Annotated in this window: 46 protein-coding genes, 1 tRNA gene and 1 rRNA gene; 21 read left to right on the forward strand and 27 right to left on the reverse strand. The window is 73.8% G+C overall.

Annotation, left to right across the window (positions count from 1 at the left end):
• Positions 1-91: ribosomal RNA gene (gene rrf / locus ABZ449_RS29485) — 5S ribosomal RNA — on the forward strand; the annotation flags it as partial.
• Between the two features lie 286 nt (positions 92-377).
• Here the strand turns inward: rrf and ABZ449_RS29490 are convergent.
• Positions 378-1,169 (reverse strand): VOC family protein, encoded by a 792-nt coding sequence (locus ABZ449_RS29490; protein WP_360352200.1) that lies wholly within the window; start codon positions 1,167-1,169, stop codon positions 378-380.
• A 182-nt stretch (positions 1,170-1,351) separates the two neighbouring features.
• On the opposite strand from ABZ449_RS29490, the gene ABZ449_RS29495 reads away from it, so the two are divergent.
• From ABZ449_RS29495 to ABZ449_RS29505, 3 genes are all read left to right on the forward strand, one after another.
• On the forward strand, positions 1,352-3,589 hold the full coding sequence (locus ABZ449_RS29495) for an ATP-dependent RecD-like DNA helicase (protein WP_360352203.1): 2,238 nt from the start codon (positions 1,352-1,354) through the stop codon (positions 3,587-3,589).
• A gap of 225 nt (positions 3,590-3,814) precedes the next feature.
• Positions 3,815-5,104 (forward strand): citrate synthase, encoded by a 1,290-nt coding sequence (locus tag ABZ449_RS29500; protein WP_355264308.1) that lies wholly within the window; start codon positions 3,815-3,817, stop codon positions 5,102-5,104.
• Positions 5,105-5,663: 559 nt separating this feature from the next.
• Complete coding sequence (locus tag ABZ449_RS29505; protein ID WP_360352206.1) at positions 5,664-6,383, forward strand: SDR family oxidoreductase; 720 nt, start codon at positions 5,664-5,666, stop codon at positions 6,381-6,383.
• 191 nt (positions 6,384-6,574) lie between these two features.
• On the opposite strand, the gene ABZ449_RS29510 is transcribed toward ABZ449_RS29505, so the two are convergent.
• Together ABZ449_RS29510 and ABZ449_RS29515 are read right to left on the reverse strand one after the other, a co-directional pair.
• The gene (locus tag ABZ449_RS29510; protein WP_360352209.1) at positions 6,575-8,833 is read right to left on the reverse strand and encodes a heavy metal translocating P-type ATPase; all 2,259 of its coding nucleotides are present in this window, start codon (positions 8,831-8,833) and stop codon (positions 6,575-6,577) included.
• Between the two features lie 65 nt (positions 8,834-8,898).
• A complete protein-coding gene (locus ABZ449_RS29515; RefSeq protein WP_360352212.1) occupies positions 8,899-9,117 on the reverse strand; it encodes a cation transporter in 219 nt (72 codons plus the stop codon).
• Between the two features lie 182 nt (positions 9,118-9,299).
• Between ABZ449_RS29515 and ABZ449_RS29520 the strand changes: the two genes are divergently transcribed.
• Positions 9,300-10,472, forward strand: coding sequence for a PP2C family protein-serine/threonine phosphatase (locus ABZ449_RS29520; protein WP_360352215.1), 1,173 nt, complete (start codon positions 9,300-9,302; stop codon positions 10,470-10,472).
• A 148-nt stretch (positions 10,473-10,620) separates the two neighbouring features.
• Here the strand turns inward: ABZ449_RS29520 and dhaL are convergent, their stop codons facing one another.
• A complete protein-coding gene (gene dhaL / locus ABZ449_RS29525; RefSeq protein ID WP_360352218.1) occupies positions 10,621-11,244 on the reverse strand; it encodes a dihydroxyacetone kinase subunit DhaL in 624 nt (207 codons plus the stop codon).
• 20 nt (positions 11,245-11,264) lie between these two features.
• The gene (dhaK, locus tag ABZ449_RS29530) at positions 11,265-12,257 is read right to left on the reverse strand and encodes a dihydroxyacetone kinase subunit DhaK (protein ID WP_360352220.1); all 993 of its coding nucleotides are present in this window, start codon (positions 12,255-12,257) and stop codon (positions 11,265-11,267) included.
• Between the two features lie 157 nt (positions 12,258-12,414).
• Here dhaK and dhaM point away from each other — a divergent pair, with 157 nt between their 5' ends.
• The gene (dhaM, locus tag ABZ449_RS29535; protein WP_360352223.1) at positions 12,415-12,807 is read left to right on the forward strand and encodes a dihydroxyacetone kinase phosphoryl donor subunit DhaM; all 393 of its coding nucleotides are present in this window, start codon (positions 12,415-12,417) and stop codon (positions 12,805-12,807) included.
• A 30-nt stretch (positions 12,808-12,837) separates the two neighbouring features.
• On the opposite strand, the gene ABZ449_RS29540 is transcribed toward dhaM, so the two are convergent.
• A complete protein-coding gene (locus ABZ449_RS29540) occupies positions 12,838-14,550 on the reverse strand; it encodes a bifunctional 3'-5' exonuclease/DNA polymerase (protein WP_360352226.1) in 1,713 nt (570 codons plus the stop codon).
• Between the two features lie 251 nt (positions 14,551-14,801).
• Between ABZ449_RS29540 and ABZ449_RS29545 the strand changes: the two genes are divergently transcribed.
• On the forward strand, positions 14,802-16,826 hold the full coding sequence (locus ABZ449_RS29545) for a M3 family metallopeptidase (RefSeq protein ID WP_360352229.1): 2,025 nt from the start codon (positions 14,802-14,804) through the stop codon (positions 16,824-16,826).
• A 45-nt stretch (positions 16,827-16,871) separates the two neighbouring features.
• On the opposite strand, the gene ABZ449_RS29550 is transcribed toward ABZ449_RS29545, so the two are convergent.
• Together ABZ449_RS29550 and ABZ449_RS29555 are read right to left on the reverse strand one after the other, a co-directional pair.
• Complete coding sequence (locus ABZ449_RS29550; RefSeq protein WP_360352232.1) at positions 16,872-18,341, reverse strand: cellulase family glycosylhydrolase; 1,470 nt, start codon at positions 18,339-18,341, stop codon at positions 16,872-16,874.
• Between the two features lie 152 nt (positions 18,342-18,493).
• Positions 18,494-19,117: a TetR family transcriptional regulator gene (locus ABZ449_RS29555; protein ID WP_360352235.1), complete on the reverse strand. Its 624-nt coding sequence runs from the start codon at positions 19,115-19,117 to the stop codon at positions 18,494-18,496.
• 134 nt (positions 19,118-19,251) lie between these two features.
• Between ABZ449_RS29555 and ABZ449_RS29560 the strand changes: the two genes are divergently transcribed.
• Complete coding sequence (locus ABZ449_RS29560; protein WP_360352237.1) at positions 19,252-20,478, forward strand: acyl-CoA dehydrogenase family protein; 1,227 nt, start codon at positions 19,252-19,254, stop codon at positions 20,476-20,478.
• 109 nt (positions 20,479-20,587) lie between these two features.
• On the opposite strand, the gene ABZ449_RS29565 is transcribed toward ABZ449_RS29560, so the two are convergent.
• The 3 genes from ABZ449_RS29565 to ABZ449_RS29575 form a co-directional block, all read right to left on the reverse strand.
• On the reverse strand, positions 20,588-21,196 hold the full coding sequence (locus ABZ449_RS29565; protein ID WP_360352240.1) for a phosphatase PAP2 family protein: 609 nt from the start codon (positions 21,194-21,196) through the stop codon (positions 20,588-20,590).
• Positions 21,197-21,294: 98 nt separating this feature from the next.
• Positions 21,295-22,104, reverse strand: a complete 810-nt coding sequence (locus ABZ449_RS29570; protein ID WP_360352243.1) for an enoyl-CoA hydratase/isomerase family protein — start codon at positions 22,102-22,104, stop codon at positions 21,295-21,297.
• Positions 22,105-22,139: 35 nt separating this feature from the next.
• The gene (locus ABZ449_RS29575; protein ID WP_360352245.1) at positions 22,140-22,829 is read right to left on the reverse strand and encodes a TetR family transcriptional regulator; all 690 of its coding nucleotides are present in this window, start codon (positions 22,827-22,829) and stop codon (positions 22,140-22,142) included.
• A 152-nt stretch (positions 22,830-22,981) separates the two neighbouring features.
• Here ABZ449_RS29575 and ABZ449_RS29580 point away from each other — a divergent pair, with 152 nt between their 5' ends.
• A complete protein-coding gene (locus tag ABZ449_RS29580) occupies positions 22,982-24,571 on the forward strand; it encodes an MFS transporter (RefSeq protein WP_360352248.1) in 1,590 nt (529 codons plus the stop codon).
• 90 nt (positions 24,572-24,661) lie between these two features.
• Here ABZ449_RS29580 and ABZ449_RS29585 read toward each other — a convergent pair whose 3' ends face one another.
• Positions 24,662-25,216, reverse strand: a complete 555-nt coding sequence (locus tag ABZ449_RS29585) for a GNAT family protein (RefSeq protein ID WP_360352251.1) — start codon at positions 25,214-25,216, stop codon at positions 24,662-24,664.
• 75 nt (positions 25,217-25,291) lie between these two features.
• Between ABZ449_RS29585 and ABZ449_RS29590 the strand changes: the two genes are divergently transcribed.
• The gene (locus ABZ449_RS29590) at positions 25,292-25,900 is read left to right on the forward strand and encodes a TetR family transcriptional regulator C-terminal domain-containing protein (RefSeq protein ID WP_360352254.1); all 609 of its coding nucleotides are present in this window, start codon (positions 25,292-25,294) and stop codon (positions 25,898-25,900) included.
• A 253-nt stretch (positions 25,901-26,153) separates the two neighbouring features.
• Here ABZ449_RS29590 and ABZ449_RS29595 read toward each other — a convergent pair.
• Positions 26,154-26,229: transfer RNA gene (locus ABZ449_RS29595), tRNA-Arg, on the reverse strand.
• 657 nt (positions 26,230-26,886) lie between these two features.
• Here ABZ449_RS29595 and ABZ449_RS29600 point away from each other — a divergent pair.
• The 5 genes from ABZ449_RS29600 to ABZ449_RS29620 all read left to right on the forward strand — a co-directional run bounded on the left by ABZ449_RS29600 (position 26,887) and on the right by ABZ449_RS29620 (position 32,615).
• The gene (locus tag ABZ449_RS29600; protein WP_360352257.1) at positions 26,887-27,507 is read left to right on the forward strand and encodes a single-stranded DNA-binding protein; all 621 of its coding nucleotides are present in this window, start codon (positions 26,887-26,889) and stop codon (positions 27,505-27,507) included.
• 355 nt (positions 27,508-27,862) lie between these two features.
• Positions 27,863-29,302: a Cys-Gln thioester bond-forming surface protein gene (locus tag ABZ449_RS29605; protein WP_360352259.1), complete on the forward strand. Its 1,440-nt coding sequence runs from the start codon at positions 27,863-27,865 to the stop codon at positions 29,300-29,302.
• A 310-nt stretch (positions 29,303-29,612) separates the two neighbouring features.
• A complete protein-coding gene (gene ettA / locus ABZ449_RS29610) occupies positions 29,613-31,277 on the forward strand; it encodes an energy-dependent translational throttle protein EttA (RefSeq protein WP_360352262.1) in 1,665 nt (554 codons plus the stop codon).
• A gap of 142 nt (positions 31,278-31,419) precedes the next feature.
• Positions 31,420-31,863 carry a thioesterase family protein gene (locus tag ABZ449_RS29615; protein ID WP_360352264.1) on the forward strand — a complete coding sequence of 148 codons (444 nt, stop codon included), beginning with the start codon at positions 31,420-31,422 and terminating at the stop codon, positions 31,861-31,863.
• 59 nt (positions 31,864-31,922) lie between these two features.
• The gene (locus ABZ449_RS29620) at positions 31,923-32,615 is read left to right on the forward strand and encodes a hypothetical protein (protein ID WP_360352267.1); all 693 of its coding nucleotides are present in this window, start codon (positions 31,923-31,925) and stop codon (positions 32,613-32,615) included.
• Positions 32,616-32,760: 145 nt separating this feature from the next.
• On the opposite strand, the gene ABZ449_RS29625 is transcribed toward ABZ449_RS29620, so the two are convergent.
• The 10 genes from ABZ449_RS29625 to ABZ449_RS29670 form a co-directional block, all read right to left on the reverse strand.
• Positions 32,761-33,165, reverse strand: coding sequence for a globin (locus ABZ449_RS29625; protein ID WP_360352269.1), 405 nt, complete (start codon positions 33,163-33,165; stop codon positions 32,761-32,763).
• A gap of 90 nt (positions 33,166-33,255) precedes the next feature.
• The gene (locus tag ABZ449_RS29630) at positions 33,256-34,392 is read right to left on the reverse strand and encodes an ABC transporter permease (protein WP_360352272.1); all 1,137 of its coding nucleotides are present in this window, start codon (positions 34,390-34,392) and stop codon (positions 33,256-33,258) included.
• Positions 34,389-35,306, reverse strand: a complete 918-nt coding sequence (locus ABZ449_RS29635) for an ABC transporter ATP-binding protein (protein ID WP_360352275.1) — start codon at positions 35,304-35,306, stop codon at positions 34,389-34,391. Before ABZ449_RS29635 ends, ABZ449_RS29630 begins: the two co-directional genes overlap by 4 nt.
• Positions 35,307-35,510: 204 nt before the next feature.
• Positions 35,511-36,599, reverse strand: coding sequence for an FHA domain-containing protein (locus ABZ449_RS29640; RefSeq protein WP_360352278.1), 1,089 nt, complete (start codon positions 36,597-36,599; stop codon positions 35,511-35,513).
• 328 nt (positions 36,600-36,927) lie between these two features.
• On the reverse strand, positions 36,928-38,283 hold the full coding sequence (locus ABZ449_RS29645; protein ID WP_360352281.1) for a VWA domain-containing protein: 1,356 nt from the start codon (positions 38,281-38,283) through the stop codon (positions 36,928-36,930).
• 99 nt (positions 38,284-38,382) lie between these two features.
• Positions 38,383-39,741: a PP2C family serine/threonine-protein phosphatase gene (locus ABZ449_RS29650; RefSeq protein WP_360352284.1), complete on the reverse strand. Its 1,359-nt coding sequence runs from the start codon at positions 39,739-39,741 to the stop codon at positions 38,383-38,385.
• A 3-nt stretch (positions 39,742-39,744) separates the two neighbouring features.
• Positions 39,745-42,432, reverse strand: a complete 2,688-nt coding sequence (locus ABZ449_RS29655) for a tetratricopeptide repeat protein (RefSeq protein WP_360352287.1) — start codon at positions 42,430-42,432, stop codon at positions 39,745-39,747.
• A gap of 5 nt (positions 42,433-42,437) precedes the next feature.
• The gene (locus ABZ449_RS29660) at positions 42,438-43,805 is read right to left on the reverse strand and encodes a hypothetical protein (RefSeq protein WP_360352289.1); all 1,368 of its coding nucleotides are present in this window, start codon (positions 43,803-43,805) and stop codon (positions 42,438-42,440) included.
• Positions 43,806-44,102: 297 nt separating this feature from the next.
• Positions 44,103-45,062 (reverse strand): glutamate ABC transporter substrate-binding protein, encoded by a 960-nt coding sequence (locus ABZ449_RS29665; protein WP_360352292.1) that lies wholly within the window; start codon positions 45,060-45,062, stop codon positions 44,103-44,105.
• Between the two features lie 23 nt (positions 45,063-45,085).
• A complete protein-coding gene (locus ABZ449_RS29670) occupies positions 45,086-46,519 on the reverse strand; it encodes a hypothetical protein (protein WP_360352295.1) in 1,434 nt (477 codons plus the stop codon).
• 476 nt (positions 46,520-46,995) lie between these two features.
• On the opposite strand from ABZ449_RS29670, the gene ABZ449_RS29675 reads away from it, so the two are divergent.
• On the forward strand, positions 46,996-47,571 hold the full coding sequence (locus ABZ449_RS29675) for a nucleosidase (protein ID WP_360352298.1): 576 nt from the start codon (positions 46,996-46,998) through the stop codon (positions 47,569-47,571).
• 52 nt (positions 47,572-47,623) lie between these two features.
• Entirely contained in the window at positions 47,624-48,142 is a 519-nt protein-coding gene (locus tag ABZ449_RS29680) for a DinB family protein (RefSeq protein WP_360352300.1), read from the forward strand.
• A 110-nt stretch (positions 48,143-48,252) separates the two neighbouring features.
• Here ABZ449_RS29680 and ABZ449_RS29685 read toward each other — a convergent pair whose 3' ends face one another.
• The gene (locus ABZ449_RS29685) at positions 48,253-49,185 is read right to left on the reverse strand and encodes a sigma-70 family RNA polymerase sigma factor (protein WP_360352303.1); all 933 of its coding nucleotides are present in this window, start codon (positions 49,183-49,185) and stop codon (positions 48,253-48,255) included.
• Between the two features lie 103 nt (positions 49,186-49,288).
• Between ABZ449_RS29685 and ABZ449_RS29690 the strand changes: the two genes are divergently transcribed.
• Together ABZ449_RS29690 and ABZ449_RS29695 are read left to right on the forward strand one after the other, a co-directional pair.
• Entirely contained in the window at positions 49,289-50,071 is a 783-nt protein-coding gene (locus ABZ449_RS29690) for an NAD(P)H-binding protein (RefSeq protein WP_360352306.1), read from the forward strand.
• 33 nt (positions 50,072-50,104) lie between these two features.
• Complete coding sequence (locus ABZ449_RS29695) at positions 50,105-50,629, forward strand: hypothetical protein (protein ID WP_360352309.1); 525 nt, start codon at positions 50,105-50,107, stop codon at positions 50,627-50,629.
• 29 nt (positions 50,630-50,658) lie between these two features.
• Here the strand turns inward: ABZ449_RS29695 and ABZ449_RS29700 are convergent, their stop codons facing one another.
• Positions 50,659-51,255, reverse strand: coding sequence for a cysteine hydrolase family protein (locus ABZ449_RS29700; protein WP_360352312.1), 597 nt, complete (start codon positions 51,253-51,255; stop codon positions 50,659-50,661).
• Positions 51,256-51,351: 96 nt separating this feature from the next.
• Between ABZ449_RS29700 and ABZ449_RS29705 the strand changes: the two genes are divergently transcribed.
• Entirely contained in the window at positions 51,352-52,317 is a 966-nt protein-coding gene (locus ABZ449_RS29705; RefSeq protein ID WP_360352315.1) for a helix-turn-helix domain-containing protein, read from the forward strand.
• 198 nt (positions 52,318-52,515) lie between these two features.
• Here ABZ449_RS29705 and ABZ449_RS29710 read toward each other — a convergent pair whose 3' ends face one another.
• Together ABZ449_RS29710 and ABZ449_RS29715 are read right to left on the reverse strand one after the other, a co-directional pair.
• On the reverse strand, positions 52,516-54,072 hold the full coding sequence (locus ABZ449_RS29710) for an AMP-binding protein (RefSeq protein WP_360352318.1): 1,557 nt from the start codon (positions 54,070-54,072) through the stop codon (positions 52,516-52,518).
• 165 nt (positions 54,073-54,237) lie between these two features.
• Positions 54,238-54,753: a hypothetical protein gene (locus ABZ449_RS29715; protein WP_360352321.1), complete on the reverse strand. Its 516-nt coding sequence runs from the start codon at positions 54,751-54,753 to the stop codon at positions 54,238-54,240.
• Between the two features lie 133 nt (positions 54,754-54,886).
• Here ABZ449_RS29715 and ABZ449_RS29720 point away from each other — a divergent pair, with 133 nt between their 5' ends.
• Positions 54,887-55,579 carry an alpha/beta hydrolase gene (locus ABZ449_RS29720; protein ID WP_360352324.1) on the forward strand — a complete coding sequence of 231 codons (693 nt, stop codon included), beginning with the start codon at positions 54,887-54,889 and terminating at the stop codon, positions 55,577-55,579.
• Positions 55,580-55,686: the final 107 nt, after the last annotated feature.

Below are 55,686 nucleotides of genomic sequence, written 5' to 3' on the forward strand. Positions count from 1 at the left end.
GCCCGGTTACATTCCGAACCCGGAAGCTAAGCCTCACAGCGCCGATGGTACTGCAGGGGGGACCCTGTGGGAGAGTAGGACGCCGCCGAACAATTATTCAGAAGAACCCCCATCCGGTTTCCGGATGGGGGTTCTTCGCGTTTTGGGGCATTCTCGGAACGTTTCCGGAGCGATGTCGGAGCCTGAGCCTGCGAGGCCGCTGGGCGGGCATGGCCGCGAGGGTCCGGTGCGCCGGCGGCACCGTCCGTCGGATCGTCAGAACAGCCGCTTGCGCCCTGCTGGGGCGCCGGGAGTGGCTCTCGGCCGCCCAGCATTGTGTCTACGCCCGTAGCACCCCTTCACAGCCTTTCTGAAGGGCCGTGGGACCCCACCCGTCGTCACTCCCCGGGCTTGGAGCTGGTGATGACGGCGAAGACGGCGCCGTGCGGGTCGACCAGCTGGGCCAGACGGCCGACGCCGTGCACGTCCATGGCCGGGATCCGTACGGTCGCGCCGAGGGTGGCGGCGATGGCGAGACTGGCGTCGGTGTTGGGGACCTCGAAGTAGGGGAGCCAGTGCGAGGTGGTGCCGCGCGCGGTCTGCTCGGGGCCGAGCTGCATGATGCCGCCGTGGGCGTCGTCGGTGCCGCCGCCGGCCGGGGTGAGGACGGTGTACATCACCTCGCCGAACGGGACGTCCTGCTCCTGCCACTCGAAGACGGCGCGGTAGAAGGACTTGGCGCGTTCGGCGTCGACGCTGTAGCACTCCGCCCAGCAGAGGCTGCCCTCCTCGGTGACGAGGTCCAGGCCGCGGTTGTCGTGCGGCTGCCAGACGGCGAAGTCGGCGCCGGTCGGATCGGTGTAGCCGGCCATCCGGCCCGCGGTGAAGACGTCGAAGGGCGAGAACCGGACGCGGCCGCCGGCCTGTTCGACCAGGGCGGTGGTGCGGTCGGCGTCCTCGGTGGTGAAGTAGATCGTCCAGCCGGGCGGGGTGTCCTCCTCGGCGAGCGGGCCGAGGGCGGCGACGGTCCGGCCGTCGAGCTGGAAGAAGCCGTAGCCGCCGGCTTCGGGCCCGGCCGAGTCGAAGGTCCAGCCGAACAGGGCGGTGTAGAAGTCGACGGACGCGCGGGTGTCGGGGCTGCTCAGGTCGAGCCAGTCCGGGGAACCGGGGCGGAAGTCGGTGTTGAGCATGGCGGCACTGCTCCTCGGACGGGGCCCGGGCGGGCGTGGTCGGCGTCGGTCCCCCTCGGTTCCTCCCAGCCTGGCACCTCGGCCGGGGCGGTGCACGGCAGGCGACCGTTCAGGCTTTGTCGGCACCGGGCGGTACGGTGCGTAGCGGCATTGATCCACCCGTACCGGTCGAAGGGGGTCCGGTGAGCAAGCGGACGGCGCAGTCCGGGCAGCAGGTGCCGCAGCAGCTCGCGCAGGTCGAGGGCGTGCTGGAGCGGATCACCTACGCCAATGAGGAGACCGGCTACACGGTGGCCCGGGTGGACACCGGGCGGGGCGGGAACGACCTGCTGACGGTGGTGGGCGCGCTGCTGGGGGCGCAGGTCGGCGAGTCGCTGCGGCTGCACGGGCGGTGGGGTTCGCACCCGCAGTACGGGCGGCAGTTCACGGTGGAGAACTACACCACGGTGCTGCCCGCGACCGTCCAGGGGATCCAGCGGTACCTGGGCTCGGGGCTGATCAAGGGGATCGGGCCGCGGTTCGCCGAGCGGATCGTGGAGCGCTTCGGGGTGGAGACCCTGGAGGTGATCGAGAACGAGCCGGGCCGGCTGATCGAGGTGCCGGGGCTGGGGCCGAAGCGGACGAAGAAGATCGCGGCGGCCTGGGAGGAGCAGAAGGCCATCAAGGAGGTGATGGTCTTCCTGCAGGGGGTCGGGGTGTCCACCTCGCTGGCTGTGCGAATCTACAAGCAGTACGGCGACGGCTCGATCGGGGTCGTGCGGAACGAGCCCTACCGGCTGGCCTCGGACGTCTGGGGCATCGGCTTCCTGACGGCGGACCGGATCGCCCAGGCGGTGGGCATCCCGCACGACAGTCCGGAGCGGGTGAAGGCGGGCCTGCAGTACGCGCTGTCGCAGAGCACCGACCAGGGGCACTGCTTCCTGCCGGAGGAGCGGCTGATCGCGGACGGGGTGAAGCTGCTCCAGGTCGACGTCGGGCTGGTGATCGACTGCCTGGCGGAGCTGGTGGCGACCGAGGGGGTGGTGCGCGAGGCCGTCCCGGGGGAGGGCGGCGAGCCGGTCACGGCGGTGTACCTGGTGCCGTTCCACCGGGCGGAGATCTCGCTCGCCAACCAGTTGGTGCGGCTGCTGCGGTCGGACGTGGACCGGATGCCGTGGTTCGGGAACGTGGACTGGCCGGTGGCACTGGACTGGCTGGCGCAGAGGACCGGGGCCGAGCTGGCGCCGGAGCAGGAGCAGTCGGTGCGGCTGGCGTTGACCGAGAAGGTCGCGGTGCTGACGGGCGGTCCGGGCTGCGGCAAGTCGTTCACGGTGAAGTCGATCGTGACGCTGGCGCTGGCGAAGCGGGCCAAGGTGGTGCTGGCGGCGCCGACCGGCCGGGCGGCGAAGCGGCTGGCGGAGCTGACCGGGGTGGAGGCCTCGACGGTGCACCGGCTGCTGGAGCTGAAGCCGGGCGGGGACGCCGCGTACGACCGGGACCGGCCGCTGGACGCGGACCTGGTGGTGGTCGACGAGGCCTCGATGCTGGACCTGATCCTGGCGAACAAGCTGGTCAAGGCGGTGCCGCCGGGTGCCCACCTGCTGTTCGTGGGGGACGTGGACCAGTTGCCCTCGGTGGGGGCCGGGGAGGTGCTGCGGGATCTGCTGGCCGAGGGCGGGCCGGTCCCGTCGGTGCGGCTGACCAGGATCTTCCGGCAGGCCCAGCAGTCCGGCGTGGTGACCAACGCGCACCGGATCAACGAGGGCAGGCCGCCGCTGACGGACGGCCTGGCGGACTTCTTCCTGTTCGCCGAGGACGACGCGGAGCGGGCGGCCGGGCTGACGGTGGACGTGGTGGCGCGCCGGATCCCGCAGAAGTTCGGCTTCGATCCGCGCCGGGACGTGCAGGTGCTGGCGCCGATGCACCGCGGCCCGGCCGGCGCGGGGAACCTGAACACCCTGCTCCAGGCGGCGGTGACGCCGGCCCGGGAGGGGCTGGCCGAACGCCGCTTCGGCGGCCGCACGTTCCGGGTGGGGGACAAGGTCACCCAGATCCGCAACAACTACGACAAGGGGCGCAACGGCGTCTTCAACGGCACAGTGGGAGTGGTGACCGCCCTCAGCGCGGACGACCAGCGGCTGACGGTGCTCACCGACGAGGACGAGGAGGTGGCGTACGACTTCGACGAACTGGACGAGCTGGCCCACGCGTACGCGGTGACGATCCACCGCTCGCAGGGCAGCGAGTACCCGGTGGTGGTGATTCCGGTCACCATGTCCGCTTGGACGATGCTCCAGCGGAACCTGCTCTACACGGCTGTGACCAGGGCTCGGAAACTGGTGGTGCTGGTGGGGTCACGCAAGGCGATCGGACAGGCCGTCCGGGCCGTCAGTGCAGGTCGGAGGCACACCGCGCTCGATCATCGGCTGGCAACTGGATGATTATCCAACGGGATGGTTGCCTCTAATGTTCTCTTGACGTGAAGAGATTTACGGCAGAGCCTAGGGTGGTGCCGATCTTGTCCGGTTCGTACCGGCTGCGGCGGCAGGTTTTGTAGGGGCGGGCCCTTTCGGGCCACCCCGGGTGCGCGACTGTCCTCCGGATGGGGGATGGTGGAGACAGTCAGGGCACCTTGGAAGAGGATTCATTTCGTCGGTGAGGAAGACGTGAGCGACAACTCGGTAGTACTGCGGTACCAGGACGGCGAGTACGAATACCCCGTCGTCGAGAGCACTGCGGGCAACTCCGGCTTCGACATCTCGAAGCTGCTCCCGCAGACCGGCCTGGTCACCCTGGACAACGGCTTCGGTAACACCGCCGCGTACAAGTCCGCGATCACCTTCGTGGACGGTGACAACGGCATCCTGCGGTACCGCGGCTACCCGATCGAGCAGCTCGCCTCCGATGGCGGCTTCATCGAGACCGCGTACCTCCTGATCAACGGCGAGCTGCCCAACGCGGACCAGCTGGCGGAGTTCAACCGCGAGATCACCCAGCACACCCTGCTGCACGAGGACGTCAAGCGCTTCTTCCAGGGCTTCCCGCGGGACGCCCACCCGATGGCCATGCTGTCCTCGGTCGTCGGCGCGCTGTCCACGTTCTACCCGGAGAGCCACAACCCGTTCGACGCGGCCCAGCGCCACCTGTCGACGGTCCGCCTGCTCGCCAAGCTGCCGACGATCGCCGCGTACGCGTACAAGAAGGCGATGGGCCAGCCCTTCGTCTACCCGCGCAACGACCTGAGCTACGTCGAGAACTTCCTGCGGATGACCTTCGCCGTCCCCGCCGAGGACTACGAGCTCAACCCGGTCGTCGTCAACGCGCTGGACAAGCTGCTCATCCTGCACGCGGACCACGAGCAGAACTGCTCGACCTCCACCGTGCGCCTGGTCGGCTCCAGCCACGCCAACCTGTTCGCCTCGATCTCGGCCGGCATCTCGGCCCTGTGGGGCCCGCTGCACGGCGGCGCCAACCAGGCCGTGCTGGAGATGCTGGAGAGCATCCAGAAGGACGGCGGCGACGTCGACGCCTTCATCACGAAGGTGAAGAACAAGGAAGCCGGCGTCAAGCTGATGGGCTTCGGGCACCGGGTCTACAAGGCCTTCGACCCGCGCGCCGCCCAGGTGAAGCTGCTCGCGCACGAGGTCCTCGGCCAGCTCGGCAAGAACGACGAGCTGCTGGACATCGCGCTCAAGCTGGAGGAGCACGCCCTCAAGGACGACTTCTTCATCTCGCGCAAGCTGTACCCGAACGTGGACTTCTACACCGGCCTGATCTACCGCGCCATGGGCTTCCCGACCAGCATGTTCACCGTGCTGTTCGCGCTCGGCCGGCTGCCGGGCTGGATCGCCCACTGGCACGAGATGATCAACGACCCGACCAGCCGGATCGGCCGTCCGCGCCAGATCTACACCGGCACCGCGATCCGCGACTACGTCCCGCTGGACGCCCGCTGACCGGAGCGGAGCCGACCACCGGCCCGCACGGAAGCTGAGAGGGGCCCGGCCGCTGTCCGAGCGGCCGGGCCCCTTCGCGTCCCGGTGGCGCGCCCGAGGGCCCGCGCGGGGACGGAACCGAACGGCGCACGACTCCGGGGCCGGCCGCAGCCGGGGACGGCCGCTCAAAGCGTCCCAGACCCGCCAGAACCCCGGCGTCGTGCGCGAAGGCCGTCGAGTTCGACGACCGTTCCCGGGGCCCGCCGGAGCCCCGTCGGCGGCAGCCCGCCGGAAGCGCGGGGACACGTTGCCGTTCAGCGTGTCCCCGCCCATCGGAAAACTGCCGCACTACCAACCTAAGACGTATCAGGGTGCGAGAAGTTACGCCCGGGGGGTGTGAGCTGCCTCTCGCCACGCTCCGTGTGCGCGTCGTACCGCGCCCATATCACACCTTCGCTCGCGCGGTACGTCACCCTCCCCGCAGTCACGGCAACCGAGCGTGATAGGAATCGTGGCATTCCGGTACGGACCGGCGCGCACATTCGCAGCGCGATGGCGGAACTGGGGAGGGAGTGGGCAGATGGCCAGGAACGTCGTCGTCACCGGTGGTGGCACGGGAATCGGGTACGAAGTCACTCGGCGGTTCGTCGAGGCCGGCGACCGCGTGGTGATCGTGGGCCGCCGCCGGGAGGTCCTGGAGAAGGCCGCGGCCGACCTCGGGCCGAACGTCACCCCGCTGGTGTGCGACCTCGCCGACCCGGACGCCGTCGAGGCCGCGCTCGCCGAACTGCCCGAGCGGATCGACGTCCTGATCAACAACGCCGGCAGCCGGGAGACCGTGGTCGGCGGCGGGCCGCACGCCCTGCTGGCGCGCTGGCGCGGCGACTTCGAGCGCAACGTGCTGACCGTGGTGCTGCTCACCGAGTCGGTCCGCGACCGGCTCACCCCGGGCTCCGGCCGGGTCGTCACCATCAGCTCCATCGCCGCCCTGCGCGGGGCCGGCTCGTACGGCGCGGCGAAGGCCTCGCTGCATGCCTGGAACCACTTCCTGGCCGCCCAGTTGGGTACCTCGGGCATCACCGCCAACATCGTCGCGCCGGGCACCGTCGCGGGCACCGAGTTCTTCGGGCCGCGGCTGGACGAGGCCGAGGTCGCCCGCCGGGCCGCCCGCACCCTGCTCGGGCGGATCGGCGAGACCGGCGAGGTCGCGGCGGCGGTGCACTTCCTGGCCTCGCCCGAGGCCGGGTTCATCACCGGCGAGATCCTGCACTGCAACGGCGGCGAGCTGCTGGGGCGTTGAGCCGCCGGCGCACCGCGGCGCGGGGCGCCGAAGCACGCCGAAGCACGCCGAAGCACGCCGAAGGCCCCGACCGGACCTTGGGTTCTAACGGTCCTCGCAACACCCGCGATCTGTGGGAGTTGCGAGGACCGTTAGAACCCAAGGGTGACGGTCGGGGCCTTCGTGCGTACGGGGCCTTCGCGCGTGCGGGCTCAGGCGGGCCGGAAGCGGCGCAGCCGCAGGCTGTTGGTGACCACGAAGACCGAGGAGAAGGCCATCGCGGCCCCCGCGATCATCGGGTTGAGCAGGCCGGCGGCGGCCAGCGGGATCGCCGCCACGTTGTAGCCGAAGGCCCAGCACAGGTTGCCCTTGATGGTGCCCAGGGTCCTGCGGGAGAGCCGGATGGCGTCGGCCGCCGAGCGGAGGTCGCCGCGGACCAGGGTGAGGTCGCCGGCCTCGATGGCGGCGTCGGTGCCGGTGCCCATGGCCAGGCCCAGGTCGGCCTGGGCGAGCGCGGCCGCGTCGTTGACGCCGTCGCCGACCATCGCCACGACCCTGCCCTCGGCCTGCAGCCGCTTGACGGTGTCGACCTTCTCCTCGGGGAGCACCTCGGCGATCACGTCCTCCTGGGCGATGCCGACCTCGGCCGCCACGGCCTCGGCCACCGCCCGGTTGTCACCGGTCAGCAGCACCGGGGTCAGGCCCAGCGCGCGCAGCCTGCCGACGGCCTCGGCGCTGGTCGGCTTGACCGCGTCGGCGACCTCCAGCACGGCCCGTGCCTCGCCGTCCCAGCCGACCGCGATCGCGGTGCGGCCGGCCGCCTCGGCGGCGGCCCGGGCGCGGGCCAGGGAGGGCGGCAGGTGCTGCGCGCGGTCGGCCAGCAGGGCCTCGCGTCCGGCGACCACCGTGCGGCCCGCCACGACCCCCTCCACGCCCCGTCCGGGCACGTTGCGGAAGTCCGTGACGGCGGGCAGTTCGCCGGCCTCGGCGGCGGCCTCGGCGATGGCCCGGGCGATCGGGTGCTCGGAGGCGTGCTCGACGGCGCCGGCCAGCCGCAGGGCCTCGGCCCGGTCCACGCCCTCGGCGGTGTGCACGGCGACCAGGGCCATCCGGCCGGTGGTGACGGTGCCGGTCTTGTCCAGGACGACGGTGTCGACCTCGCGGGTGGTCTCCAGCACCTCGGGGCCCTTGATCAGGATGCCGAGCTGGGCGCCGCGGCCGGTGCCGACCATGAGCGCGGTCGGGGTGGCCAGGCCCAGCGCGCACGGGCAGGCGATGATCAGCACCGCGACGGCCGCGGTGAAGGCCTCGGTGGCGCTGTCGGTGGCCAGCAGCCAGACCACCAGGGTGGCCAGGGCGATCAGGATGACGACCGGGACGAAGACGGCGGAGATCCGGTCGGCCAGCCGCTGGGCGGCGGCCTTGCCGTTCTGGGCCTCCTCGACCAGCGCGGCCATCCGGGCCAGCCGGGTGTCCGCGCCGACCCGGGTGGCCTCGACCACCAGGCGCCCGCCGGCGTTGACGGTGGCGCCGGTGACGGCGTCGCCGACGGTGACCTCGACCGGGACGGACTCGCCGGTGAGCATCGAGGCGTCCACGGCGGAACTGCCCTCGACCACCACGCCGTCGGTGGCGATCTTCTCGCCGGGGCGGACCACGAAGCGGGTGCCGACCGTCAGCCGGTCCACCGGCAGCCGCACCTCGCGTCCGCCCTCCAGGACCGCGACGTCCTTGGCGCCGAGGTCGAGCAGGGCGTGCAGCGCGGCGCCGGCCCGGCGCTTGGAGCGGGCCTCCAGGTGGCGGCCGAGCAGGATCAGCACGGTGACGGCGGCGGCGGTCTCCAGGTAGAGCGTGGCGGAGGCGTCGGTGTCGCCGACGGACAGCGAGAAGTCGTGGTGCATCCCGGGCATGCCGGCGTGGCCCAGGAACAGCGCCCAGCAGGACCAGCCGAAGGCGGCCAGGGTGCCGAGTGAGACCAGGGTGTCCATGGTGGCGGCGCCGTGCCGCAGGTTGGTCCAGGCGGCGCGGTGGAAGGGCAGGCCGCCGTAGACCACCACCGGGCCGGTGAGCGCGAAGGCCAGCCACTGCCAGTCGGTGAACTGGAGGGCCGGGACCATGGACAGCAGGACCACCGGGACGCTGAGGACGGCGCTGATCAGCAGCCGGTCGCGCTGGGGGTCGGGCTCTTCGGGCCGGGCGGACGGCTCGGGCGCGGGGGCGGCGGGCGCCGGAGGCGGGGGGAGCTCGGCGGTGTAGCCGGTGCGCTCGACGGTGGCGATCAGGTCCTCGACCGTGGTGCCGGGGCCGAAGTCGACCCGGGCCTTCTCGGTGGCGAAGTTGACGGTGGCCTCGACGCCGTCCATCCGGTTGAGCTTCTTCTCGATCCGGGCGGCGCAGGAGGCGCAGGTCATCCCGCCGATCGCCAGCTCGACCCGGTCCCGGGCCCCGAGGTCCGGGGTGGACGTGCTCATGCGGATCAGCTCCTCGGTCGGGTGGGCGGCGGGGACGCTGCGGCGCCCCCGCCGTGCCGGGCGGTTCAGGCGCTGCGGCCGACCAGCTCGTAGCCGGCCTCGTCGATCGCGGCGCGCACCTGCTCGTCGTCCAACGGGGCGGCGGAGGAGATCGTCACGGTGCCGGCCGCGGAGTCGGCGGAGACCTCGGTGACCCCGGCCAGGGCGGAGACCTCCTCGTTGATCGCCTTCTCGCAGTGGCCGCAGCTCATGCCGGACACGGTGTAGGTGATGGTGCTGGACATCGGAGGCCTCCGGGAGGTCCGGGCGGCCCGGGTGTTCGACCGGGACGCGGCGCTGGCAACGACTCTTATGACGACACCATACCCCTCCAGGGTATTTATGGGGGCGGTGGGGTGGGGCGCTCCGCGGAGCGGGGACCGGGGCCGGTCGGGCCTCGCCCGTGATCGTCCCTTATGTTCGATATGTGTTTCCGCCCCGCCGCGCCCAGTCTCCCTCGGCTCCCACGGCAGCCGGACTGCCGCCGGACCGGCAGCGCGGCGCCCTGCTCGCCGCCGACCTCCAGGACGTGCCGTTCTGGAGGCGCGCCACCCCGGCGCTGATCGCCATCGTGCTGGTCGGGCTCGCGGACTTCCTCTCCGGGAAGGACCGCTACCTGGCCCCGCTGATGACCGTGGTGCCGACCATCGCGGCGCTGACCCTGAAACCCCGCGAGCTGCTCCTGGTCTGCTCGCTCGGGCTGATCACGGTGTTCGGGCTCAGCCACCACGACGAGGTCGACAACATCAACGATGCCCGCTTCCTGTACGGGGCGATGATCAGCTACGTCGTCCTGACGCTGTTCTCGGCCTGGGTCGCCAAGATCCGGATGCGGCGTGCGGCGGCCTTCGCGGCCGTCAGCTCCGTCGCCGAGGCCGCCCAGCGGGCGCTGCTGCAGCTGCCGGGGCCGGCCGTCGGACCGCTGCGGCTCGCGGTGCGGTACGTGTCGGCGGCGGACGCCTCACGGATCGGCGGGGACCTGTACTCGGTGCTGGAGACGCCGCACGGCACCCGGGTCGCGGTCGGGGACGTCCGCGGCAAGGGACTGGCGGCGGTGCAGACCGCGGCCGTGGTGCTGGGCGCGTTCCGCGAGGCGGCGTACGACGAGGCCGGGCTGCGGGGCGTCGCGTCGCGGATCGAGGCCAGCGTCGAACGGCACGTGCCGGACGGGGAGTTCACCACGGCGCTGTTCGCGGAGTTCCGTACGCCGGGGGCGATGGAGCTGCTGCAGTACGGGCACGTGCCGCCGATCCGGGTGGACCACGAGGGTCGGGCGCACGTGCTGCACGCGCCCGACCCCTGGGTTCCGCTCGGGCTCGGCCGGCTGGCGGCGGGGGAGCCGACCACCTGGGGGCAGCCGTTCGGGGCGGAGGACGTGCTGGTGCTCTGCACGGACGGGGTGATCGAGGCGCGGCACCGGACGAGCGGGGAGTTCTACCCGCTGGCGGAGCGGGTCGGGCCGCTGGTGCGGGGAGCCGCGCGCTCGGCGGGGGAACTGGAGGCGGCGGTGGGGCGGGTGTACGCGGACCTGCTGGCGCACACGGGCGGTGAGCTGCGGGACGACGCGTTGCTGCTGCTGATCGCGCGGACGGACGGGTGAGGGGCCCCTGCGGGGCGGGCATGTGGGGGGCTTGGCTCTCGGGAGGGTGGGGATGGGGCGGCTCCGGGGGTGGCCGCTCCGGGGGCTGGATGCTTTTCAGACTGCCGACTCTGTGGGGTGGGGGTGGTTTGCTTTGGGTGGGTGGGGCTCAGGCGGTGACGTCGGCGAGGGTGCGGAAGACGAGGGCCGTGGAGGTGGCGCCCGGGTCCTGGTAGCCGATGCTGCGTTCGCCGAGGTAGGACGCACGGCCCTTGCGGGCCTGGAGGGGGACGGTGTCGCGGGCGCCCCGTTCGGCGGCGTCGGCGGCCGCGGCGGCCGCCGCGGGGAGGCCCGCGCCGGTGGCGGCCGCGGCGCGGAAGGCGGCGACGGCCGGGGTCCAGGCGTCCACGATGGTCTTGTCGCCGAGGTCGGCCTTGCCGAGCAGGCGGACGGCGTCCAGGCCGGCCGACAGGGCCTCGGCGACGGCGGCCGGGCCGGCCGGTTCGGGCAGGGCGGTGCCGATGGCGCGGAAGGCCTTGCCGTAGAGCGGGCCGGAGGCGCCGCCGACCTTGGAGATCAGCGTGGTGCCGGTCTTGGTGAGGACGGCGCCGGGGCCGGCCGGCTGGAGGCCGTCCAGGGCGGTCAGGGCGGCCGCGAAGCCGCGCCGGAGGTTGCTGCCGTGGTCGCCGTCGCCGATCGCGGTGTCCAGCTCGGTGAGCCGGGAGTGCTCCTTCTCGACGGCCGCGGCGATCGCGCGGATCCAGGCCTCGGCCAGCGGGGTGTCGAAGTCCATCGGGTCTCCTTCGGTGCGGCTCAGCGCTTGAGGGCGGGGGTGTCGACCGGGGCGTCCCAGAGTTCCAGCAGCTCGGGGTCGGCCTTGGTGAGGGTGAGCGAGAAGCCCGCCATGTCCAGGCTGGTGACGTAGTTGCCGACCAGGCTGCGGGCCACGGCGATGCCGCGCTCGGCGAGCCTCGCGGCGACCTCGCCGTAGACCACGTACAGCTCCAGCAGCGGGGTCGCGCCGAGGCCGTTGAGCAGGGCGATCACCTCGTCGCCCGGGGTCAGGTGGTGGTCGGCCAGGACGGTCTCGACCACCTCGGCGGCCAGCTCGCGGGCCGGGCGGAGCTTCTCGCGCCGGCGGCCGGGCTCGCCGTGGATGCCGACGCCGACCTCGATCTCGTCCTCGGGCAGGTCGAAACCGGGTTTGCCGGCGGCCGGGGCGGTGGCCGCGGTGAGCGCGATCGCGAAGGAGCGGGAGGCGGCGTTGACCCGCTCGCCGAGGGCCGCGACCTCGTCCAGCGGGGCGCCGCGCTCGGCCAGCGCGCCGGCCGTCTTCTCCACCAGCACGGTCGCGCCGGTGCCCCGGCGCCCGGCCGTCCAGGTCGAGTCCTCGACCGCGACGTCGTCGTTGACCAGGACGGTGCGGACCTCCAGGCCCTCCTCGGCGGCGAGTTCGGCGGCCAGCTCGAAGTTCATCACGTCGCCGGTGTAGTTCTTCACGATGAAGACCACGCCGGCGCCGCTCTCCACCGCCTTGGCGGCGGCCAGCATCTGGTCCGGGACGGGCGAGGTGAACACCTCGCCGGGGCAGGCGGCGTCGAGCATGCCGGGGCCGACGAAGCCGCCGTGCAGCGGCTCGTGGCCGGAGCCGCCGCCGGAGATCAGCGCGACCTTGGGACCGGCCGGGCGGGCGGCCCGGGTGATCACCCGGTTGGGGACGTCCACCGTCAGCTCCGGATGGGCGGCGGCGATTCCGGCCAGCGCGTCCTCCAGGACGCTCTCCGGGGTGTTGATCAGCTTCTTCAACGCTCTTCGCTCCCTTGGTGACCGGGGTGAGGACGCCACGGCGGTCGATGCCGTCGACCCGACGCTACGCCAGACGGGGGTGGTGGGCACGGGGTGCGACACGCGGGATTCCGATCACCCTCCCGGAGCAGTGGGTTCCGGCCGTAGGGTCGGCCGCATGAGTGAGAACGTGGGCATTGTTCTGGTCTCGCACAGCGCCCGGCTCGCGGAGGGGCTGCGCGAGCTGCTCGGCGAACTCGCCTCGGACGGCGTGCGGGTGGTCGTCGCGGGCGGCACCGAGGACGGCGGGCTCGGCACCAGCTACGACCTGATCGCGGGGGCGATCGCGCGGGCCGACGCCGGGGCGGGCGTGGTCGTGCTGCCGGACCTCGGCAGCTCGGTGCTCACCGCCGTCACGGTGCTGGAGGACGAGCCGCGTCCGGGCGTGAAGCTGGTGGACGCGCCGTTCGTGGAGGGCGCGGTGGCCGCCGCCGTCACCGCCTCGACCGGGGCGGCGCTGGCCGAGGTGGTCGCGGCGGCCGAGGACGCGCGGGGGTTCAGGAAACTCTGACCACCCGGCGTCCGTTCGCCGGACGTCCGCTCACTTGGCGTCCGCGTAGCAGTCCACCACCGCCGTGCTGAGCGGGAAACGCACCGGGGTGTCGCCGAACACCAGCCGGCGGGCCTCGTCGGCCGCCTCGGCGACGGCGGCGGCCACCTCGTCGGCGAGGTTCGCCGGGGTGTGCACCACCACCTCGTCGTGCTGGAAGAACACCAGGTGCGGGCGGTCCGCCGGGCCGGCCGCCGGCAGGTCGTTCAGCCGGCGGCGCAGCGCGGCGAGCAAGGCCAGCGCCCAGTCGGCGGCGCTGGCCTGGATGACGAAGTTGCGGGTGAAGCGGCCGCGGGCGCGGGCGGTGCGGCCGCCGGCCTCGCCCGCGGTGTCGCCCTCGGTGAGGTCGAGGAAGTCGGCGGAGGCCGGAGGGCAGACCCGGCCGAGCCGGGAGGCGACCACGCCGCCGTCCTCGCCGGTGCGGGCGGCGGCCTCGACGTAGCCCATCGCGGCCGGGTAGCGGCGGTGCAGGGTGTTGAGCAGCGGGCCGATGTCGCCGCTGGTCTGCCCGTACATGGCGCCGAGCAGGCCGAGCTTGGCCTTGTCCCGGTCGCCCTGGAAGGCGTGGGTGGCGAGCGCCTCGTACAGGTCGCCGCCGGCGGCGGTGCGGGCCAGCCCGGCGTCCTGGGAGAGCGCGGCGAGCACCCGGGGCTCCAGCTGGGCGGCGTCGGCGACGACCAGCAGCCAGCCCGGGTCGGCGACCACGGCGCGGCGCAGGATGCGCGGGATCTGCAGGGCGCCGCCGCCGCGGCTGGCCCAGCGGCCGGAGACCACGCCGCCGACCACGTACTCGGGCCGGAACCGGCCGCCGCGGGCCCAGGCGTCCTGCCAGGCCCAGCCGTGCGCGACGTGGATCCGGGACAGCTCCTTGTAGCGGATCAGCAGCTGTGCGGCCGGGTGGTCGATGCCCTTGAGCTCCCAGGAGCGGGTGGAGCCGAGCTGGACGCCGGCCTCGGCGAAGGCGCGCAGCACCTGGGTGTGCGAGTCGGGGTTGAACGGCTTGGCGCCGAGCGCCTGCTGGAGGTCGACGGCGAGCTCGGCGAGGACCCTGGGCTGGGTGCCGGGGACGGTCGGGCGGGGGCCGAGCAGTTCGGTCAGCAGGTGGTCGTGGACGTCGGCCCGCCAGGGCAGCCCGTCGTGGGCCATCTCGGCGGCCACCAGGGCTCCGGCCGACTCGGCGGCGACCAGCAGCCGGAACCGCTGCCGGGCGCCCGGGTCGGCGATGGCGGCGATCCGGCGCTGCTGTTCGGCGTGGACGGCGACCACCGCCGCCAGCGGGTCGGCGCCGGGCGGCAGTTGCAGCCGGTCGGGGGCGAACAGGGTGTCCTGGCCGTCGTCGGCGTCGGCCAGGCCCGGTTCGGGCAGGTCCGCCGGGACGGGCAGGCCGCTCAGCCGGGCCCAGGCGGCGCCCAGCGATCGGGGCGCGCCGAACCGGCCGTCGTGCGCCAGCAGCAGCGCCTCGACCAGCCGCAGGTCGTGGCAGCGGGCGAGCCGGTCGGGCAGGTGGGGCAGCAGCGGGGCGTACCCGGAGTCGGCGGCGGCCCAGATCCAGCGCGGATGGTCGGCGGCCTCCCGGGCGGCGACGGCGGTGGCGAGGTCGCGGACGGCCTCCGGCGGGCCGAGCGGGGCGCCGGCGTCGTCCAGCGCCTGGAGCCGGCCGCCGGGGCCGTGCGGGTCGGGCGCGAGGGCGGTCCTGGGTGCCACGGGTGCTGCTCCTCTCCGGCGCGCGGTCGGGCGTGCGGGGGCGGGTACGGGGGTGCGGGCCCGCGGGCGGGCGCGCGGCGGCCCGCGACCGACGGGTCCGCGGCGTCGACGTTAACGGGTGGGTACGACAAAGGGGCGCAGGCGGGCGCGGCGGCGGCCGGCGGCACGGGTCCCGGAGGGTGTCCGCTGCGGGTCCGCCGCGGCGGTAAAGCACGTGGGCGGGGCGGGTGACACGGCGTAGGGTTCGCGGAATGACCGAGAACCCGTTCTTCCAGGCCAGTGCGCTGGTCTACGAACTCCCGCCGTTCGCCGAGATCCGCGAGGAGCACTACCTGCCCGCGTACGAGCGGGGGATGGCCGAGCAGCTGGCCGAGATCGCGGCGATCACGGCCGACCGGACCCTGCCGACGTTCGAGAACACCGTGGTGGCCCTGGAGCGCTCCGGGGAACTGCTGCGCCGGGTCGACGCGGTGTTCCGCCACGTGTCCTCCACGGACACCACCGACGCGCTGGACGAGGTGGAGGCGAAGGTCAGCCCGCTGCTCGCGGCCCACCACGACGCGATCCACCTGGACCTCGCGCTGTTCGCCCGGATCGAGGCGCTGTACGAGGACCGCGCGGGGTCGGGCCTGGACCCGGAGTCGCTGCGGCTGCTGGAGCGCCGGTACACCGCCTTCGTGCGCTCCGGCGCCCGGCTGGGCGAGGCCGAGCAGGCCCGGCTGCGCGAGCTGAACGCCGAACTCGCCGCGCTCGGCACCACCTTCCAGCAGAACGTGAACGCCGACACCCGCTCGGCCGCCCTGGTCCTGGACTCCGCCGAGGACCTGGCCGGGCTCTCCGAGGGGGCGATCGCCGCCGCCGCGGAGAACGCCCGGGTGCTGGGCCACGACGGCGCGTACGTGCTGAGCCTGAAGAACACCTCCGCCCAGCCCGAGCTGGCCCAGCTCACCGACCGCTCGGTGCGCGAGCGGCTGCTGGCCGCCTCGCTCGGCCGGGGCGTCGCGGACAACGGCCCGGTGGCCATCCGGATGGCCACGCTGCGCGCCGAGCGGGCCGCGCTGCTGGGGCACCCGAGCCACGCCTCGTACGTGGTGGCGGACGAGACGGCCGGCACCGTCGAGGCGGTCTCCGCGCTGCTGGCCCGGCTGGTGGAGCCGGCGGTGGCGAACGCCCGCCGGGAGGCCGCCGAACTGGCCCGGATGGCCGCCGCGGACGGGATCGCGGAGATCGCCGCGCACGACTGGGCGTACTACTCGGAGAAGGTCCGGCAGAGTTCCTACCGGGTGGACGCGGCGGCGCTGCGCCCCTACCTGGAGCTGGAGCGGGTGCTGGAGGACGGCGTGTTCCACGCCGCGAAGCTGGCGTACGGGCTGAGCTTCACCGAGCGGCCCGACCTGACGGCGCACCACCCGGACGCGCGGGTCTACGAGGTGTTCGAGGAGGACGGCACCGCGCTCGGCCTCTTCGTCGCCGACTTCTTCGCCCGCGCCTCCAAGCGCGGCGGCGCCTGGATGGACTCGATGGTCCCGCAGTCCGGGCTGACCGGGCACCGGGCGGTGGTGCAGAACACCCTCAACATCCCGCACCCGGCCCCCGGTGAGCCGGCGCTGATGGACTGGGACGAGGTGCGCACGCTCTTCCACGAGTTCGGGCACGCGCTGCACGGGCTGTTCTCGGACGTGCGCTACCCGCTGTTCTCGGGCACCTCGGTGCCCCGGGACTTCGTGGAGTTCCCCTCGCAGGTCAACGAGATGTGGATGGTCCGGCCGGAGGTGCTGGCCAACTACGCCCGCCACCACGAGACCGGGGAGCCGCTGCCGGCCGAGCTGGTCGAGCGGATGACGGCGGCCGAGGGCTTCGGGCAGGGCTTCCGGACGGTCGAGTACCTGGCGGCCACGCTGCTGGACTGGGCCTGGCACACCGTGCGGCAGGGCGAGGAGATCGCGGACGCCGAGGAGTTCGAGACCCGGGCGCTCGCGGCGGCCGGGATCGCGGTGGACGCGATCCCGCCGCGCTACCGGACGGCGTACTTCCAGCACGTCTTCGCCAGCGGCTACAGCGCGGCGTACTACGCGTACATCTGGTCGGAGGTGCTGGACGCCGACACCGTGCAGTGGTTCGGGAACAACGGGCGGCCGGTGCGGGAGAGCGGCGAGCTGTTCCGGCGGGAGCTGCTGGCGCGCGGGTTCAGCCGGGACCCGCTGGAGTCCTTCCGCGCGGTGGTCGGCCGGGCGCCGGAGACCGGGCCGTTGCTGGCCCGCCGGGGACTGGCGTGACCGTCCCGCCCCTCGTGCCCGTTCCGCTCGTCCGGCGCGTTCCGCTCAGCGGGCGGTGAGCGTGACCGTCACGGTCGTGCCCGGGCGGGCGTGCGGGAGCCGGATGCGTACGGTTCCCGCACGCCCGCCCGTCGGCTGGTCGACCTCGACCCGGGCGCCGGCCGGGGCGACGGCCACCCGGGCGCCGTGCGGGAACGCGGCCGGGGGCAGCAGGAGTTCGCTGCCGCGCCCGGTGCCGTCGGTGCGCCAGCTCACGGTGGCGCCGTCGGCGCGGACGTCGGTGCGCACGTCGGTTCCCGCGACGGCCACCGGGTACGGGCCGAAGGCGGGCTCCGAGCCGGGGGCGGGGCGTCCGGCCGGGTCGAGCGCGCAGTAGCCGCCGGTGCCCCGGCACCAGTACCACATCGTCCAGCCCTCGGCGAAGCCGTCCATTGCGGCGACCTGACGGCGGACCAGCTCGGCGTTGCCGGGGGTGCGGGAGTTCGGCGGGCCCCACTCGCCGACCAGGACGGGCAGCCGCCGGGCGGCCGGGTAGGCGGTGATCGCGGCGGTGTACTGCTCGACGAAGCCGCCGGCCGGGTCCCAGTCGGCGCCGCCCTCGACCGCGGTGTCGTAGAAGTGCGGTGCGTAGCCGAGCCGGGGCGCGCCGGGGCGCGGGTCGGCGAAACCGGGCAGTTGGGTGGGCACGCCCTGGCCGACCAGCACGGTGGGCTCCACGAACAGCCAGGAGCGGGAGTCGACCCGGCGCACGGCCGCGATCAGGCGGCGGTACATGTCGGCGAGCCGGCCCTGCTCCAGGGCGGCGGAGGCGGCGGCCAGTACGGTCGGGTCGCTCGGGTCGCCGTCCACCGGGCCGAACGGCTCGTTGAACAGGTCGTAACCCACCAGCGAGCTGTGGCCGCGCAGTTCGCGGGCGAACCGGGTGTAGAAGTCGGCCTGCCAGGCGCGCAGGTCGGGGTCGTCGTAGAGGTGCCGGAAGGCGGCCTGGACGGCGGGCTGGAAGTAGCCGGCGAACCAGTCGTCCGGGTCCGGGGTGAACGGCAGGTCGTCGTCCCGGGTGGCCCAGACCGGGACGCCGTTGGTGCCGCCGCCGAACTTCGGCCCGTAGACGTCCTGGTGGAAGTCGATCAGGACCAGCAGGCCCAGCCGGTCGGCCCGGTCCAGGAGGCGCTGGATCCGGTGCAGTTCGGCGGGGTCGAGACGGCCGCGCTCCGGCTCCAGCCGTGTCCAGGAGACCGGCAGCCGGACCAGGGTGAAGCCCTGGGCGGCGACGGAGTCGAGGTCGGCGGGGGTGGCCTCGGCGTACTTGTCGAGGTTGAAGCCGCGCAGCCGCAGGCGGCGGCCCTGGGCGTCGGTGAGGGCGGTCCGGCCGTCGGCGGCGGTGGCCGTGCCGGTGGGGAAACGGTCCGGGCCGGGGGAGCGGTCCGCCCGCCAGGCGTCGGCCGAGGCCGGGACGGCGGTGAGGACGGCGGTGGCGGCGAGCAGCAGGGCGACGGCGGTGCGGCGCAGGCGCATCGGGGACCTCGCACGGCAGGGGTGGGGGTGGGGCCCGATGATGCCCGGACTGCCGTGTACGGCACAAGAGTTCCGACGGCGGACGGTTCGATGAAGGACGGTCCGGGGCGGCGCGCGGCCCGGGTCGAGGGGCGGTCCGGGTGGTGGGCGCCTCAGTCGGCGGACGGCTCGGGCGCGGTCGGCAGGACGGCGGTCGGCAGGTCCGCGGCGGCGGCCAGCCGGCCCCAGAGCAGGTCCGCCAGCGCCTGCACCATCCGGGTGCGGGAGCAGGGTCTGGTCTCCAGCCACCAGTCCCCGGCGGCCAGCACCATGCCGGTGATGCCCCGGCCCCAGGCCTCGGCGAGCAGGTCGCGGTCGGCACCGAGGTCGACCTGGCTCTGCACGGCCCGGGTGATCTCCTCGGCGATCTGCTTGAGCGCCGGGGCGAGCGCGTTGCCCGCGCCGCTCGGGTCGCCCTGCTCGGGGTGGGTGAGCAGCCGGTAGACCTGGGGGCGGGCCTCGATTCCGGCGAGGTAGGTGTCCAGGACGTGCTCGACCCGGTCGCGGCGTTCCAGCGGCTCGGCGAGGGCGGCCCGGACGGCGGCCAGCAGTCCGCCGGTGTGGCGCTCGGTCAGCGCCCTGATCAGGCCGTTCCGGTCGCCGAAGTGGCGGTAGAGGATCGGCTTGGTGATGCCGGCCTCGGCGGCGATGGCGTTCATGCTGGCGCCCGGCCCCTCGCGCTGGATGACCCGGTCGGCGGCGTTGAGCAGCTGCTCGCGGCGGGGCTCTCGGGACATGCGCTGCTCCTCGGGATCGGGTTCGGCGGGGTCTGCGTGGGCGTTGACACCGGTTACCAATCAGTAGCAGACTCCGACGATGTTACCCGAGGTAACACCCCGGTCGGCCGCACACGTCTTCGGAGGCAAGCCCCATGAGCAGCACGTTCTCGCTGGACCCGGGCGCGGACCAGCTCGCCGTACGCGACTGGCTGCACGGCTTCGCCGCCGACGTGATGCGCCCGGCCGCGGCCGAGTGGGACGAGCGCGAGGAGACCCCCTGGCCGGTCATCCAGGAGGCCGCCAAACTGGGCATCTACTCGCTGGACTTCTACGCCCAGCAGTACTTCGACCCCTCCGGCGTCGGCATCCCGATCGCCATGGAGGAGCTGTTCTGGGGCGACGCCGGCATCGGGCTGTCCATCGTCGGCACCACCCTGGCCGCCGTCGCGGTGCTGGCCAACGGCACCGACGAGCAGATCGGCACCTGGACCCCGCAGATGTTCGGCACCCCGGAGGACGTCAAGGTGGCGGCCTTCTGCTCCTCCGAGCCCGACGCCGGCTCCGACGTCTCGGCGCTGCGCACCCGGGCGGTGTACGACGAGGCCAAGGACGAGTGGGTCCTGAACGGCACCAAGACCTGGGCCACCAACGGCGGGATAGCCGCCGTCCACGTGGTGGTCGCCACCGTCGACCCGGAGCTCGGCGCGAAGGGCCAGGCCTCCTTCGTCGTCCCGCCGGGCACCCCGGGTCTGAGCCAGGGCCAGAAGTTCAAGAAGCACGGCATCCGCGCCTCGCACACCGCCGAGGTCGTGCTGGACGGCGTCCGGGTGCCCGGCAGCTGCCTGCTCGGGGGCAAGGAGAAGCTGGACGAGCGACTGGCCCGGGCCCGCGAGGGCGGCAGGCGCCCGGGCGGCAGGGGCAATGCGGCGATGGCCACCTTCGAGGCCTCCCGCCCGGCCGTCGGCGCGCAGGCGATCGGCATCGCCCGGGCCGCGTACGAGGTGGCGCTGGACTACGCCGGGACCCGTGAGCAGTTCGGCCGCCCGATCATCGACAACCAGGGCGTGGCCTTCCAGCTCGCCGACATGAGGACCCGGATCGACGCGGCCCGGCTGCTGGTGTGGCGGGCCTCCTGGATGGCGGTCAACAACCGGCCGTTCACCGCCGCCGAGGGCTCGATGTCCAAGCTGTACGCCGGTGAGACCGCCAAGTACGTGACCGCGCAGGCGATGCAGATCCTCGGCGGCAACGGTTTCACCCGGGAGTACCCGGTGGAGCGGATGCACCGGGACAGCGCGATCTACTCGATCTTCGAGGGGACCAGCGAGATCCAGCGGCTGGTGATCGCCCGGGCGATCTCGGGGGTGCCGATCCGCTGACTCGCCGGGCCGGCGAAACCCGCCGGGACGACGGGAGCCGGCGGGACGACGGGAGCCGGCGGGACGACGGGAGTCGCCGGGACGACGGGAGCCTGCGGGCGAGTGAGGATCAGCGGGCCAGCCAGAAGGTGAGCCCGGCGGTGAGCGCGCCCACCGCCGCGCCGACGATCGTCTGCGCGGCGGTGTGGTCCCGCAGCACCACCCGGGACCAGCCGATCAGCGGAACCAGCGGCGCGAGCAGCAGCCAGAGCGGGCCGAGCGCGATGGCGAGACAGACCACCGCGCCGGTGGCCACGGCGGTGTGCACGGAGACCTTCCACCAGGCGGTGATCACCAGGATCGGGACCAGCGAGGCGAACATCGCCAGCACCAGCGCGGTCAGGTCGGCCGGGGCGTCCAGTCCGATCATCACCGCGAAGCTGAGCAGCACCGAACCCATGATGAGCGGGATGACGGTCAGCCGGCGCTGCCGGTGGCCGACGTGACGGTCCGCCACGGTGCCCTTGCGCATGCCGTACCGGATGATCAGGGTCGGGACGACGGCGGCGAACAGGATGGCGAACAGTGCCCACCCGATGCCCGGCAGGCCGTAGCGGAGGCCGCCCAGCACCGGGAGCAGCACGACGATCACGTTCTTCGGCTCCAGGCCGTCGGTGATCCGGCGGGCCCGGACCGTCCGGCTGGTGGGGGCGGGCGCGGCCTCGGCCTCGGTCGTCATCGGGGTGGGTGCTCCGGGGGCGTGAAGGGGCGGGCGGCGTCCGGTCGGTGGTGCTGGTCGGACGGCGTCCGGTCGGACGATCGTACGGGTTCGGGTGCTCAGAACCGGGCGGGGCGGCCCTCCAGGAAGGCCGTCAGGCCCTCGCGGACGTCCGAGCCCTCCAGGGAGCGGAGCAGCCAGGGGGCCAGGACCTCGTCCGCCCGCTCGGGCGGGGCGTCCAGGACGGCCTTGGCCGCGCCGATGGTGTGGGTCGAGCGGCGGGTCAGCAGCCGGGCGAAGTCCAGGGCGGCGGCGTCCAGTTCGGCGTCCGGCAGGACGCGTTCGGCGAGGCCCAGCGGCAGTGCGTCCCGGCCGGTCACCAACTCGCCGGAGAACAGCAGGTACTTGGCCCGGGCCGGGCCGATCAGCCGGGCCAGCCGTACGGTCGGCACCGCGGAGTAGACCACGCCGAGCTTGGCCGGGGTGATCCCGAGCCGGGCGTCCTCGGCGACGAACCGCAGGTCGCAGGCGACGGCGAGCTGGCAGCCGCCGCCGACGCAGGCGCCGTGCACCACGGCGAGGGTCGGGTGCGGGAAGGCCGCCAGTGCCTCCTCGGCGGCGACGTTGGTCGCGTGGTAGGCCTCCGCGCGGTCCGGATCGCCGTACGTCTCGGAGAGTTCGGCGATGTCCGCGCCCGCGCTGAAGGTGTTGGCGGCGCCGGTGAGCAGCAGGACGCGCACGCCCTCCTGGCCGGCCAGTTGCTCCAGCACCTTGGGCAGCGCCTGCCAGATCGCCAGGGTCACCGCGTTGCGGCGGTGCGGACGGGCGAACTCCAGGACGGCGACGCCGTCCTCGCCGACGTACGCGTTGAGGCCGTCGGCCTGGGCGGGCAGGATTGAGCGGTCCCGCGTGAGCAGTGGCTGGTCCATGCGCACCTCCGGTCGGTCGTGGTGCGCCAACTCTCTCAGGTGGCGCGGGTGCAGTAGTCGCCGAGGCCGTGTTCGAGCAGGGCGAAGGCGCGGCGGGCCTCCTCCAGTGCGGCGGGCAGGGCGTCGACGGCGCGCTCGCCGGCGAGTACCCGCCGGTGGTTGGCGGTGATCAGCGCGACCCGGACGGCCAGCACCTGGGCGGTGGCGACCCGGGCGGTCAGTTCGTCCCGGGCCGGGTCCTGGGCGAGCAGTTCGGTGCAGAGCGCGGCGCTCGCCAGCAGGTCGAAGCCGTGGGTGGCGCGTGCGGTCAGCGCCGGGGTGCGGTGGATCAGCCGGACCACGTCGAGCACGATCCGGTCGTCGTTCAGCCCGGAGGCCGGGTCGTGGCGCTCCAGCGCGGCGAGGAACTGTTCGCGCAGCGCCGTCACCGCCGAGGTGCCCGGGGCGCGGTCGCGCACCGCCCGGGCGGGCTCGTCGAGGTGCTGCTCCATCGGCGCCATGACCAGGTCTTCCTTGGTGGAGAAGTAGTTGAAGACGGTCATCTTGGACACCTCGGCGGCGGCGGCGATCTCCGCGACCGAGACCTGGTCGAAGCCGCGCTCGGTGAACAGCGCGATGGCCGTGCGGAAGATCCGCATGCCCGTCTGGAACTTCTTGCGCTCGCGCAGCGGGAGCGCGTCCAGGTCGACGTCGGGGCCGAGGTCCTGTGCGGGTCGCATCGCCATGGGGGGACTGTACCAGGCTCAAATGTTGACCAGGCAGAAAGATTGGTCGAGATGAAGAATTGACCGGGTATAAAAATGCTGCCATGGTGAGGACGCGCCGCCGGCCGCCCCGGCCCCGACGCGAACTCAACCGACCCTGGGGGGACTTGACCATGGCCACCGCCGTACCCGCACCGCCCGACGCCACCGGGCTGATGACACCCGCCCGACGCAAGGCGGGCATGTTCCTCTGCCTGATCACGATCGTGCTGGCCGTGCTCGACATGAACATCGTCTCGGCGGCCACCGTGCCGATCGTCCGCGACCTCGACCCCGTCCACGGCGTCGACCGGCTGCCCTGGCTGATCAGCGCCTTCGCTCTCGCCGCCACCGCACTGCTGCCGCTCTACGGCAGGCTGTGCGACGCCTACGGCGCCAAGCGCGTGCTCCTCGGGGCGGTCGCCACCTTCACGCTCGGCTCGGCGCTGTGCGGGGCGGCGCAGTCGATGGGCGAGCTGATCGCCTTCCGGGCCGTCCAGGGCATCGGCGGCGGCGGGCTGATGAGCGTCACCATGGTCGTCATCGCCCAGTTCAAGGAGCCGGGTGGGGGCACCAACGCCAAGGGCAGCGCCATGGGCGGGATCGTCGCGGGGCTGGGCATGTCGATCGGCCCACTGGTCGGCGGGCTGCTCGCCGACCACGTGAGCTGGCGCTGGATCTTCTACGTCAACCTGCCGCTCTGCCTGGTGGTGCTGGTCGGTGTGGCCCTGGTGATCAGGCTGCCGAGGGCGACGGGCCGCGGCGGTCTGGACTTCCTCGGCTCCGCCCTGGCCGCCGCGTTCGCGGTCGGACTGCTGCTGGTCACCGAGTGGGGAGGCAAGGACCACGCCTGGACCTCCCCGGTGATCCTCGGGCTGGCGGCCGGCACGCTCACCGCGTTCGGCCTCTTCCTGTGGCGCCAGGCCGTGGCCGCCGCGCCGGTGCTGCCGCTGTCGCTGTTCCGGATTCCGGTGGTGCGGCTGGGCTTCGCGATCCAGGGCCTGGTCGGGATGGCCATGATCGGCGCGATCGTCCAGGTGATGCTCTACCTCCAGCTCGCCCGGGGCGTCGCCCCGACCACCGCCAGCCTCTACCTGATCCCGATGGCCGCCGGGATGACGGCCTCCGGCCTGGTCGTCGGCCGGCTGCTCGCCCGGGGCCACTCGCTGGGGATCTTCCTGCTGGCCGGCGCGGGCTGCGCGGCGCTCGCCCTGCTGCTGCTCGGCCTGAGCGGGCCGACCACCCCGCTGCCCGCGGTGATGGCCGAACTCGCCCTGTTGGGCTGCGGCTTGGGTCAGCTGATCGGCCAGCTGATCGTGGTGGTGCAGCAGGCGGCGCCGGCGCACCAGCTGGGCGTGGCGACCACCGGCATCCGGTTCTTCCAGAACCTCGGCAACGCGCTGGGCGCGGCGGTCTTCGGCACCGTGCTGGCCAGGGTCTTCGCGGACGGTGAGCAGGGGCGGCCGCTGGGCGCCGTCCGGACGCTCACCGGGGGCGCGCGCGAGCACGCCGTGCGCAGCTTCACCGACGCCGTGGACGTGGTGTTCCTGTCGGGCGGCGGGGTGTTGGTGCTGGTGGCGCTGCTGGTGTGGCGGCTGCGGGTGGTCGGCGGCGCGGCCCTGGACGGCGACGCCGGGCCGGCTGTTGCCCCGGGGGCGGCCTCGGGCGTGGCCCCGGGGGCGGCCTCTGGTGTGGGTGAGGTGGTCGGGGCCCGGGCGGTCTGAGCGGGGGTCGAGCCGGGGGCGAGCGGCGGTCGAGCGGCGGGGCCCGGTGGACGGAGGTGTCCACCGGGCCCCGCCGTGTGCGCGGGCGGCTCAGCCCTGGGAGGCGGCCGTCCACTCGGCGGCCAGGATGGACCAGATCTCCTTGTCGTAGCGGACCCCGTTGTACGGGTACCACTCGCGCAGCACGCCGTCGCGGGTCATGCCGAGCCGCTCGGCGACGGCCCGGCTGCGGACGTTGACGGAGGAGCACCACCACTCGGCGCGGTGCATGCCGCGGGTGACGAAGGCGTAGTCGAGCAGCTGCTTGACGGCGGCGGTGATCAGCCCGTGGCCCTCGCCGGCCGGTTCCGTCCAGGCGCCGATCTCGCAGACGCCGGACTTGGCGTCGAAGCTCACGAACATCACTCCGCCGACCAGCGTGCCGTCCAGCCAGATGCCGTAGATCCGCTTCTGGTCGGCGGCCTGGCCGTCGGCGTACCGCTGGAGGGTGGCGCGGGCCGAGTCCAGGTCGACCGAGAAGGTGGCCCAGGGGATCCACGGGTCGGTGTGGGCGCGGGCGCGGTCGAGGTGGGTCAGGAACTCGGCGGCCTGCCAGGGCTCCAGCGGGCGCAGTTCGGCGTTCTCGGTGAGCGGTACGGCAAACACGGGCGGCCTTTCGGGGGTGGTGCTGAGGTTGGCTGAACCATTCATAACAAACGTTTGGTATGTACGATAGCCCCCATGACACCGGCCCGTGGAGACCATGACGCCCGACGCTCGGAAGTCTCCGAGGGGGTGTGGCGCGTGCTCTCCACCCGAGGCTTCGAAGGGCTGACCCTGCGCGCGGTGGCCGCCGAACTGGGTGCCTCCACCGGGATGCTGACGCACTACTTCCCGAACAAGCGGGCGCTGCTCAGCCATGCGCTGGAGGAGCTGGACCGGCGTTCGCTGGCCAGGCCGCGGCGCACCGCCCCGGCCGACGGCGGGCCGCCGCCGGCCGGGCTGGCCCGGGTGCGGGCGTCGCTCCTGGACGTGCTGCCGCTGGACGGCGAGGCCGCGGCCGACAACCGGATCTGGGTCGGCTCCTGGGACCACGCCCTGGCCGACCCGGAGCTGGCGGCCGCGCACGCGGGGCGCTACGCGCGCTCGCGCACGGCGCTCACGGCGCACGTCGCGGAAGCCCAGCGACTGGGGGAGCTCCCGGCGCAGGCCGACCCGGCGGCGCTCGCGGCGGGGGCGCAGGCCTTCGTGCTGGGGCTGGTGGTGCAGGCGCTGTTCGCCCCGGAGGAGTTCCCGGCGCAGCGGCAGACGGAACTGCTGGACGCCTATCTGGTCGGACTGGCGGGGTAGCCGGGGTCAGGGCGGGGGTGGGCGCGGCCGAGGCGGGTCCGGCCGCTCCCGCGGGTGCGGGACGGGGAATTCGCCGGGAATTCCGGTTGTTCCGATTGACCCCGTTATTGACCGTGTTTCACGGCGTCATGACACGCATCGTCACGCGTTGTGCGCGAAGCGTGCGCGGGGCGGTCGGCGTAGGGGATTACGGCGCGATCCGGAGTGAACACGGAAAGTGTCCGCCGGAGTGGTGGCCTGCGGAATTGCCGGGTGGTGCCCCCAGCAGGATTCGAACCTGCGACCTACCGCTTAGAAGGCGGGTGCTCTATCCGCTGAGCTATGGGGGCGGGACGGGCGGCGCCCTCGTGGGCACGACCGTGACCGGGATCGGGCTGGCGGGCGCCGGGGCGCACGCTGTCCGGCCCCGTACCTGAGGGTGGGGTGGGGTTGGTGGGCCCTCGCCCTGTCGGGGACAGGATAAGGGTGGCCGGTTCCCAGGCCGGGTGTGACGACACCGCCGTTGGTGTGTCGGTTCGGTGGAGCGGTCCGATAATCGCAGGTGAAGGCCGTGAGTGCAGCGGTCTGGGAGTGTTCCGCGCCGGACGTTGTGCAGTCGTTACGGGGCTGCCTCCTCACCCGTTATGGATTCGGCACGGAGAATGTGCCGCCGACGGCGCGGGTGGGGGGTCTTTATCGCGGTTGCGCCGGTCGGATGACGTGCGCGGACGACCGTCGGACCCGTTCCCGGAGCGTGTTCTCCGGAGGGCGCCGGGGCGTGCCGGCGGGGCGGCGAGCAGCGGGTTTGTTGTCATGGCCGCGAAGAATCGGGAGTCGGAGAGGCCGCGGAAGGCCGAAATTCACCCCCGCGAGTGACAACAGTTTCCACAGCCCCCGGGTTATCCACAGGATTTCGGAACTCGGTGGCCGGGATTTCCTCCGAAGTGCACGCTCGGGGCGCACCGGTCGATTCCGTACGGTGCATCGGCGAGAACGGAGGGTGTGCCGTGAACGAGACGCATGTGACGCTGATCGGCAATGTGGCGACGGAGGTGAGCTACGGCGAAACCACCGGCGGGGTGCCGATGGCCAACTTCCGGCTCGGCTGCACCGAGCGGCGGTACGACCGCCAGCGCGAGTGCTGGGTGGACGGCGAGACGCAGTGGGTGACGGTGACGGCCTGGCGGGCGCTGGCGGTCAACCTGATCGGCTCGCTGGCCAAGGGCGATCCGGTGCTGGTGAGCGGTCGGTTGCGGGTGCGGGAGTGGACGGAAGGGGAGGCGAAGCGCAGCCGGGCCGAGATCGACGCCCGATCGGTCGGGCACGATCTCACCCGTGGCACCACGGCGTTCCGGTGGGCGGCGGGGGTGCGCGGGCAGCCGCCGTTCGGGCCCGGGGCGGCCGGGGCGGAGATCGGCGGTGAGGTGGTGCCGGAGTGGATCGTCAGCGCGGTGGAGGCGCGCAGGGGTTCGGCGGTGGCACCCGGGGCAGCCCCCTCGGCAGCCCCTGCGGTGGTCGCGGCACCCGCGGCGCGGGCGCTGCCGCCCGGCGGGAGGCCGGTCGCGGGGGAGCCGGGCGAGGCGGGCGGGAAGGCCTGGGGAAGTGAGGCGCAGGACGAGCCGACCTGACCGGTCGGGTGACCTTCCCTGTCGACAAATATGTTGGTCGAGAAGGTTGTTGCGCCCGCACGCGCAATCCGACCCGATAACAGAAAACCGCCCGGGACTTTCTGCCAGGTCGTCAGCTTGTGTGGGACCTGAGGGGATTGATAACGATCCAGATACGGAATCGTCCTGATTTCGCATGGGGGTTTCGGGGCCTCCGGGGCTCAATAGGATTCGTCTGGTTCATACCCGCAGCAGTGCCACAGGGGGCACGCGCGGGACGGCAAGTCGGCGGGCTGTCCACTCGGTTCGGCCCGACCCGGAGGGATCCCAGATGTTCCAGAGGCAGGGGCGGAGTCTGTCCCGGATAACCACTGTCATGCTCACGACCAGCTTGGCGTTGGGCGGTGGCCTGTTCGCGGCCGGTGCGGCGGCCGCGGCCGACACCCCGGCTTCGGGTGTGACCGCCGAGGTCCAGAACGAGATGCTCGGCGAGAAGATCGACGTCGACGGCCGGACCGTCGACGGCGGCCTGTTCACCCTCAAGACGGACGCGGGCGAGAAGCTCCGGACGTACTGCATCGACTTCGACAACCCGGTCTACCTGGACAGCGCCGCCAAATACCACGAGGCGGACTGGGCGTCGAGCTCCCTCAACAGCAACGCCAACGCCCCCAAGATCCGCTGGATCCTGGACAACTCCTACCCGCAGGCGAGCCTGGCCTCCCTGGCCACGGCCATCCACGTGGAGAAGCTGAGCGACGAGGACGCCGCCGCCGGCACCCAGGCCGCGATCTGGAAGTTCTCGGACAACAAGACCGCCACTCCGCGCAACGAGACGGCGAAGAAGCTCCGCGACTACCTGGTCGGCGACGCCAACAAGGGCGTCGCGGCCGAGCCCAAGCCCTCGCTGACCCTCTCCCCGGACTCCGTCTCCGGGAAGTCGGGCGGCAAGCTCGGCCCGTTCCTGCTGAACTCCAGCGCGAACGAGGTCAAGCTGACCGTCACCGGCGACGCCGCGGACAAGATCAAGCTGCTGGACAAGGACAACAAGCCGGTCGGTGGCGCCCTTGCCGGCCCGATCGGCAAGGACACCCCGCTGTACCTGGACGTGCCGGCCGGCACCCCGGACGGCAAGGCCGCCATCAACGCCACCGCCGAGGCCAACGTCCTCAGCGGCCGGGTGTTCATGAGCAAGGTGGACACCAAGGGCCGCCACAGCCAGACCATGATCCTGGCCGGCTCCACCAAGGTGAACGTCGCGGCCGGTGCCAAGGCCACCTGGAAGCAGGGCAAGGGCGCGCTGATCGACAGCACCGCCAAGGAGGAGTGCGCCGCCGGCGGCGTGCGGGTGTCCGTCACCAACACCGGTGACGAGGCCGCCACCGTCACGGTCGGCAAGCAGCAGGTCGCCGTCCAGCCGGGCAAGACCGAGAGCGTGCTCGTCAAGGTCGAGGAGAAGACCCGCTACGACTTCACCGTGACGGGCCCGAACGGCTACTCCAAGCAGTTCACCGGCGTCCTGGACTGCAAGGTCGGCGTGACCCCGACCCCGGCCCCGACCACCCCGGCCACCCCGGCCGCGACCCCGTCCTCCGGCACCCCGGCCGCGACCCCGTCGGGCACCCCGAGCAACGGCGCCGGCCAGCCGGCCCCGGCGACCACCAGCGCCGCCCCCGGCACCGGTGGCCTGGCCCAGACCGGTGCCAACGACTCCACCCCGATCCTCGCCGCCGTCGCCGGTGGCCTGGTCGTGGCCGGTGGCGCCGCCGTCTTCGTCCTGCGCCGCCGCGGCCGCCACGGTCGCACCACCGCCTGAAGCGACTGAAGCGACCGAAGCGACCGAACCGCCTGAGGCACCTGAAGCGCTCGAGCGGGCCGGGAGGCACCGACCTCCCGAGTCCCTGAGCGCGGCAACCGGCCCGGCTCCCCGCACCCGCTGCGGGGAGCCGGGCCGTCGCGGTTCCCGGGAGGAGGCGCGGACGCCGGTCGTGGTGGGGCGCCGAGAGGCGGTGGGCGGCCCCGGATACCCCCGTGGGGTCACCTGGGCGATTCGGGCCTCCGGGCCGGGTGCGGCACAATGGAAGGCTGCAAGCCGAATACTCCCGACGACGCCGGAGCGATCTCACGTGGCGGAATACATCTACACGATGCGCAAGGTGCGCAAGGCTCACGGAGACAAGGTCATCCTTGACGACGTGACGCTCAGCTTCCTCCCCGGAGCGAAGATCGGCGTCGTGGGCCCCAACGGCGCCGGTAAGTCCACCGTGCTGAAGATGATGGCCGGCCTGGAGCACCCCTCCAACGGCGACGCCTTCCTCTCGCCGGGCTTCACCGTCGGCATGCTCCTCCAGGAGCCGCCGCTGGACGAGACCAAGACGGTCCTGGAGAACGTCCAGGACGGCGTCAAGGAGATCAAGGGGAAGCTCGACCGCTTCAACGAGATCGCCGAGCTGATGGCGACCGACTACTCGGACGCCCTGCTGGACGAGATGGGCAAGCTCCAGGAGGAGCTGGACCACGCCGAGGCCTGGGACCTGGACGCCCAGCTGGAGCAGGCCATGGACGCCCTGGGCTGCCCGCCCGGCGACTGGCCGGTCACCAAGCTCTCCGGCGGTGAGAAGCGCCGCGTCGCGCTCTGCAAGCTGCTGCTGGAGGCCCCCGACCTGCTGCTGCTCGACGAGCCCACCAACCACCTGGACGCCGAGTCGGTGAACTGGCTGGAGCAGCACCTGGAGAAGTACAAGGGCACCGTCGTGGCCGTCACCCACGACCGGTACTTCCTGGACAACGTGGCCGAGTGGATCCTGGAGCTCGACCGCGGCCGCGCCTACCCGTACGAGGGCAACTACTCCACCTACCTGGAGACCAAGCAGTCGCGTCTGAAGGTCGAGGGCCAGAAGGACGCGAAGCGGGCCAAGCGCCTCAAGGAGGAGCTGGAGTGGGTCCGCTCCAACGCCAAGGGCCGCCAGGCGAAGTCCAAGGCCCGTCTGGCCCGCTACGAGGAGATGGCGGCCGAGGCCGACAAGATGCGGAAGCTGGACTTCGAGGAGATCCAGATCCCGCCGGGCCCGCGTCTGGGCAGCGTCGTCATCGAGGTCGAGAACCTCAACAAGGCCTTCGGCGAGAAGGTCCTGATCGACGACCTGAGCTTCACCCTGCCGCGCAACGGCATCGTCGGCATCATCGGCCCGAACGGCGCCGGCAAGACCACCCTGTTCAAGATGCTCCAGGACCTGGAGACCCCGGACAGCGGCACGGTCAAGGTCGGCGAGACCGTCAAGATCAGCTACGTCGACCAGAGCCGCTCCAACATCGACCCGAAGAAGACCCTCTGGGAGGTCGTCTCCGACGGGCTGGACTGGATCAACGTCGGCCAGGTCGAGATGCCGTCCCGCGCCTACGTGTCGGCCTTCGGCTTCAAGGGCCCGGACCAGCAGAAGCCGGCCGGCGTGCTCTCCGGCGGTGAGCGCAACCGCCTGAACCTGGCGCTCACCCTCAAGCAGGGCGGCAACCTGCTGCTCCTCGACGAGCCCACCAACGACCTGGACGTCGAGACGCTCTCCTCGCTGGAGAACGCCCTGCTGGAGTTCCCCGGCTGCGCCGTGGTCATCTCCCACGACCGCTGGTTCCTGGACCGAGTGGCCACCCACATCCTCGCCTACGAGGGCGACAGCAAGTGGTTCTGGTTCGAGGGCAACTTCGAGTCGTACGAGAAGAACAAGATCGAGCGGCTCGGCGCCGACGCCGCCCGTCCGCACCGGGCCACCTACAAGAAGCTGACCCGGGGCTGACACCCTGCCGTCACAACGGCCCGGCAGACTGCCCTCCGGGGCGGCCTGCCGGGCCGCGGCCCGTCGCCACCGTTCGCCGCGTCACGTCCCACGCCACCGGCGGTGGACGGCGGCGGCCGACCGGACACCGAGGAGAACTGCCGTGGCTCGCCACATCTACGCCTGCCCGCTGCGCTGGTCCGACATGGACGCCTTCGGGCACGTCAACAACGTGGTCTTCCTGCGCTACCTGGAGGAGGCCCGGATCGACTTCATGTTCACCCAGGCCGCCGCGGCCGGCGCCGGGGAGTTCGCGGGCGGCTCGGTGGTGGCGCGCCACGAGATCGACTACAAGCGTCCGCTGGTGCACCGGCCCGAGCCGGTCACCATCGAGACCTGGGTGACGAAGATCGGCGGCGCCTCGCTGACCGTCTCGTACGAGATCAAGGATGTCACCGAGGACGGCCGCGACATCGTGTACGTCCGGGCGTCCACCGTGGTCGTCCCCTACGACCTGGCCGAGGGCCGGCCGCGCCGGATCTCGCCGGTGGAGCGGGAGTTCCTCGGCCGCTTCATGGACGAGGAGCCGGTCGCCGCCACCGTCTGACCCCGCCCGACGATCCGAGACCTGACGATCCGAGACCTGACGATTCGAGCTGAACCGCCGTGAACATCACCGCCCGTCTCGCCCTGACCGACGCCGGGGAGGCCGCCGACCTCTCCGCCTTCCTGCTGCGCCTGCTGCGCTTCGACCGGGCGGCGGCCGTCCGGATCCAGGCGGTGGGCCCGGACGGCGGCGACGGTGTGCTGGCGGTCTTCGGCCGGTTGCCGCTGGGCGGTTCGGGCGCGCTGGCGATCCGCACCGTGCGACTGGGCGGCCTGGACGAGCCGGTGGACCTGACCGTCTCGGCGGGCCAGTTGCTGGACGGTGTGGACACCGAGGCGGGCACCCTCGCGCTGCCCGCGCCGGTGACCGGTCCGGCCTGGGCCGGTCTGCTGCCGCCGCGCACCGGCTGGCGGCCGGTCGGCGCCCCGCCGGTGGGCGAGGTGTACCCCGAACTCATGGCCGGGGTGCGGGAGTTCCGCGAGCGCAGCGAGGCCGTCCCGGAGCACCACCGCAGCCGTACGGTGCTGGACGCGCTGGCCGACGAGATCTGGTCCCGCCCGGTCACCGTGCTGCCCGAGCTGCCGCTGCGCGCGCTGCACGCCGCGTACGTGATCGGCTTCCTGCGGCCCGGCGCCCCGCTGACCGTGCACCGGGCGGGCGGCTGGCTGCGGCTGAGCGCCCCGGCGGGCTCGGTGGTGGTGCGCACCGTGGCCGCGCCGGGCGCGGGGCTGGGACTCAGCCCGGTCCGGTAGCCCGGGGGCCGAACTCCGCGGACCGAACTCCGCGGGCCGAACGTCGCTGCCCGGGCTTCGCGGCCCGAACTCCGGGGCGCGGAACTCCGGGGCGCGGAACTCCGGCCCCGGGCTCACGGTGCCCGGAGATCCGGGACGCCCGGGCTCAGCCCGGGGTGTTGATCATCGATGCGGCGGCGTAGGTCAGGTACTCCAGCAGCTGCCGCTCGTGCTCGGCCGGCAGCTCCAGGCTCGCCACGGCCGCCCGCATGTGGGTGAGCCAGGCGTCGTGCGCGGCCTTGTCGACCTTGAACGGCGCGTGCCGCATCCGCAGCCGGGGGTGGCCGCGACGCTCGCTGTAGGTGCGCGGGCCGCCCCAGTACTGCATCAGGAAGAGCGCCATCCGCTCCTCGGCCGGCCCGAGGTCCTCCTCGGGGTACATCGGACGCAGCAACTCGTCCTCGGCGATGCCTTCGTAGAACCGGTGGGCCAGCCGCCGGAAGGTCGGCTCACCGCCGACCTGGTCGTAGAAGGTCTCCTCGCTCAACGTGCCTCGCCGGATCTCTCTCACCCGACCATGGTCGCAGACGCCGACGGGGTCGTACACCTGGACCAAAGGCGTACGACCCCGTCGGGATCGGTGGATGTCAGCCGGGGAGGGTCAGTCCTCCCAGCGGAACAGCTTCCAGGAGATGCCGGTCAGCACGGCCGCGAAGAGCAGCAGGCCGCCCATGGTCGGCAGGGCGTCCATGACGCCGCCGCCGCGGGTGAGCACCGACTGGGCGGAGTCGACCAGGTAGTGCAGCGGCATGACCTGGGAGACGGCCTTGAGCCAGCACGGGGCGCCGTCCAGCGGGAAGAACGAGCCGGACAGGAAGGACATCGGCAGCACGATGATCTGCGAGATGCCGTTGGCCGCCTCCTCGGTCTTGGCGACCGAACCGGCCAGCAGGCCGATCGACATGAAGGCGAGCGTCGCGCAGGCCACCAGCGGGATGACCAGCCACCAGTTGCCGGTGAGCTTGAGCCCGAAGAAGCTCGTCGCGACCACCAGGAAGACGGCGGTCTGCAGGAACGCGGTCAGCAGCGAGACCAGGATCCGGGAGCTGATCACGGTTCCGGCGTTGATCGGCGCCAGCCGCAGCCGGCGCAGCACCTTGGACTTGCGCCAGTTGACCAGCGTCAGCGCGGCGCCGAACACCGCGCCGGTGGCGACGGCCCAGCCGAGCAGGCCGGGGGTGAGGAACTGGATCGGCTTGAGCGACTTGTCCTCGACCTGCTGGGCGTCCAGCACGAAGGCCGGCTTCTGGCCGGTGGCCGCCTGGTTGGCGCTCTGGACCACCGAGTTGAGGATGCCCTGGAGCGCGCCGGCCCGGACCTGGTCGGCGGCGGTGAAGCGCAGCTCGACCGTGCCGTCGGGGCCCTGCTTGATCAGCGCGTCGTAGTCGCCCTTGCGGACCTTCTCCAGCGTGGCGGCCTCGTCGTCGGTCTTCGTGATGGTGAGGACCTTGTCCAGCCCGGCCCGGTCGTCGCCCTGGATCGAGTCGAACAGCTTCACCGCGCCGACCTGCGCCACCTTGGCGTGCGGGCTGCCGGAGCCCTTGGTCACGGTGCCGAAGAAGACCAGGAACACCAGTGGGAACAGCAGGATGAAGAAGGTCGCCGTGCGGTCGCGCTTCATCCCCAGCAGCATGGCGCGGGACAGGCTCCAGAACGCGCTGACCCGCTCCCGTTCGTCGGTGGCCGGGCCGCCGCGCCGGGCCGGGGCCTGCGGCTCGGTGGACGTGGTGGCGGTCATGCGCGGAACTCCCGTCCGGTCAGCTGGAGGAAGACGTCCTCCAGGGTGGCGCCGCGCACTTCCAGGCCGCGCAGCGCGTTCTGCTCGGCCAGCACGCTGAGCACCGGGGCCGGAACGCGGGTGGAGACGGAGAGCGAGACGGTGTCGTCCTCCAGGTTGGCGATGTCCGCGCCGGCCGCGGTCATCAGCTCCCGGGCCCGGTCGAGCGGGAGCTGGCCGGAGGCCACGCTGATCCGGACGGTGTCGTCGATCTCGCGGATCAGCGCCGCCGGGGCGCCGGTGTGGAGGATCCTGCCGTGGTCCATGATCGAGACCCGGTCGCAGAGCACCTCGGCCTCGTCCAGGTAGTGCGTGGTCAGCACGACCGTGCGGCCCTCGGCGTTGATGTCCCGCAGGAGGTCCCAGAGGTTGCGCCGGGACTGCGGGTCGAGGCCGGTGGTGGGCTCGTCCAGGAAGACGAGCTCAGGGTCGTGCGCCAGTGCGCAGGCGATCGACAGGCGCTGGGCCTGGCCGCCGGACATCTGGTCGGTCAGGGTCTCGGCCTTGTCCGAGAGGCCGACCCGCTCCAGCATCGCATCGGCCCGCTTGGGGCCGACCCCGTAGAACGACGCGAAGGTGCGGATCGTCTCCCGGGCCGTCAGTTTCCGGAAGAAAGCGGTGGCTTGGAACTGCACGCCGATTCGCGGCAGCAGTTTCGGATTGCGCGGCCAGGGCTCCATGCCCAGCAGCTGGATCCGGCCCTCGTCCGGTTTCCGGACGCCTTCCAGGATCTCCATCGTGGTGGTCTTCCCGGCGCCGTTGGGGCCCAGGATCCCGTAGAACTCGCCGGCCTCGACGGTGAACGACACCCCGTCGACGGCCTGCACATCCCCGTACCGCTGACGTATGCCGTCAGCGGATATAGCAGCAGTCATGTGCCCTGAGCCTAGAGGTTGCGAAGGCTCCCGTGCACACCGGTGCCGGCGAATTTGCGGAGTTTTTGAAGAAGGCGCAAACAAAGCCGGGCCGGGCGGATGTCGAATTCCGCCCGGCCCGGCCGGAGTTGTCATCGACGGGACGTCAGATAACGATTTGACGGACCTTCAGTGGACGACCTGTCTACCGGTCGCCGGTCCCGTTCAGCCGCGGTGCACGGTGATGGTGGTCCAGGCGCCGATGTGGATCCGGTCGCCGTCGTTCAGCGGGATGGCGGTGTGCGGGGTGATCGGCTCCGCGCCGCCGTTCACGGTGGTGCCGTTGGTCGAGTCCTGGTCGACCAGGACCCAGCTGCCGTCCGCCTGTTCGGCGAGCAGCGCGTGCTGGTGCGAGGCGCCCGGGTCCTCCGGCGGGACGGACAGGTCGATCTCCGGCACCGTGCCGCGGTGCTGGCTGCGCCGCCCGATCCGCAGCTGGCCGCGGCCGGTCAGCGGGATGCGGCGCTCGGGGCAGTACGGCGGGAAGAACAGGCCGGCCGCCTCGGGGCCGCTGCGGGCCATCATCTCGGTGAAGTAGTCCCGGTCGGCCGCGACCACGGCGATCCAGTTGGCCCGCACCGGCTCGGCGGGGGCGGGTCCCTGGGGCTGGTGCGGCTGCGGCGGGGCCAGGGTGAAGGAGGTGCCGAAGTCGCCGCCGCGGCTGTTCGGGCCGGGGCCGGCCGGGTGGGCGTACACCGGGCCGGAGTCCTCGCGCACCGAGGTGTCGGGGAACGCGCCCTCCGGCGTGGGCCCCTCCGGCCCGTTGGCGGGCGAGGAGGGCGGGTAGCCGTAGGTGTGCGGCTGCTGCGGGACGGGCGGGGCGACGGCCTGCTGGGCGGCCGGCGGCTGTCCGTGCGGGGGCTGGCCGTGCGGGGCGTGGCCGAGCGGGGGCTGGCCGTGCGGCGGCTGGCCGGCCGGGGCGTGGCCGAGCGGGGCCTGCGGCGGGGTGCCGCCGTAGGCCGCCGGGATGTTCAGCGGCGGCTGCTGGGCCGGGCCCGGCGGGGTGTGGCCGGCGGCGGGCACCTGGCGGCGCGAGGGCGTGGAGAGCTCGTAGTCGTAGCCGCACTCCTCGCAGAACCGTCCGGTCTGCGGGCTGCGGCAGATCGGGCAGACGGGCAGGCCCTCGGTGAGGCCCTGCGGCCCGGCCTGCGGCGGGACGGCCCCGTGCGGCGGGAGGGCCCCGTGCGGCGGGACGGCCCCGTGCGAGGGGACGGCCCCGTGCGGGGACGGGGGCACCAGGCCGGGGGGCATCATGCCGGGAGGCGGCAGGGGTGCCCCCGGCGGCGGGACGGCCCCCGGCGGCATCGGCGGCGGAGGCGGCGGTGCGCCGAAGGAGGCGCCGCCGTACCCCGGGTGCCCGGCGTGCGTACCGGGCACGGGGTCGGCCCCGTGCGCCCCCGGGTAGCCTCCGTGCGCTCCCGGCGTGGGGGCGGGCGGAGTCATCGGGAAGCCGCAGAAGTCGCACCAGTCCTCGGCCTGCGACTCGTGGCCCCTCGGGCAGATCGGCATCAGGTCCCCCTCGTTTCGGGCCGGCTCCGTGCGGCGTCGCGCCGGGGTGCCGGCCCGGTCACGTCTTCAGCGGTCACTTCTTCACACGTACCGTCTTGGTCGACCGGGTCTCAAGGGTCATCGAGTCGGCCTCGCTCACGTTCTTACGGAACCGAACCGTACCCTCCTTCGGGTCCACCACGTCCACCACCTTCTGGAGCAGCTTGTAGGTGCCCTCGTTCCCGGTCGCGTGGGCGATCCGGACGGCGGCGCCCAGCATGGCGGTCGCGCGGTCGACGTCCCCGGCCCGGTGGGCCTCGAGACCCTCCTGGATGGAGGAGGCGAGCTCGGCCTGCCCGGTGTAGTGGGCGACCTGCGGGCTGATCCGGGTGGAGGAGGCCAGGTCGTCCGTCCAGACGGCCTTGACCAGGCCCTGGGTGAGCACCTCGGGGGTGCCGCCGGCGACCTGCCGGGGCAGCACCAGGCTGACCCGGGCGGCCAGCATCTCGTTGCCGACCGAGGCGGCCGGCACCTCGACGCAGACGTGGTAGTCGCGGCTCTCGTCGCCCCAGGAGCCGGTCGGGTAGTCGCCGGCCCGCGGGCCCGCCTCGGTGCGGCGGGAGCTCAGGTCCTCGACCGAGGGGGCGACCTGCTTGACGAACCTGACGGTGGCGTTGGCCGGCGTCCAGATCCGCAGCGCGACGTCGGCGACCTGCTTGCCCATCGCGCCGGCCATCATCGAGCGGAAGTCCTCGGCCAGGCCGGAGGGTTCGGCGACGATGTCGGTGGTGCCGAGCAGCGCCGAGGAGATCCTGCGCAGCTCGTCGATCCGCCAGTCGGTGCCCACGCCGCGGCAGTCGGCGGTGAAGTGGCCGGTCACCCGCTCGATGGTGCGGGCCAGGTCCTCGGCCGACTCGTGCTCGTTGTTGCCGTCGGTGAGCAGGACGGCGTGCCGGATGGCGATGTCGCGGCGGGTCAGGAAGAGCTGGTCGGCCTTGGCCAGCCAGGTGCCCATCGCGGTGCCGCCGGCCGCGGTGAGCCGGCGCAGCGACTCCTTGGCCTGCCCGCGGGTGGCGGCGGAGGCGGTGGCGAGGGTGCCGTCGCCGGGGTAGATGTCGCGGGCCTCGTGGGTGCCGGCGACCACGGCGAAGGCGGTGCCGTCGCGCAGCGCGTCGATGGCGGCGGCGGTGGCCTCACGAGCACCGTTGATCTTGGTCTTGGGGTAGTCCATCGAGCCCGAGCAGTCGACCAGGATGACCACGGCCGCCGCGGTGTCGCCGCCCGCCGGGGTGGCGTCGGCGAAGCCGAGCGGCCGGCCGCCCGAGGTGCCGCCGCCGGTCGCGGTGACGGTGACGATGGCGTTGACCTCGCGGGCGCCGTCGGCCAGGTACTCGTTCTGGAAGATCTCCACGTCGAACCTGGGCAGGTTCGGCTTCGCCAGTGTTGCCATGGGGCGGTCGGCTCCCGTCGGGTGAAGGGGTGGACGTGCTCAGGACGGTGGGGGCCCGCCGGGCGGGCCGGCGGGCCGGGGCGTCCGGCGGACGGTCGGTCAGGCCGTCGGCGGGTGCGGAGGGACGGGCGGTGCGACGGGCGGGAGGGGAGCGGCGGGGACGGACGGCGGGACCGCCGGCGGGACGGACGGCGCCGGGGGGACCTCCGGTCGCGCGGGCGGGACCGGGGGCACCGGCGGCAGCGGGGCGGCGGGGGAGCCGATCACCGGGAGGTCCGGCAGGGTCGGCTCGTAGTCCTCGTCCTCCTCCTCCACCGCCGTCCGGTCGGCCGTCCGGTCGGCCGACCGCGGAGCGATCACGGGCAGGTCCAGCGCGGTCGGGCTCTGCTCGGCCTCCTCGACGGCGCGGGCCGGCGGGTCGATCGGCAGCACGGCGACGGTGATGTTGTCGTGGCCGCCGGCCGCGACCGCGAACTTCACCAGGGTCTGCGCCGTGGCGAGCGGCTCGGTGCGGGCGTCCGGGCGCACGTAGTACGCCAGGTCGGTGGCCGCCTCGGCGTAGTTCCACAGCCCGTCGGTGCAGATCAGCACCACGCCGGGGACGTGCGGGGTGAAGTCGAGGGTGTGCGGCACGACCTCCTCGGCGTCGGCGCCGAGCCAGCCGGTGATCGCGTGCGCGCGCGGGTCGGCGTAGGCCTCGGCCTCGCCCATCAGCCCGGCCTCGACCATCCGGGCCGCCCAGGAGTCGTCCTGGGTGAGCCGGAACGGCTCGGCGGCGGCGCGGTCGTCCGGGATCCAGTACGCACGGGTGTCGCCGACCCACCCGATGGTGACCCGCCCGCCCGCGGCTATCGCGCTGACGTAGGTGCAGGCGGGCGCGTTGAGGTCGGGCCGGGTGGGGCCGGCGCCGTCGGTGGCGAGGTCGGCGACGGCCTTGGCGGCGTCGGCGATGGCCTGGCGCATCGCCTGGTTCGGGTCCCGGCCGGCCTCCAGGGCGGTCAGCAGCGACTCGGAGGCGGCGTCGACGGCGGTCTCCGAGGCCTCGTCCGGGCGGTCGGAGGAGGAGACGCCGTCGCACACCACGGCGACCACGACCGGCTCGCCGCCGGGCAGCGAGGTCGCGGCGACGGTGAAGGAGTCCTCGTTGCGGTGGTGGCGCACGCCGCGGTCGCTGACCCCGGCGACGCCGCCGAGCGACTTCTCCATGTGGTCGCGCGGGCGCGGCTGGGCGCCGCCGCAGCCCTCGCAGTAGCCGTCCGGGGCGACCTGCGGCTGCCCGCAGTGCACGCAGACCGGCCCGCGCGGCGACGGTACGGCCTCGCCGCGTGCGGCGGCCCAGCTCCCCGGCATCGAGCCGGGGGCCGCCCGGCCGTCCCGGCCGGTCCCGCAGGAGCCGCAGAAGGCGTCCTCCTGGTCCATCGGCTCCGAACAGCTCGGGCACTCGGTCTGCTGCGGCATCTGCTACACCCACGTCCTGGGACGGGCACGGTTGGCCCGTTCCACCATCTCGATCCTGGTCTCGGCCCGGTCGGCCAACCGGGCGAGTACCCGGTAGGACTCTTCCAGGGCGAAGCGCAGTTCCCGCTCCTGTGCGGGACGTCCCAGTACCACCAGGTCGGTGGCCCGTCGGCCGGCGGCCGTCTCGGCGCCGACCCAGCCGAGGGCCGCGTCGAGCACCTCGACCGCGAGCTCCTCGCGGCGGCGGGAGTCCAGCCGCAGCGCGGTCAGCTGCGCGGAGCTCGCGCCGAGGTCGGCGGCCAGGTCGTCGGTGGCCGGGCGCTCGCGCAGCCGGGCCCGGACGGCGGCGATCCGGGCGGCGGTGTACTGGCTGGAGGTGGCCGGGACGGTCTCCAGGACGCGGACCGCGCCGGTCCGGTCCTCCTCGGCCAGCCGGACCCGGGCCAGCCCGAAGCCGGCGCTCAGGTAGGCGTGGTCGGTGGCCCACACCAGCCGGTAGAACTCGGCCGCGTCGCCGCCGTCGCCGAGCAGTTCGGCGCAGATGGCGAGGGCCAGCTTGGGGGCGGCCTCGCCGGGGAAGGCGTCGTAGACCGCGTCGAAGGCCTCCGCGGCGGCCCGCAGGGCCGGAATGCGCCCGCTCTCCGGGGCCTGGGCGCTCTCCGGGGCCCGGCCGTTCTCCGGGGTCCGCCCGCTTTCCGGCGTCCGCCCGTTCGTCGGGGCCGGGCCGCTGCCGACCAGTGCGGTCAGGCCGCGGTACCAGACCACCCGCCAGTCGTCCGGCTGGTCCCGCTCCAGTTCGGCGAGGCGGCTCACGGCGTCCGCGTGGCGGCCGAGTTCGAGCAGGGCGCGCAGTTCGCGCAGCCGGCTCTCGACCGAGACGGCGGGCGCGGCGGCCAGCGCGGCGAGCGTCTCCTCGGGGTCGGGGGTGACCAGGACGGCCAGGAAGCCGGCGTTGGGGTCACCGGGGTCGACCCGGGGGACGGGCAGCGCGAGGGCGGCGGCGGCCGGGTCCAGGGGGGCCACCCGGAGTCGCCCGGCCTGCTCGGTGGGCAGCACCAACTCGGTGTCGACGACGCGCAGTTCGGGCCCGAACAGGGTGGAAGGCGCGGGCCGGGGCCGGTCGTCCTGGAGGGCCAGGACCTCCCGCAGCACGCCGGTGAGCTGGTCGGCCATCTCCTCGGCGGAGGCGAAGCGGCGGGCCGGGTCCGGGTCGGTGGCGCGGACCAGGAAGCGGTAGAACGACTCGTACCGGGCGAAGACCTCGACGTGCTCGGGGCCGGGCAGCGAGTCGCGGTAGGTGGTGCTGTAGCCCTGGAAGTCGAAGGTGAGCACCGCGAGGGTGCGGGCCACGGTGTAGAGGTCGGAGGCGACGGAGGGGCCGTCGGCGGCGATCTCCGGGGCCTGGTAGCCGATGGTGCCGTAGATCGGGCCGTCGTCGTCGAGCCGGCGGACCGCGCCCATGTCTATGACCTTGAGCGCGTCGCCGCTCTGGATCACGTTGTCGATCTTGAAGTCGCAGTACACCAGGCCCCGGCCGTGCAGGTAGCCCAGGGCCGGCAGCGCCTCCAGCACGTACGCGATCGCCTGCTCCACGGGCAGCGGCTCGCGCCGGCCGTCCGCGGTGCGGCGCTCGTTGGCGATGTCCTTGAGCGACTTCCCGCCGACGTACTCCATCACGATGTAGCCGTCGGTGGCGCCGGTGCGCAGGTCCGGGTGCTCGGCGAAGTTGATGATCCGGACGATGTTCGGGTGGTCCACCTCGGCCAGGAAGCGCCGCTCGGCGACGGCCACCGCGAGGGCGTCCTCGTCCCCGGTGTCCAGCAGGCCCTTGAGCACCACCCACTTGTCGTTGACCCGCCGGTCCACTGCCAGGTAGATCCAGCCGAGGCCGCCGTGCGCCAGGCAGCCCACCACCTCGTACTGCCCGCCGACCAGGTCGCCGCGGCGCAGCTTGGGCGTGAACGAGTACGGCGTGCCGCACTTGGTGCAGAAGCCGTCGGGGCGGCCCGGGAGGCCGTTCTTCTCCCGGCCCACCGGGGCGTCGCACCTGGAGCAGAACCGCTTGCGCTCGGGCACCTCCGGGTCGGCCAGCACCGCCCGGGCCGGGTCGGCCGCCTCGACGGTCGGTACGGTGACCAGGCCCGCGCCCAGCCGGTTGCGGGTGCCCGCGGTGGTGCTGTTCCGGGTGGAGCGGACCGAGAGCGAGCGGCCGCTGCCGGTGCGGGTCGAGCGGTCCGAGCGGGAGCGGCCGGACATCGAACGGGCCGAGCCGGTGCGGGCCGACAGCGCGCGGGCCGAGGCGCCGTGGCCGGAGCCGCCGTGACCGGAGCCGTTGTGGCCGGAGCCGTGCCCGGAGCCGTTGTGCCGGGAGCCGGGGGAGACCCGGGCGGAGGGGACGTACGGCTGGGTGACGCCGGTGTCGTCGCCGGGCGGGGTCAGACCGCACTCGTCGCAGTAGCCGTCCGGGTCGATGGTGCCGGAGCAGTCGCGCGGGCAGGGCGAGCCGGGGCCGGCGGACTCCGGTGCCCCGGCCGTCGAGGCCCCGGAGGCCCCGGAGGCCCCGGAGGTCCCGGACGCGGCGGGCGTCGCGGTGGTCCGGCCCGCCGGAGCCAGTCCGCACTCGTCGCAGTAGCCGTCGGCGTCGATCCTGCCGCTGCCGGAGCACTCCGGCCGTTCGCACGTCCCGCCCATCAACCTCAGCCCCCCTGAACCTGTCCGTCGGCCGGCGGCTGTCCGGCCGCCTCCTGAGCCTGCCCGGCTTCGGCCTCGGTGTGGGCCGGCCGCAGCGACTGCTGGAACCGGGCCACCGCGGCGGCCGCCGCCCGCAGGTCGCAGGGCGCGCTCCACAGCAGCCAGCGCGCCTTCTCGTACCGCTCGATCACTTCCGGGTCCTCGGAGACCCGCAGCCGGGCCGCCATCGCCTTGTAGGCGTCCAGCCGACCGCGCAGCTCGGCCCGGACGGCCAGCGGCTGGGTCACCTCGGTGAGCGACTGCCGGGCCCGGGTCAGCTCCTTGGCGGCGGCGTCCTCCAGGGTGTCCAGCAGCGGTGCCAGCCGGCCCCACTGCCCGGCCTGGCGCAGGTCCAGCGCCGCGACGATCCGCTCGCGCAGCGCCGAGGCGGGCCCGGGCACCGCCGGGACGTCACTGGACGCTATCTTCGCCAGCACCTCGCCGCGCGCCCGGCGGGCCTCGGCCAGGGTGGCGTCGGCCCGCTGGAGCAGGTCGCCGACGCCCTGGAGGCGCTCCTCGGCCTCGTCGCGCAGCCGCAGCAGGTCCTCCAGCTCCAGCCGGACGCCGTCCAGCGCCCGTCCGGCCCGGTCGAACCGCTCGGTGTCCACCATCCCGGCCGGGCCGGCGAAGGCCGAGCCCTCCGGGACGGTGCCGCGCTGGGCGGGCACCCGGGCCGGGCGCCACAGCGCGAGCGGGTCCCCGCGCACCTCGGTGCGCAGGTCGGTGAGGTCCTTCTCGATGCCGGCCAGGTCGTCGCCCAGCGGGTGGGCGCCGGTGCGCACGCCGAGCGAGGCGGCCAGGGTGCGCACCCGCTGGAGCTCGGCGAGCAGCAGGTCGATCCGGGCCGGCAGCGCGGACCAGACCGCGTCGGCGGCGCTGACCACCTCCAGCACGGTGGCGTACCAGGAGTTCATCCGGGCCATCAGCGCGTCCAGGCTGATCCGTTCCACCAGCTTGGCGGGCGCGCCGAGCACCTGCGGGCCGTCCGGCACCACTCCGCCCGGGACGGTCACGGCGTCGCCGGTCAGCAGTTCGCTCAGCTCGGCGAGTTCGGGCCCGCCGGGCTTGGCCTTGCGGGCCCGTACGGCCCGGGCCGAGGCCAGTGCCTCGGAGTAGCGGTCGAACAGCGCCCAGAGCAGCGGCAGGCCCTTGCCGGCGACCGACCAGCGCTCCAGGGTGCGCCCGGACAGCTCGGCGCCGTCCAGCAGCCGCAGGCCCGGGTGGTCCTGGAGGGCGAGCAGTGCCGACTCGACCGCGTCCCGCTCCGCGCCGAGGCGGGCGAGCGCGCGGTCGACCTCCTCCCGGCTCAGTACCGGGCCAGCCGATGCCGCCACCGCGGTGTCCTTCCTTCCTCGCGTGCGATCCCGACGTGCCTGACGTGCTCGACGTACCGGACGTGCGGTCCCGCGACAACCCCCGTGTCCACCACCGGTCTCCCCGTGGTGATCGTCCCGAACCCTAACCGGTGGCCGTTGCGGCAGAGCGGGCGCGGGGCGTCAAGACACCGTCAGCGCCCCGCTGACGACCCGTGCGCTACCTCCTCCGCGCCGTCCTGCGCGTCACCGCGCGCCGTCCTGTTCCCTCGCCCCGGGAAGGCTCCGGGCAAGCCCCGGGAAGGCCCCGGCGCCGCCTCAGTGGGTGCCCGGCCAGTAGTGCTCGGCCTCGTTGACCATGTACGGCTTGAGCCAGTGCTCGTACGAACGGGCCCAGTCCCCGCGCGCGTAGTAGTCGGCCAGGACCTGGTTGACCCGGGCGGTCAGGTCGGTGCTGTCCTTGAGCATGGCGACGCCGATCACCTCCGGCTGGGCCTCGCCGTCCACGATCCGCACGGTCTGGTCCTGCGCGGCCTGACCGGCCGCCAGGCCGTTGTCGGTCATGGTGGCGTCGACCTTGCCGAGCTGCATCAGGACCAGGCAGTCCAGCTGGTTCTCCACCGTGACGACCTGCCGGGCCGTGTTCTTCTCCTTGACGATGGCCAGCGCGGTGGAGCCGTCGGCGGCGCAGACCGCCTTGTCCTTGATCGCGTCGTCGATGTTCTTCGCCGGCGACGACTTCGGCACCAGGACGCGTTGGCTGATGTTGAAGTACGGCTTGGAGAAGGCGACGTCCTCCATCCGCTTGCAGTTGATCGTCATGGTGCGGACGATCAGGTCGACCCGGCCCTTCTTGATGGCGTCGATCCGGTCGGCCGTGGCCACCGGCTTGAGCACCACCTTCTCCGGATCGCCCATGACGGCCGCGCCGATCGCCCGGGCGAGGTCGATGTCGAAGCCCTCGATCTGGCCGGTGTTCGGGTTGCGGGCGCCCCAGCGGTAGCTGTTCTGGTCCACCCCGATCACCAGGCTGCGCTTGGTCTTGATGGCCTTCACGGCCGGGCCGTCCTCGCTGCTCGGCGGCACGCTCTTGTTGACGTCGCAGCCGTCGGCCGGGGTCTGCTCCTGCTGTACGGCCAGGGGCGCGGCGGTCGTGGCCGTCGGCACGGCGCCGACCGGGCCGCCCCCGGCGAGCACGGCCGCGCCGGCCGCCAGCAGGGCCAGCGCGGCGGCGGGCCTGGTCCTGTTCCTGGATCCGCTGAGTCCTCTGTTGCGCATCGGTTCCGTCTCCCCCTTGCCCGTTACCGGTACTCGGCCAGTCGCCGGCCGAGGCCCCGCAGCGCGGCGGCCGCGGCCACCAGGCCGAGCAGCGCGACGGCGACGGCGGCGGCGCGCAGGTCCCCGCCGGTGCCCTCGGCGGCCTTGTCGAAGCGGTCCTGCTCGATGGCGGCGGCCTGCGCGAGCGCCTTGTCGGTGGCGTCGAAGGCGGCGTCGGCGGTGGCCGCGTCGCCCTTGGCGGTCACGGTGGCCTCCAGGGCGGCCTGGTAGTCGGCGTCGTTGACCTCCCGGTCCCGGGCGGCGTCGTGCCGCCGACGCCACTCGTCGAACTGCTTCGAGGCGTCCACCACGCTCGACACGGCGGCCGACGGCGCCAGTCGGACGGCCTCCGGCAGTGAGCCGTCGGAGCGGTCCGGCGGGAGGTCCCCGGCGCCGGCCAGGTGCTGGGTGGCCTTCGTCCACTGGTCGGCGTACCGGGTGGTCGAGCCGCGGGCGACGAAGTGCAGGTTCTCCGCCAGCCGGGCGGTCAGCACGTCCACCCGGGCGGAGTTGAGCGCCCGCAGCGGGGCCGCGCCCTCCCGCCGGCTCTGCTGGAGCGCCGAAGTGGTGGCCAGTCCGGTGACGGTCAGCCACAGGGCGCCGGCCAGCACGGCGGCGGTGGCGCCCAGCAGCCCGATGTTGAAGACCCGGTTGGTGCGGCGGAACAGCGTCAGCTGCACCCGGACCAGCGCGACCAGGGTGACCAGCGCCAGGCCGTACGCCCCCCACGGCACCGCCCTGGCCTCGGCGTGGTCGTCGGCCAGCTCCCGGTCCTCCACGGCGGCCAGCTCGGCGGCGGCCGGCAGCAGCACGGTCTGCATCTGCTCGGAGGCGTACCGCAGGTAGGCGCCGCCGAGCGGTATGCCCTGCCGGTTGTCGGCCCGCGCGGTCTCCACCAGGCCGGCGTACACCGGGAGTTGCTGGTTCAGTCGGGCGAGCGAGCCCTGCGCGGGGGAGGTCGCCGTGGTCCGGGCGGCGGCCTCGGCGATCAGCTTGGCGGCGGTGGCGACGTCCTGCTCGTAGCGGTTGCGGACCTCTTCGGGCTCGGCGCCGGCCAGCAGGAAGCCGCTCGCCGCGGTGGTGGCGGCGTCGGCCAGGTTGCGGTGGATCTCGGCGGCGTCCCGGCTGAGCGGCTGGCTGTACGAGACCACCCGGTCGGCGGCCTGCGCCCTGGTCTCCAACTGCCAGGCGGTGAGGCCGCCGAAGGCGACGGTGAGCACGGCGAGCACCACCCCGGCCAGCCGCAGCCGGCCCGGGGGCGTGCGGGTGGCCTGTGCGAGCCGGGCGCGCACGCCGGTGGCGACGGTCGTCGGGGGGCGCTTCGCGGGAGCACCGCCGGGCTTCGCGACCGGGGCCGCCGCTCCGGGGCCGGCCGGGGCCACCGGGCCGGCCGTCGTCGCCGGTGCGGCCGTCGCCATCGGTGTGCCCGGTACGCCCGGTGTGCCCGGCGGCCCCGGCGGCCGGCCGGGCCGTCCCGGGAACCCGGCGCCGGACGCGCCGCTGCCTACTGGTCTTGCCACCCGCCTCATCCTCCCCTGGGGCCGGGCCCGTCCCCGGGGCCCGACCGATGGCAGCAGTATGGCCGTCCCTCCCCCCGACCACACCCGACTTGCGCCGATCTTGAGCATGTCGTGCACGCTCCCCGGGACGGCTCGTGCCGCTGGTACGGCCGTTCCCGCCGCTCCCGCCGGTGCGATCCGTACCGTTCCCGCCGCTCCCGTCGTTCCCGCCGCTCCCGAGCCTCGGCCGAGGAGGTGGCGAACCATCCGACGCGGGCCGCGCCCCGTGCGGTTCCCCCGGCCGGGCGGAGCGCGGGGGTACGCCGCGGCCCGGGGCCCCGTTCACGGGCGCGCAATCCCGGGTGCGGCACCCCCTCGCTCCGTACGATGGAGGTATGCGCCTGCTTGGAACGATCTCGCCCGACCGCCCGCTGCTCGTCGTCGCCGTGCGCGAGGAGGCCGCCCACCTGGACGACCGCCTGCCCGTGCTGCTCACCGGGATCGGGAAGGTCAACGCCGCCGTCGCGCTGGCCACCGTCCTCGCGCAGGGCGAGAAGCCCTCCGAGGTGATCAACCTCGGCACGGCCGGCGCCCTGCGCCCCGGCTGGGAGGGCATCCACCACGTGGTCCAGGTGATCCAGCACGATCTGGACACCGCCACCCTGCACGCGCTCACCGGGCGTGAGTACGGCGCCCCGCTGGTGATCGGCAAGGGCGACGGCCCGGTGCTGGCCACCGGCGACCTCTTCGTCTCCGACCCGGACGCCCGCGACCGGCTCGCCGAGCACGCCGACCTGGTGGACATGGAGGGCTACGCCGTCGCCACCGTCGCGCACCGCGCCGGGGTGCCGGTGCGGCTGGTCAAGCACGTCAGCGACGAGGCCGGGGACGGCGCGGCGCACAGCTGGAAGGAGTCGGTGGACGACTGCGCCCGCAAGCTGGCCGACTGGGTGACCGCGCAGGGCTGGTGACGCGGCCTCAAAGTCGGTTTCCCGGGGGTGCGGCGCTGGCTAGGGTGGCGCGATGACCGAGAACACCGCCCCGGGCAAGCTCTCCGACGTCCGTCCGCCGAGTCTGAACGCGGACGAGCCGACCACCCTGCTGACCTTCCTCGACTACCTGCGCGAGGCGGTCGTCGCCAAGCTCGACGGCGTCTGCGACGAGGACGCCCGGCGCCCCGGCGTCGCCTCCGGCACCAGCCTGCTGTGGCTGGTGCGGCACCTGACCGTGGTCGAGGACAACTGGTTCACCTGGGCCTACCGGGGCGAGGGCGAGGAGCCGCGCGAGTCGGACGAGGTGCCGCTGGACGGCGCGACGGTGGCCGCGGAGGTCGCCGCCTACCGGGAGGCGATCGAGCGGTCCAACGCGGTGGCCGCGGCCGCCCCGGACCTGGACCGGCCGGGCGTGCGCTCGCTGCGGCCGGACGCCAGCGAGGGGCCGTCGCTGCGCTGGGTGCTGGTCCACATGATCGAGGAGACCGGGCGGCACGCCGGGCACGCGGACATCATCCGCGAGCAGCTCGACGGCGCCGTCGGGCGCTGAGGGGCCCGGGGCGCCGCGAGGAGGACGGGGCGCCGCGAGCGGAACGGGGTGGGAGGGGCGACGGCCCCGCCCACCCCGTTCCGTGCACCCGGGGTTCCGTGCGCCCGGGGTCAGGCGTTCCGGAAGTCCGAGAGGTCCAGGGCCGCCAGCCGCTCCGGGTCGGTGAGCACATCGATCGCCACGATCGCGCCGTCCACCACGGTGAACGCCATGATCGACAGCGCCCGGCCGTTGTCGCCGATGACCACCGCGCCGGCGGTGCCGTTGACCAGCGCCGGGCGGGCGAACGGCGACAGCGTGCCCCACAGGACGGCCTGGCCGGCCACCGTGTCGGCGCCCGAGAGCACCACCGTGTGCCGGGCCATCGCGGCGCCGCCGTCCGAGCGCAGCACCACGTCCGGGTCGAGCACGGCGACGAGCGCGCCCAGGTCGCCGTTGCGGGCGGCGGCGAAGAACGCGTCCACGGCCAGCCGCTGCCGGCCGAGGTCGGGGTCGGGCGCGGGCGCCTGCCCCTGCACCTTGCGGCGGGCCCGGCTGGCCAGCTGGCGGGTGGCGGCCGCGGTCTTCTCGATCAGCGGGGCGATCTCCTCGAACGGCACCGCGAACAGGTCGTGCAGGACGAAGGCGACCCGCTCGGCCGGTGACAGCGACTCCATCACCACCATCAGCGCCAGCCCGACCGAGTCCGCGAGCATCACCTCCTGCTCCGGGTCCACCACGCCCTCGCGCCGCAGCAGCGGGTCCGGGATGCGCGGCGGGCCGGGCTCGCCGTCCGGTCCGGCGGGCTCCAGCGGCTCCTCGCGGCGCTGGGCGCGGGTGCGCAGCAGGTTCAGGCAGACCCGCGAGACGACCGTGGTGAGCCAGCCGCCGAGGTTGGCCACCCCGGCGGTGTCGGTGCGGTCGTAGCGGAGCCAGGCCTCCTGGAGGGCGTCCTCGGCCTCGCTGATCGAGCCGAGCATCCGGTACGCGACGGCGCGCAGGTGCGGGCGGTGCTCCTCGAAGAGCGCGGCCCGGGCCGCGCTCCCGTCCACCTTCTCGTCCACGTGTCACATTCCTTCGTCGCCGGGGGTCAGGGCAGCAGGAGCCACCCAACAACGGCTGCGGCGGGGAGATCAACTCCCCGCCCGGGACGAATCGGAGACGATCATGACGAAGGACACCGTGCTGGTCACCGGCGGTACCGGAACCCTGGGCCGACAGGTGGTCCCGCTGCTGCGCGCCGCCGGGCTGCCGGTGCGCGTGCTCAGCCGGCAGGGCCGTCCGGACGCCGACGGCGTGACGTACGCGCTCGGCGACCTGCTCGGCGACCCGGCGACGGCGGCCGGGCGGCTGGACGAGGCGCTGGCGGGGGTGGGCACCGTGCTGCACCTGGCCGGCGGCCCCAAGGGCGACGACGTCGCCACCCGACTGCTGGTCGCCGCCGCCCGGCGGGCCGGGGTGCGGCACCTGGTGTACATCTCGGTGATCGGCGCGGACCGGCTGCCGCTCGGCTACTTCCGGGCCAAGCACGCCGCCGAGCGGGCGGTGGCCGACTCGGGCCTGCCGTACACGATCCTGCGGGCCGCGCAGTTCCACGACCTGGCGTTCACGGTGGCCGGGAAGATGGCCGGGCTGCCGCTCGTCCCGGCCCCCGGCGGGGTCCGCTGGCAGCCGGTGGACGTACGGGAAGTCGCAGCCCGCCTGGTGGAGTTGACGCTCGGCGAGCCGGCCGGAGCGGTGCCGGACCTGGCCGGCCCCACGGTGTACGAGATGGCCGAGCTGACCCGCGGCTACCTCGCGGCGCGCGGCCGCCGCCGCCCGCACCTGCCGCTGCGGGTGCCGGGCAAGGTCGGGCGGGCGTACCGGGCGGGGGAGAACCTGGCCCCGGCGGGGGCCGAGCACGGGCGGCGGACCTGGGAGGAGTACCTCGCGGAGCGGCTGGCGGTCTGAGGACTGTCCGTGGCGGTCCGTAGGGTGGCCGCCATGTCCCTCCTCGATGCGATCCGCGCCGACTCCGCCGCCGCCGACTTCCTGGCCTGGCCGGGCGAGTTCGATCCCTCCCGCAGCTACCGGCACGTCGAGGAGGTGGTGCTCGCCTCGGGCGCGGCCCTGGAGCCGGTGGCCAAGGACGGCGCCGGCGGCACCTACTTCCTCTGCGGGGAGGGCGGCGAGGAACGGCCCGTGCTGTACGCCGACTCCGAGGGCGGCGCGGCCCTGCTGGCCGTCGGGGTGCCGGAGCTGGTCCGGCTGCTGCTGGCGGTGCCGTGGTGGCGGGACTGCCCGCGGCTGACGGCCGAGGAGAGCGCCGAGGCGGCCGAGGAGTACCGGGAGGAGGAGCCCGGGCTGCTCGCCGAGCGGGACGCGGCGGCCGCCGCGCTCGGCCTCGACGTCCCCTCCGCGGCCGAGGCCCTGGCGCGGCTGCGGGAGCTCGCGCTGGGCCTCGGTGCCTCGTACGTGCTGCTCAACGCGGAGGAGGGCAACGCGTACCAACCGCTGCTCAGGCCTTAGCGGCCCGGAGCACCCGCTCCGCCGTCTGCTCAGGCCTTGGCGGCCCGGAGCACCCGCTCCGTCGTCACCACCTTGGCGAAGCGCATCGCGTGCAGGGTGGTCGCCGTGGCGCGGGCGAGGTCGGCGGCGGGGACGGTGGTGCCGTCGGGGCCGGTCATGTCGAAGGAGTGCATGGCGTCGGTGGGGAAGATCGCGTCGTAGCCGAGGTTGCCGGCCATCCGGGCGGTGGTCTCGTTGCACACGTTGGTGATGATCCCGGTGACCACGACCTGCCGGGCGCCGCGTTCCTGGAGCCAGGCGTGCAGGTCCGGGGTGCCGTAGAAGGCGCTGTTGACGGTCTTGGTGACGTGCAGGGCGGGGGTGAGGCCGGCGACGAAGTCCTTCAGCTCGTACCCCGGGGTGCCCTCGGCGAGCGGGCCGGCCGCGGAGGCGTGCTGCACGGTGACGATCGGCCGGTCGGTGGCCTGCCAGGCGGCGATCAGCTCGGCCATCCGCTGCTCGGCCTGCGGGTTGTCGCGCGGGCCCCAGAAGGAGGTGTCCTCGAAGCCCTTCTGGACGTCGATGAGCAGCAGGACGGCGTCGGGGTCGAGGGTGAGCGGGGCGTCGAAGGCGTCGGTGTTCGTCATGCCGTCCATCCTGGTCGGCGGCACCGGGGAGGCGTGATGGGCAGGGAGGCCACCCATCGATGGATTCCTGCCACGGACAGGCCTACTGTTCCTGCCATGCGAACGGTGGGTTGCCTGATCTTCGACGGAGTCCGGGCCTTCGACTACGCGGTGATCGGCGAGGTGTGGCAGAACCGGACCTCCCGGCCCGGCCTGCCCGCCTTCGACCTGCGGGTCTGCGGGCCGGAGGGCTCGCGGGTGCGTCTGGGCGGCGGGCTGGAGCGCGTCCCCGACCACGGGCCGGCGGCACTGGCCGACTGCGACCTGGTGGTGGTGCCCGGCGTCGAGGACCCGGCCGCCCCGCGCAGTCCGGAGGTCCTGGACGCCCTGCGGGCCGTCGCCGCCGCCGGCGTCCCGGTCGCCTCGCTCTGCGCGGGGGCCTTCGTCCTCGCCGAGGCCGGCCTGCTGGACGGCCGCGAGGCCACCACCCACTGGGCGCTGGCGCCCGAACTCGCCCGCCGCTTCCCGGCGGTGACGGTCCGGCCCGAGGTGCTCTTCACCGGCGGCGACGGCCTGTGGACCTCGGCCGGCGTCGCGGCGGGCATCGACCTCTGCCTCCACCTCGTCCGCACCGCCCACGGCCAGCAGGCCGCCGCGACCATCGCCCGCGCCATGGTCACCGCCCCCTTCCGGGCGGGTGGCCAGGCCCAGTTCATCCCCTCCCCGGTCCCGGACGGCGCCGCCGGCGACGACGACCCGCTGGCCCGCCTGCGCGCCGAGGTCCTGGCCTCCCTCGACACCCCCTGGACCGTGCACCGGATGGCCGCCACCGCCCTGATGTCCGACCGCACCTTCGCCCGCCGCTTCACCGCCACCACCGGCTCCACCCCGATGCGCTGGCTCCTCGACCAGCGCGTCCTCACCGCCCAGCGCCTCCTGGAGGAGACCGACCTGCCCGTCGACACCGTCGCCGGCCGCTGCGGCTTCGCCTCGGCCGTCTCGCTGCGCCCGGTCTTCACGGCCCGGGTGGGCGTGGCCCCGCGGGAGTACCGCCGCGCCTTCCGCGGCCGGGTGGAGGAGTAGCGGAGGGGGCCGAACCGGCCCGTCCGGTGCGGGAGTTGCCGCCGGGCGCCGCCCGGGGAGCGGGGTGGCGGCCCTCAGCGCCGCCACCCCGTTGGCTTCTCGGCACGGGGCTCGGGGTTCGTTGAGCCAAACCCCACCTTGGGGTGAAGTCGGCGGAACGCGGAACGCGGGACGCCGAACGCCGAGCGCGGGGCGCCCTCAGTTCGTGGCGGTCTCGCGCAGACGCTTCTTGTCGGGCTTGCCGACGGGCGTCAGCGGGATCTCGTCGACGAGGTGGAGCACCTCGGGGGCGAAGATCCGGCCCTTGCGTTCGGTGACGAAGGCGCGGAGTTCGTCCAGCCGCGGCCGCTGCCCCGGGGCGGGGACGACGGCGACGTGGACGTGCTCCGCCGCCTGGTCGTCGCGGACCCCGAAGACCGCGCAGCGGGCGACCGCCGGGTGGGTGACGAGGAGGTCCTCCACCTCGGACGGGTAGACGTGCCCGCCGACCACGATGATCAGGTCCTTGATCCGGTCGGAGAGGTAGAGGTAGCCGTCCTCGTCGACGTAGCCGACGTCGCCGGTGTTCAGCCAGCCGTCCCGCAGCACGGCGGCGGTGAGGTCGGGCCGCTTCCAGTACCCGGCCATGACGACGTCGGAGCGCAGGTGGATCTCACCCTGCTCGCCGGGCGGCAGGTCGGTGCCGTCGAGCGAGCGGATCGCCACCTCGACGCCCGGGACGGGCCGGCCGACCGGGACCTGGGTGCTGTCCGGGCCGACCCGGTCGTGCTCCTGTGGGGTGAGCATGGAGATCAGCTGGGCCTCCGACATCCCGTAGACCCCGAACAGGACGGGCCCGAAGACCTTGAGCGCCTCGCGGACCCGGGTCGGCGAGGCGGCGCTGCCTCCGTACAGGACGTGCCGTAGGCCGGACAGGTCGGTGCGGCCGATCGCGGGGTGGTCGAGCAGCTGGTGGAGCAGCGGCGGCAGCAGCCAGACGTCGGTGATGCGCTCGCGCTCGAGGGCGGCCAGGACGGCGCCGGGGTCGAAGGAGCGCTGGAGGACCACCGTGCCGCCGCGCTGGAGCATCAGGTCGGTGAGGACCCCGGCCAGGTGGGCGAGCGGGGTGGCGGCGAGGAGGCGGGGTGCGCCGTCGGCCGGGTCCGCGCCGAACGGGGAGTCGAAGATGCGGCGGTAGGGCCCGTGCAGGCTCAGGATGCCCTTCGGGATGCCGGTGGTGCCGCCGGTGTGGCGGATGCCGAGGTCGTCCTCCGGGCCGATCCGCACGCCCGGGGGCTCGGCGGGGCGGTGGGCGGAGGCGGCGACGACGTCCTCGCCGATGGCGGGGGCGCCGCCGTCCGTCGGCCAGGGGCCGAGGGTGAGGACGGTCGGAACGTCGATCAGCGGGAGCAACTCGCGGGCGGAGGCGTACCGTTCGGCGTCCACGAGTAGCAGGGTGGTGTCGACGCTCGCCGTGATCTCGGCCAGGACCGGGATGCTCATGCCGTCGTACAGGTTCACCACCCGGGCCCCCGCGAGGCCGGCCGCGTACCGGGCGCCGAGGGCCTCGGGGGTGTTGCCGGTCAGCAGGGTCACGGTGGTGCCGAGGGCGGCGCCGCGGGCGATCAGCTCGTGGGCGAGGCGGTAGGTGGCGGCGGCGAAGTCGCCGGCGGTGATCCCGGCGCCGTCGGCGGTGACGACGGCCCGCCGGTCGGGGTCGGAGGCGAGGGCCTGGAGGATCAGCGCGGGGCCGCTGACGAACTCCTCGTCACCCATGGCTACTTCTTCCTTGCAGTGTGCAACCATGGGCACAGGCTAACCCCAACCTCCTTTCCCGGTACGGGAACTGCCGAGGAGGGCCGGATGTGATCGCCGGCCACTCGAACGGGGGAATGGGCGTGGGCGCGGGATCGTTCGCGGACCGGCCGCTCAGAGATCTGCTCAGAAGGCGGCCGGGGGTCGGAGCGCGAGGTCGGTCGCGGTGGCCCAGTGGGCGGTTGCGGCGGTGACGATCACGTAGCCCTGCTGGGAGGGGAGTCGGGGGACGAGGGCACTGCGGCAGCCGTGGCTGTGGTGCACCTCGACGGGGACGGGGACGCCGTGCAGCAGGACCTCGCCCGGGGTGGGCGGGCCGTCGAGCGGGGCGAGGTGGGTGCGCGGGTCGAGGCGGTCCGCGTTGGCCAGGAAGGTGGAGAGCTGGGACTGCGGGGTGGTGAGGGAGCCCACCCGGTGGCCGGGCGGAACCGGGCGCGAGGTCTGGACGACGGCCACGAGTTCGCCGTCCAGGTGGTAGTTGAGGTCGAGGTGGCAGAGGTAGCCGTCGGAGGACAGCCGCCCGAGCAGGAAGGACCACCCGGGCGGAGCCGCGCGCAGGGCGGCGATCTGCTCGCCCCACTCCTCGGCGGTCTCGCGGTGGGTCGGTATGCGGATGCTGCGCGGGCGGGTGTCATGGAACAAGGGTTTCCCCCAACGAGCGGTCGGTGAGTGGTCGTTGGGACGAGTATGCGGGTGTCGCCGGGCGGTTCGGGGGCGGGTCGGTCGGTAGGCTCGCGCGGTGCGGGCAGTGGCCGATCCGGACGGGGAGTGATCCGTGACGACGTACGTTCTGATCCACGGCGCGGCAGCCGATGCCTGGTGCTGGGAGCCGCTGGCGGCCGAGTTGCGCGGGCTGGGGCACCGGGTGGTGGCGCCGGACCTGCCCTGCGACGACGACGCGGCCGGGCTCGCCGGGTACGCGGACGCGGTGGTCGCGGCGATCGGCGACCGGTCGGGCGAAGTCGTGGTCGTCGCGCACTCGTTCGGCGGCTTCACCGGCCCGCTGGTGTGCGAGCGGGTGCCGGTGGACCTGCTGGTGATGCTCCAGGCCCAGGTGCCGGCCCCGGGGGAGACACCGGGGGAGTGGTGGGAGAACACCGGCTACTGGCCGGCCCGCCGCGAGTCCGACCGCGGCAGGGGCGTGGCGGAGGGCGCGGAGGAGGACGAGCGTGCCCTGTTCCTGCACGACACCCCGGCCGCACTGGCCGAGGAACTCCTCGCGGGGCACCAGCGGCGGCAGTCCGCGACCCCGTTCGGGACGCCGTGGCCGCTGGCGGCCTGGCCGGAGGTGCCGACCAGGTTCCTGCTGGCCACCGGCGACCGGTTCTTCCCGCCCGCGTTCCTGCGGCGGCACGTCGAGGAGCGGCTCGGCTTCCGGCCGGACGAGATGCCGGGCGACCACCTGCCCATGCTCGGCCACCCGCGGGAGCTGGCCGAACGGCTGGAGGCGTACCGGGCCGCGCTGTAGCCGCTGCCGGAGCGGTGCCGTCGCGCGTACCGGGGACGGTCGACGCGGAGGCGGAGCTGTGGATCCCGGTGGCGCGGGCCGTGCGGAGCTGACGGGCGGCGGCGGCA

Origin of the sequence: Kitasatospora sp. NPDC005856 (assembly GCF_040629945.1) — a bacterium.
Taxonomy (GTDB): Bacteria; Actinomycetota; Actinomycetes; order Streptomycetales; family Streptomycetaceae; genus Kitasatospora.

What these genes read in the sequence shown, in the direction of transcription:
- ABZ449_RS29490 (WP_360352200.1), bottom strand. Translation starts at nt 1,169, where the DNA reads ATGCTCAACACCGACTTCCGCCCCGGTTCCCCGGACTGGCTCGACCTG.
- ABZ449_RS29505 (WP_360352206.1), top strand. Translation starts at nt 5,664, where the DNA reads ATGGCCAGGAACGTCGTCGTCACCGGTGGTGGCACGGGAATCGGGTAC.
- ABZ449_RS29510 (WP_360352209.1), bottom strand. Translation starts at nt 8,833, where the DNA reads ATGAGCACGTCCACCCCGGACCTCGGGGCCCGGGACCGGGTCGAGCTG.
- ABZ449_RS29515 (WP_360352212.1), bottom strand. Translation starts at nt 9,117, where the DNA reads ATGTCCAGCACCATCACCTACACCGTGTCCGGCATGAGCTGCGGCCAC.
- dhaL (WP_360352218.1), bottom strand. Translation starts at nt 11,244, where the DNA reads ATGGACTTCGACACCCCGCTGGCCGAGGCCTGGATCCGCGCGATCGCC.
- dhaM (WP_360352223.1), top strand. Translation starts at nt 12,415, where the DNA reads ATGAGTGAGAACGTGGGCATTGTTCTGGTCTCGCACAGCGCCCGGCTC.
- ABZ449_RS29545 (WP_360352229.1), top strand. Translation starts at nt 14,802, where the DNA reads ATGACCGAGAACCCGTTCTTCCAGGCCAGTGCGCTGGTCTACGAACTC.
- ABZ449_RS29550 (WP_360352232.1), bottom strand. Translation starts at nt 18,341, where the DNA reads ATGCGCCTGCGCCGCACCGCCGTCGCCCTGCTGCTCGCCGCCACCGCC.
- ABZ449_RS29555 (WP_360352235.1), bottom strand. Translation starts at nt 19,117, where the DNA reads ATGTCCCGAGAGCCCCGCCGCGAGCAGCTGCTCAACGCCGCCGACCGG.
- ABZ449_RS29560 (WP_360352237.1), top strand. Translation starts at nt 19,252, where the DNA reads ATGAGCAGCACGTTCTCGCTGGACCCGGGCGCGGACCAGCTCGCCGTA.
- ABZ449_RS29565 (WP_360352240.1), bottom strand. Translation starts at nt 21,196, where the DNA reads ATGACGACCGAGGCCGAGGCCGCGCCCGCCCCCACCAGCCGGACGGTC.
- ABZ449_RS29570 (WP_360352243.1), bottom strand. Translation starts at nt 22,104, where the DNA reads ATGGACCAGCCACTGCTCACGCGGGACCGCTCAATCCTGCCCGCCCAG.
- ABZ449_RS29575 (WP_360352245.1), bottom strand. Translation starts at nt 22,829, where the DNA reads ATGGCGATGCGACCCGCACAGGACCTCGGCCCCGACGTCGACCTGGAC.
- ABZ449_RS29580 (WP_360352248.1), top strand. Translation starts at nt 22,982, where the DNA reads ATGGCCACCGCCGTACCCGCACCGCCCGACGCCACCGGGCTGATGACA.
- ABZ449_RS29590 (WP_360352254.1), top strand. Translation starts at nt 25,292, where the DNA reads ATGACACCGGCCCGTGGAGACCATGACGCCCGACGCTCGGAAGTCTCC.
- ABZ449_RS29605 (WP_360352259.1), top strand. Translation starts at nt 27,863, where the DNA reads ATGCTCACGACCAGCTTGGCGTTGGGCGGTGGCCTGTTCGCGGCCGGT.
- ABZ449_RS29630 (WP_360352272.1), bottom strand. Translation starts at nt 34,392, where the DNA reads ATGACCGCCACCACGTCCACCGAGCCGCAGGCCCCGGCCCGGCGCGGC.
- ABZ449_RS29635 (WP_360352275.1), bottom strand. Translation starts at nt 35,306, where the DNA reads ATGACTGCTGCTATATCCGCTGACGGCATACGTCAGCGGTACGGGGAT.
- ABZ449_RS29640 (WP_360352278.1), bottom strand. Translation starts at nt 36,599, where the DNA reads ATGATGCCCCCCGGCCTGGTGCCCCCGTCCCCGCACGGGGCCGTCCCC.
- ABZ449_RS29645 (WP_360352281.1), bottom strand. Translation starts at nt 38,283, where the DNA reads ATGGCAACACTGGCGAAGCCGAACCTGCCCAGGTTCGACGTGGAGATC.
- ABZ449_RS29650 (WP_360352284.1), bottom strand. Translation starts at nt 39,741, where the DNA reads ATGCCGCAGCAGACCGAGTGCCCGAGCTGTTCGGAGCCGATGGACCAG.
- ABZ449_RS29655 (WP_360352287.1), bottom strand. Translation starts at nt 42,432, where the DNA reads ATGGGCGGGACGTGCGAACGGCCGGAGTGCTCCGGCAGCGGCAGGATC.
- ABZ449_RS29665 (WP_360352292.1), bottom strand. Translation starts at nt 45,062, where the DNA reads ATGCGCAACAGAGGACTCAGCGGATCCAGGAACAGGACCAGGCCCGCC.
- ABZ449_RS29670 (WP_360352295.1), bottom strand. Translation starts at nt 46,519, where the DNA reads ATGGCGACGGCCGCACCGGCGACGACGGCCGGCCCGGTGGCCCCGGCC.
- ABZ449_RS29675 (WP_360352298.1), top strand. Translation starts at nt 46,996, where the DNA reads ATGCGCCTGCTTGGAACGATCTCGCCCGACCGCCCGCTGCTCGTCGTC.
- ABZ449_RS29680 (WP_360352300.1), top strand. Translation starts at nt 47,624, where the DNA reads ATGACCGAGAACACCGCCCCGGGCAAGCTCTCCGACGTCCGTCCGCCG.
- ABZ449_RS29690 (WP_360352306.1), top strand. Translation starts at nt 49,289, where the DNA reads ATGACGAAGGACACCGTGCTGGTCACCGGCGGTACCGGAACCCTGGGC.
- ABZ449_RS29695 (WP_360352309.1), top strand. Translation starts at nt 50,105, where the DNA reads ATGTCCCTCCTCGATGCGATCCGCGCCGACTCCGCCGCCGCCGACTTC.
- ABZ449_RS29700 (WP_360352312.1), bottom strand. Translation starts at nt 51,255, where the DNA reads ATGACGAACACCGACGCCTTCGACGCCCCGCTCACCCTCGACCCCGAC.
- ABZ449_RS29705 (WP_360352315.1), top strand. Translation starts at nt 51,352, where the DNA reads ATGCGAACGGTGGGTTGCCTGATCTTCGACGGAGTCCGGGCCTTCGAC.
- ABZ449_RS29710 (WP_360352318.1), bottom strand. Translation starts at nt 54,072, where the DNA reads ATGGGTGACGAGGAGTTCGTCAGCGGCCCCGCGCTGATCCTCCAGGCC.